The organism is Pseudomonas frederiksbergensis (genome assembly GCF_003732665.1).
GTDB lineage: Bacteria > Pseudomonadota > Gammaproteobacteria > Pseudomonadales > Pseudomonadaceae > Aquipseudomonas > Aquipseudomonas frederiksbergensis_G.
The window spans coordinates 108,381-165,107 of sequence record NZ_MOBP01000021.1; the positions used below are offsets into that span (position 1 = coordinate 108,381).

Sequence of the window (56,727 nt, forward strand, 5' to 3'; positions counted from 1 at the left end):
CTTGCAGAGTGAAGAAGAATTGCATGAAGCGGCGGCGCGGATCGGCACGACGATTTTCCATCCGGTGGGCACTTGCCGGATGGGCAACGATGCCGAAGCCGTGGTCGATGCGCAACTCAAGGTCCATGGCATTGCGGGGCTGCGCATCGCCGATGCCTCGATCATGCCGCGCATTACCTCGGGCAACACCTGTTCGCCTACGCTGATGATTGCCGAGAAGGCGGCGCAGTTGATCCTCAACCCTGATGTAAACACCACACCTGTGGGAGCGGGCTTGCTCGCGAAGGCGTCCCTTCAGTCGACAGATTTATTGACTGACACACCGCTTTCGCGAGCAAGCCCGCTCCCACAGGAATTGCACTAGAACGATGACGCAGTGTGTCAGGCGTGACGCCATCACCGTAGGAGCATGGCTTGCCCGCGATGGCGATCTCGAGGACGCCTTCGCGGGCAAGCCTCGCTCCTACGGGGAATGAATGCACAGGAAGATTTGCGGTACGTACACCCCGCTTTATGGATAAACGCGGCACTGGCCCACAAGGCCGGTGCCGACAGTGGAACAACAAAAACAATCACTGTGAGGGATACCGATATGTCAGAACACGTTCAGCCCCTGGAAGCCACGCGCAGCGCGGGCGTCAGCAGCGGCACCAAGAAAGTCATCTTCGCTTCGTCACTCGGCACGGTGTTCGAGTGGTATGACTTCTTCCTTTACGGCGCCCTCGCGGCGGTGATCAGCAAGCAGTTCTTTGCCGGGGTCAACGAGACTACGGCGTTTATCTTCGCGCTGATGGCGTTTGCCGCCGGTTTCATCGTGCGGCCGTTCGGGGCATTGGTGTTCGGTCGGTTGGGGGACATGATCGGGCGCAAATACACGTTCCTCGCCACGATCATCCTCATGGGCCTGGCGACGTTCTGCGTCGGGTTGCTGCCGACCTACGCCAGCATCGGCATTGCCGCGCCGGTGATCCTGGTGGTGCTGCGCATGCTCCAGGGCCTGGCTCTGGGCGGCGAGTACGGCGGCGCCGCGACTTATGTGGCAGAACACGCGCCGATGGGCAAACGTGGCTTCCACACCAGTTGGATTCAGTCCACTGCCACCCTCGGCCTGTTGCTGTCGCTGCTGGTGGTGCTCGGTTGCCGTTACTTCACCGGCGATCAGTTTGAAGTCTGGGGCTGGCGCATTCCGTTTCTGTTTTCCATCGTGCTGCTGGGCATTTCGACCTGGATTCGCCTGAGCCTCCACGAGTCGCCGGCCTTCGTGAAAATGAAAGAGGAAGGCAAGCTGTGCAAGCAGCCGCTGCGGGACTCCTTCGGCAAATGGGAAAACCTCAAAGTCGTGTTGATCGCCCTGTTCAGCATCAATGCCGGGCAAGCGGTGACCTTCTATGCCGCGCAGTTCTACGTGCTGTTCTTCCTCACTCAGTTCCTGAAAATGGACCCGGCCCTGGCCAACAGTCTGCTGATTGTCAGCGTGATTATTGGCGCGCCGTTCTTCATCTTTTTCGGCTGGCTGTCGGACAAGGTCGGGCGCAAACCGGTGCTGATGATCGGCCTGCTGCTGGCGACCGCGCTGTACTTTCCGATCTTCAAATCCATCGCCCACTACGCCAACCCGGCGGTCGACCAGGCCAGCCAACAGGCACCGATTACCGTGCTGGCTGACCCGGCCACTTGCACCTTCCAGTTCGACCCGGTGGGCAAGGCGAAATTTGATAGCCCGTGCGACAAGGTCAAGACCTTCCTGGTCAAGCAAGGCCTGCCCTACACCAGTGCCGCCGCCCCCGCTGGCGCGGGCGTGCAGGTCAGCGTCGGTGACGTGAAAATCGACGGCTACGACGAAGCGGCCCTGCGTGGCGCGGTGACCCTGGCGGGTTATCCGTCGCAAGCCGATACCCAGCAGGTCAACAAAACCATGATCGTTGCGTTGATGGTCGCACTGGTCATCATCTCCGCCATGTGCTACGGCCCGCTGGCGGCGCTGATGGTTGAACTGTTCCCGACGCGCATCCGCTACACCTCGATGTCCCTGCCCTACCACATCGGCAACGGCTGGTTCGGCGGGTTCCTGCCGACTGTGTCGTTCGCGCTGGTGGTGTACACCGGGGACATCTTCTATGGGCTGTGGTATCCGGTGGTGATTACCGGGGTGAGCCTGATCGTGGGGCTGATCTGTTTGCGCGAGACGAAGAACGTGGACCTGGATACCAACTGAGTTCACCGCAATACACTCGTGTAGCAGCTGCCGAGGCACGAGGCTGCGTTCGGCTCGTGTAGCAGCTGCCGAGGTACGAGGCTGCGTTCGGCTGCGGAGCAGTCGTAAAATCAGGCACCGCGGTGTTTCAGTAAGACCGAGTGCTCAGGTTTCACGACTGCTCCGCAGCCGAACGCAGCCTCGTACCTCGGCAGCTGCTACAAGCCGAACGCAGCCTCATACTTCGGCAGCTGCTACAAGTCCCTCGCCACAGGTTAAGCTCGATGAACATTTCAGCCCCGCCACTTCACAGACCGAGGCCCCATGATCATTTCCTCCGCATCCGACTACCGCGAGGCAGCACGGCGCAAACTTCCCCGATTCCTGTTCGATTACATCGATGGCGGTGCTTACGCCGAGCACACGTTGCGGGCCAACAGTGCCGACCTGACCAGCATCAGCCTGCGTCAGCGCATTCTGAAAAACGTCGAAACCCTGAGCCTGGAAACCACCCTCTTCAATCAACCCCTGGCCATGCCGATCATCCTCGCCCCAGTGGGCCTGACCGGCATGTTCGCCCGTCGCGGTGAAGTACAAGCGGTCAGGGCCGCGGAAAACAAAGGCATCCCGCTGTGCCTCTCGACGGTGTCGGTGTGCTCGATCGAGGAAGTCTCAGCGCAAAGCCAACAGTCGATCTGGTTTCAGCTCTACGTGTTGAAAGACCGGGGCTTCATGAAAAACGCCCTGGAGCGGGCGAAAGCCGCCGGGGTGAAGAACCTGGTGTTTACCGTGGACATGCCCACGCCTGGTGCTCGGTATCGGGATGCGCACTCGGGCATGTCAGGCCCTTTTGCCTCGTCGCGGCGCATGTTGCAGGCGATGACCCGGCCCGATTGGGCGTTCAATGTCGGCCTCATGGGCCGCCCTCACGACCTGGGCAATATCTCGGCGTACCTGGGCAAAGCCGTCACGCTTGAAGATTACATGGGCTGGCTGGCGAAGAACTTCGACCCGTCGATCAGTTGGGCCGATCTGCAGTGGATCCGCGATTTCTGGCAAGGCCCGATGATCATCAAGGGCATTCTCGACCCACAGGATGCCCGGGATGCGGTGAGCTTCGGCGCCGATGGCATCGTGGTCTCGAACCACGGCGGGCGGCAACTGGATGGCGTGCTCTCCACCACCAAGGCCTTGCCGGCGATCATGCAAGCGGTGGGCAATGACCTGACGGTGCTGGTGGATTCGGGGATTCGTTCGGGGCTGGACGTGGTGCGGATGCTGGCGCTGGGGGCCAAAGGCGTGTTGCTGGGGCGCTCCATGGCCTATGCACTGGCGGCGGATGGTCAGCGCGGGGTGGAAAACATGTTGGATATTTTCGCCAAGGAGATGCGCGTGGCCATGACATTGACCGGCGTGACTTCGATTGGGCAGATCGATGAGTCGACGTTGGTGGGGGCGCTGCGATAAGCGGATCACCCCGCCTGGGATCAAGCCTCTCAGCGAAGGAACGTGCCTGATACTCAACCTGTGGGAGCGGGCTTGCTCGCGAAGGCGTTGTGTCAGTCAATATAACCGCTGAATGACGCACCGCTTTCGCGAGCAAGCCCGCTCCCACTTGGATTGCGGTGTTCATTCCTTGATTAACAGCGTCAGGTCGATCCTCTCGCCACCGTCACTCAAAATTTTCAATAATCTCGAACTTCACCTGATCGGGATAGAACGCCACATAGTTGCGAATCTGATCCACAGAGACTTTGGGGTTTTCATAACTCCACACTGCATTGGCCCCTTCATGCCCCGGAATCTGCAAGCTGAAATAGCTGGCATCGCCCTTGTAGGGGCAATAGCTGGTGTGATCGGTGCGGGCATAATATTTTTCGTCGATGTCTTCCCGTGGTACGTAGTACACCGGCGGGTAATTGGCCTCCAGCAACACCAGCGCCCTTGAGGACGCGGCCACCTGGATGCCATGAAACTTCACCAACAGACAGCCGGGTTGCTCGGCAATGGTAATGACAGGACTGGGACCGGAGGTTTTCATCGATTTCTCCTGAGTCATGGGATGGGCTCATCATTGTGGTGAGGGAGCTTGCTCCCGCTAGGCTGCGAAGCGGCCCCAAAACCTGAGACCACGACTGTCAGGTATAACCCAGATTTCAGCTTTGCGACGGCTTCGCAGCCGAACGGGAGCAAGCTCCCTCGCCACAAAAGCAAAAGATCGCAGGCCCGCTGCGATCTTTTTATCTTTCTCCAGGTCAAGCCACGATATCCGTTACCGCCGCCTGCCCCACCGTCCCCACTGCAAAATCCACCGCGCCATGCCCGGTCAAATCCACCATTAAACTGGTCTGATTGGTCTGCGCAAAATACGTGAGAATCGCGTCACCGGCATGCCCGGTAAACCCACTGACGAAATTCAGCGTCGCCGCGCCCGAAGCAAACTGGGCGATGCCCGACAGGTCGATTTTGTCCTGGCCGCTGGTGAAATCCATGATCCAGTCCGGCGCGGTCATGGTCGAATCGCTGGCGGCGCCAAACACAAACGTGTCCGCTCCGGCCCCGCCCCACAACGAATCACCGCCAGCGGCTCCGTAAAAGATGTCGTTGCCGGCCCCGCCTTCCAGACTGTTCGCCACGGCGTTGCCGATCAGCAGGTCATTGCCCGCGCCGCCGATGGCATTTTCCAGGGTTACGCCGTGGGCAATCGAGACGTTACCGACCAGGCCACCCACATCGGAGAACGAACCTGCGTTGAGGTTGATCTTCTGGTTCTGGCCGAAACCGGAGAAGTCCAGGGTGTCGTTACCGCCGCCGTCCCACACCGAAAACACCACTTTCGAGGCTGTCGAGGTGGCGCTGTAGAAGTCGCGTTCGGCGTTGGAGTTGAAGCCGTAAACCGTGTCGCTGGCGCGGGTGTCGAGGTTGGCGCCGTAGAGTTTCTGCACCGCAACGATGTCGTCGAGCAACGGGGCCGAAGCGTAGGCGCCGCTGCCGTCCTTGCTGAAGTTCTGGTGGGTGTTGCTTTCGCTCCAGTAGCTCATGAGGCTGTAGCCACGGGTGTCCTGGGCGTAGGTCACGTCGTTGTAGGTCGGGTTGCCATTGCCGGCGTTGTACACGCCCGGGTGCGAGAGGCCAAGGGTGTGGCCGATCTCGTGGGTCAGGGTCTGGCGCCCGTAGTTGTTGGTGTCCGGGGTTTTGTTGACCTGGTATTGGTCGTTGATCATGTACCAGGACTGGCCGTCGTACTGGCTGCCCTGGGGCAGATAGGCGAACGCCGCGCCGCCGGTGTTGTTGCTGTAGTTGCCGAACGTCATGTGACCGTCGCGACCGGCGCCTTCGCTGAACGTGACGTTGGCCACGTCCGACCAGGATTGCATCGCCAACACCGCCTGGGCTTTTTGCTGGGCGCTGAATTCGCTGAACGTGCCGAGGGCCGGGTTGTAGTTGGCCGGTTTCGCGGTCAGGAAGGTGTAGCTCAGGTCGATCTTGCCGTCCGCGTTCTGGTCGTGCCAGGACGCGCCTTTGCGCAGGATCTGGTCCGCCGCCTGGTCAGCGGTGAACGATGGTTTGCCGTTAATCAGCGCGCTGCCACCACGGTCGTACAAGTGGCTGAAAAGATCGACTTGGGAGTAGGCGTCACTGGCCCGGGCTTTTGCTTGAGACATGGGTTACGTCCTTGTTCAAAGTAGTCGGTTTCCGACAGACCACGGCGATCCCTTGGCGAGATCGTCCTGTCACTCGCCCCATTAAAGGCCCGTGGAAACTGACACAGCTTGAAACGTGGTGCTAATCAATTTCTCGATAGCGCTGTGGTTCAACCATCCGTGGAGCGCGTGACCGCCTCCCACGCCTCAATCTCCTGCGCCATGTTCGCCAACCGTTCGCGCACCAGTTGCAGTGCATCGCTGCCCAGCAATAAATGCGCGGGCGGTGCGTCGCTGGCGATCAAGGTCAGCATGGCTTGGGCGGCTTTGACCGGGTCGCCCAGTTGCTTGCCGCTCTTGGCCTGGCGTGCGCTGCGGATCGGGTCGAAGCTCGCGTCATAGTCGGCAATGCTGCGCTCGGAGCGGCGCATCGAGCGCCCGGCCCAGTCGGTGCGAAACGACCCCGGCGCGACCGCTGTCACTGCGATGCCGAAGGGTTTGAGTTCCTGGCTCAAAGTGTCGGAAATGCCTTCCAGGGCAAACTTGCTGCCGCAGTAATAGGCGATACCGGGCATCGTGATAAAGCCGCCCATGGAGGTGATGTTGATGATGTGCCCGGCTCGGCGCTGGCGGAAGAACGGCACAAACGCCTTGGTCACCGCCACCGCACCGAACACGTTGACGTCGAACTGCTGGCGCATCTCTTCCAGCGCCGATTCCTCGAAAATCCCTTCGTGACCGTAGCCGGCATTGTTGACCAGCACATCCACAGGCCCGAGGCTGTTTTCGACTTCGTTGACGACGGCATCGATGGCGCTGAAATCGGTGACATCGAGGCAGCGGCCGAAGGCGTTTTTCGAGGGGTGGTTTTCGAATTCGATGCGCGCCGTTTCGCTGCGCACGGTGCCGATCACTCGGTGGCCTGCGGCGAGGGCTTCGTTGGCCAGCGCCTGGCCGAAGCCGCTGCTGACGCCGGTGATGAAGAGGGTTTTGATGGCCGTCATGGTCGTACTCCGCTGTGATGTGTTGGCCATGATAGGGATGCAGTAGCGACGACTGAACGCCGATAACTGTGGGTCTTTTGCCTAATCCTATGAGCCGATTGCTTTGCGGCGCACGGCGGTGCACATTCAGGCCCGGGGATATCTGACGGGACACGCTTGTGAGCGCTTCAAGAGTTGATCAAAACGATGACCAGCAGCGGATGATCGCGCTGTTGGCCAGGCTCGCCCCGGATGAGGGTTACAACCTCACGGCCCTGGCCGATGTGCGCCTGTTGCGCTCCAACCGGGCGCTGGAACGTACGCCGGTGCTCTACGACCCGGGCATCGTCATTGTCTGCCAGGGCCGCAAGCGCGGGTATTGGGGCAACGCGACTTACCTCTACGACGCACAACACTATTTGGCCGTTGCGGTGCCGGTGCCGTTCACCATGGAAACCGATGCCAGCGCCGAGGAGCCGCTGCTGGCGATCTACTTTCATCTGGACTTCAACCTCGCCGCCGACCTGATGCTGCAACTCGACGACCCGCCCGCCGCCGAGCCCAAAGGCATGTACGCCTCGCCGATGGAGCCGCGCCTGAGCCAATCGGTGCTGCGCCTGCTCGAAGCCCTCGACTCACCGCAGGATGGCCGCTTGCTCGGGCCGTCACTGGTGCGGGAAATTTATTACCGCATCCTCACCGGCGCCCAGGGCGGATCCATGCGCGCCGCCCTCGCCGCCCGTGGGCAATTCGGTCGCATCTCCCGGGCCCTGCGCAAAATCCACGGCAGCCTCGGCGAACGTCTCGACGTCGAACACCTCGCCGCCGAAGCCAACATGAGCGTGCCGACCTTCCACAGCCACTTCAAAGCCATCACCCACACCTCGCCGATGCAGTACCTGAAATCCACACGCCTGCACCAGGCGCGGCTGTTGATGGCGCGCAACGGCTACAGCGTGGCGCGGGCGGCGGATGAAGTCGGGTATGAGAGTGGCTCGCAGTTCAGTCGCGAGTTCAAAAGACTGTTTGGCCGCACGCCTACCGAGGAAGTGGCGCGGATGAAAGGTGCGTTTGCCCTGCCGCCGCCGGTAGAAAATTCGGTATTTGTGTCCTCACATTGATCCCATTGTGGGAGCGGGCTTGCTCGCGAAGGGGCCGGCACATTCAACATCGATATCACCAGACATACCGCTTTCGCGAGCAAGCCCGCTCCCACAGTTGTTCAGTGATGAACGGAAATTTGCGCACCACCGCAATTCCCATGTGGGAGCGGGCTTGCTCGCGAAGGGGCCGGCACATTCAACATCGATATCGCCAGACATACCGCTTTCGCGAGCAGGCTCGCTTCCACAGTTGTTCAGTGATGAACGGAAATTTGCGCACCACCGCAATCTCCCTGTGGGAGCGGGCTTGCTCGCGAAGAGGCCGGCACATTCAACATCGATATCACCAGACATACCGCTTTCGCGAGCAGGCTCGCTTCCACAGTTGTTCAGTGATGAACGGAAATTTGCGCATCACCGCAATTCCCATGTGGGAGCGGGCTTGCTCGCGAAGGGGCCGGCACATTCAACATCGATATCGCCAGACATACCGCTTTCGCGAGCAAGCCCGCTCCCACAGTTGCTCAGTGATGAACGGAAATTTGCGCATCACCGAAATTCCCATGTGGGAGCGGGCTTGCTCGCGAAGAGGCCAGCACATTCAACATCGATATCACCAGACATACCGCCTTCGCGAGCAAGCCCGCTCCCACAGTTGTTCAGTGGTGAACGGAAATTTGCGCACCACCGCAATTCCCATGTGGGAGCGGGCTTGCTCGCGAAGGGGCCGGCACATTCAACATCGATATCGCCAGACATACCGCTTTCGCGAGCAAGCCCGCTCCCACAGTTGTTCAGTGATGAACGGAAATTTGCGCATCACCGCAATTCCCATGTGAGAGCGGGCTTGCTCGCGAAGGGGCCGGCACATTCAACATCGATATCGCCAGACATACCGCCTTCGCGAGCAAGCCCGCTCCCACAGTTGTTCAGTGATGAACGGAAATTTGCGCACCACCGCAATTCCCATGTGGGAGCGGGCTTGCTCGCGAAGGGGCCGGCACATTCAACATCGATATCACCAGACATACCGCTTTCGCGAGCAAGCCCGCTCCCACAGTTGTTCGGGGGTGGATCGGGGGTTTGCACATGACCGCTATTCCCTTGCTCGCGAAAGCGGAGTGTCAGCGCGTAAACGGCGTATGGCTCACTAAAAACTCAATAAACACCCGCAACTTCGGCGGCACCTGTCGCCCCGACGGCCAGAGCAAATTGAACTGCCCTTTCTCCCAGGTGAAGTCCTCCAGCACTTCCACCAGCCGACCCTCCGCCAGAGCCTCGCGAATCACAAAGTCAGCCGCATAGCTGATGCCCAGGCCCTGCACCGCCAGGTCCATGCGCCCTTCCACGGAATTGCAGATCATCGACCGTGGCAGTTCCAGTTCAACCGACTGCTCACCGCGATTGAACAACCACGCCTGCAACTTGCCGGACTTGGGAAAGCGGAAATGAATGCAGGTGTGCTGATGCAAGTCTTCAGGCTGTTGCGGCACGCCTCGGCGGGCCAGATACGCCGGCGATGCGACGGTGAGCATGCGGTAAGTGCCCAAGGGCCGCGCCGATAACCCGGAGTCACGGGGCGCACCACTGCGGATCACGGCATCGAAGCCTTCGGTGATGACATCGGTCAGGCGGTCGGTGAATTCGAGGTCCAGCTGGATATTCGGGTAGCGCGATTGAAACTCGCCAAAAATACACACGAACGGTTTGGCGATCATCGGCAAGCTGATGCGCAATGGTCCCTGGGGCAGCGATACATTCTGCGACAGTTCCTCGCCCGCCACTTCCAACTCCGCCAGCACCCGTCGGCAACGCTCGACAAACTGTGTGCCCTCGGCCGTCAGGGTGATGCTGCGGGTGCTGCGATGGAACAGCCGCACGCCGAATTTCGCCTCCAGCCGCGCAATGCTTTTGCTCACCGCCGAGGCCGAGATGCCCAAGGCTCGGGCGGCGCCGACAAAGCTGCGGGCTTCAGCGGCGGCGACGAATACGCCGATGGCATTCAGACTTTCCATAAAGTCTCCATTGATGACTCTGGAGTCCATTCTAAACAGAACTAAGGCCTATTTTTCCGCTAATTGTCCGGGACTAAGGTGGCCACTCGCTCATCTTCAAGGGTTCTGCACAATGAAAATCTTCCTGACCGGTGCCAACGGCTTTGTTGGCGGCAGCGTCGCTCATCGGCTGATGGCTGACGGGCATTCGATTCGCGGCCTGGTTCGCGACCCGGTGAAAGCCGAACAACTCAAGGCTCGGGGGATCACCCCGGTGCTCGGCAGCCTCGATGATCACGAACTGCTGATGGCTGAAGCGCGCCAGGCCGATGCGGTGATTGATGCGGCGAACAGCGACCACGCCGGTGCTGTCGAGTCGTTTATCGAAGCGCTGCAAGGCACCGGCAAACTGCTGATCCACACCAGCGGCTCCAGCATCATCGGCGATGACGCCAAGGGCGATTATTTGTCCGGGCACATCTTCGACGAGGACACGCCGTTCATCATCGACCCGCTGAAACAGCCCCGCTACAACATCGACCTGCGCCTGATGAAAGCCGCCAGCGAAGGCATTCGCACGGTGGTGATCTGCCCGAGCAACATCTATGGCGTCGGCCATGGCCTGACCGATCACAGCTTTCAGCTGCCATTCCTGATGGCCCGGGCCAAGGAAACAGGCGTGCTGCGGATCATCGGCAAAGGGGTCAGCCGCTGGTCCAACGTGCACATCGACGATTTGACCGAGCTGTACGTGCTGGCCCTGGAAAAAGCCCCGGCCGGCGCGTTCTACTTTGTCGAAAACGGTGAAGCCTCCTTCGCCGACATCGGCCCGGCCCTCGCCGAGCGCATGGAACTGGGCCCGGTGCAGTCCTGGTCGGTGACAGAAGCTGCGCAACACTGGGACCCGATGCACGTGCATTTCACCTTCGGCACCAACAGCCGGGTAATCGCCAAACGGGCGCGGGCAGAACTGGGCTGGGCGCCGCGTCATACGTCGATCCTGGACTGGATCAAAAACGAGATGCCGCTATGAACTGCACTTCCTGACGCCGCTGGCCGAATGGAAAGCCGTGGCCGGTTCTGAAGCCTTGGCCTGATGCCTCGTCATCATCGGCAACCTTTTATCTGTATATCCATACAGATAAAGGTTGCCCCAATCAGAATCCCTGCGCATTCTGTTCACCTTCTTCAAACCGAATTGAACGATGGTGGTTATGCAGCTGTACCTCTGTGAAAAACCTTCCCAGGCCAAAGACATAGCGGCAGTGCTCGGCGCCAAGCGCCGGGGCGACGGTTGCTGGCTGGGAACGAACGTCACGGTGACCTGGTGCATCGGCCATCTGCTGGAAACCGCGCCGCCGGATGCCTACGACGCGCGCTACAAACGCTGGGTGCTGGCGGACCTGCCGATCATCCCCGACAAATGGAAGATGACCGTCAAACCGCGTACCGCCAGCCAGTACAAGGCAGTCAAACGTCTGCTGGGCGAGGCGACGGAACTGGTGATCGCCACGGACGCCGACCGTGAGGGCGAGATGATCGCCCGGGAACTGGTGGAGCATTGCCGATATCGCGGGCCGATCCGTCGGTTGTGGCTGTCGGCACTGGACGATGCCTCAATTCGCAAGGCCTTGGCCGCGTTGAAACCAGGGGCCGAGACCTTCAGCCTCTATCATTCGGCGCTGGGCCGCTCCCGGGCCGACTGGCTGATCGGCATGAACATGAGTCGACTGTTCACCTTGCTCGGTCGGCAGTCCGGCTACCAAGGGGTGTTGCCGGTGGGTCGTGTGCAAACGCCAACCTTGCGGCTGGTGGTGGATCGGGATCGCAGCATTGCCGATTTTGTCCCGGTCGCTTACTGGGCCATCGACGTACAACTGCTGCACGAAGGCACCGCATTTACCGCCCAGTGGCGGGCGAATCCCGATGCCTGTGACGATCAGGATCGCTGCCTGAACCAGGCCCTGGCCCAGCAAGCGGCGGTCGCGATGAGCAACGCGACGAGTGCCCGGGTGGTCAAGCTGCGCACCGAACGCATGCGGGAAATTGCGCCACTGCCGTTCGATCTGGGCACCCTGCAGGAAGTCTGTTCGAAAAAGCTCGGCCTCGGCGCTCAGGAAACCCTCGACATCGCCCAGGCGCTCTACGAAACCCACAAAGTCATCACCTACCCGCGCAGCGATTGCGGTTTCCTGCCCGTCAGTCAGCACAGCGAAGCCCCCGGCATTCTCGCTGCGCTGCGCCAGGCCGATCCGAGCCTGAATGCCCTGAATGAGCATCTGCAGCCCCAGCGCCGCTCCCGAGCGTGGAACGACGCCAAGGTCAGCGCCCACCACGGCATCATCCCCACCGCCGCCGCGAAGAACCTTGAGCGGCTGACGGGCAAGCACCGTGCGGTCTACACCCTGATCCGCGCGCGGTATCTGGCGCAGTTTCTGCCCAACCATGAATACGACCGCACCCAGGCCGACTTCGACTGTGCCGGTGAAGCCCTGCGCGCCGTGGGCAAGCAGATTGTCGAGCCTGGCTGGAAGCGTGCGCTGCCCGAAGCCCTCGCCCCGGCCAAGGGCCGTGAGGCACCCGCCCCGCAAACCTTGCCGACACTGGCCGAAGGACGGGATTGCGCGGTGGACGAGGTCAGGCTCAAGGACCTCTGGACCCAACCGCCCAAGCCGTTCACCGAGGGCGACCTGATCAAGGCAATGAAGAACGTCGCCAAACTGGTGGAAGACCCGCTGCTCAAGCAGAAACTCAAGGACACCACCGGGATCGGCACCGAAGCGACCCGCGCCTCGATCATCCAGGGCCTGCTAGACCGGGGTTACCTGGTGAAAAACGGCAAGGCCCTGGCCGCGACCCCGGCGGCGTTCAGTCTGATCGACGCGGTGCCGAGGGCCATCGCCGATCCCGGCACCACGGCGATCTGGGAACAGGCCCTGGATATGGTGCAAAGCGGCGAAATGAGCCTGGAAGAATTCGTCACCAAGCAGGCCGCGTGGATGAGCAAGCAGGTCGCTCGGTGCGCCGGCCTGAGCATGACCATCAGCGGGCCCGCGAGCCCGGCCGGTCGCGGCGCCACGCCGTGGAAGAAAAAACGCAAGACCACGGCGCGCAAGCCATCAACCGGCAGCAAGCGCGCCGCCAAACCGGCGAGCAAAGCCTGAGGGCACTTCGGCAATCCCCGGATGGTCTAGTGTTCTTCAAGCCCGGCGATCACCCCACTTTCTGAAAAGGCACCGACCATGATCATCGTCCACCACCTGAACAACTCCCGCTCCCAGCGCATTCTCTGGCTGCTGGAAGAACTGGCCATCCCTTATGAACTGAAACTCTATCAGCGCGATCCGAAGACCAACCTCGCGCCGCCGGAATTGAAAGCCATCGATGCCCTGGGCAAATCCCCGGTGATTGAGGATGGCGCGCAGAAGCTGATCGAGTCCGCCGCGATCATCGACTACCTGATTCGCCGCCACGGCCAGGGTCGTCTGCAACCTGATCCGTCCACCCCGGCCTACGATCAATACGTGCAATGGCTGCACTTCGCCGAAGGCTCGGCCATGTTGCCGTTGATGCTGAATTTGTACGTCGGCAAGTTGGGTGAGGCCGGCGCGCCGCTGCATCCGCGGATCAATTCGGAAGTGGCCAACTACCTGAGCTACCTCGACACCGCCCTCAGCCAGTCCGATTACCTGTTGGGTGATGAATTCAGCGCCGCCGATATCCAGATGAGCTTCATCGGCGAAATCGCCAGAGCCCAGGGCAAGCTGCGCGACTACCCGCACATTGCCGCGTGGGTTGAACGCTTCCAGGCACGTCCGGCCTATGTTGCGGCGTTGAAAACCGGTGGCAAGTACGACTTCGCGCCCCACTGAGTCGTAAAATTCTCATGTCAGCCCTAACGCAATCTGTAGCAGCCTGCGTTCGGCCTGTAGCAGCTGCCGAGGCACGAGGCTGCGTTCGGCTGCGCAGCAGTCGTGAAATCAGCCTACGCGGTACATCAGGAAAACCGCGTGCTCAGGATTACGCCTGCTTCGCAGCCGAACGCAGCCTCGTGCCTCGGCAGCTGCTACAAGCGGAACGCAGCCTCGCAGGCTCGGCAGCTGCTACAAGAGCGTGCATTGCCCAAGCGCCCGCGCCATGACTCGAATAGAACTTCAACCTGCCCAGCGCGATGAGCTGGAGACGATTGAAAACCTTATGCAGTTTTACGTGTACGACTTCAGCGAATGGTTGCCGCTGAAGCTTGGCGAGCACGGGTTATTCAATATCCAGCCCAAGCCGGGTTACTGGCGCAATCCGGCGACGCGGCCATTCTTGATCAAGGTTGACGGCGAACTCGCCGGGTTCGTGACCGTCGATGATGACATCCACGTCGCCGGTGCCGAGTTCAACATTGGCTATTTTTTTGTCAGCCGACGCTTTCGTGGCCAAGGCGTTGCGAAGTTTGTCGTCTCTGCCCTCTTGAGACGATTGCCCGGTCAGTGGCAAATTTTCCACATCGATGCGAACCAGCCTGCACGGCGGTTCTGGGCCTGCGTGATGCCTGACCTCTTGCAGGAAAAGTTCACCACGCATCAACTGACGGTGGACGGCTATCAGTGCACCCTCTACCGCTTTGAAAGCTCGCCCCAGCAGCCTCCAGGCCTGCCCTCCTAATACCAAAAGCACTTTGTCCGACAATATGTAGTGACCAAAAATAATCACTACATAACCGTTGACGCCGTCGATTTGCCCTTGCATGATGCAGACGTCTCCCCGATCGGGAGTACAGGCAACATGTTTGAGCAAGCTCGTCTGACCGCCGAGCTGTTTTCCCCGGATACACGCTGCCCACAAGGCAGATTGAAGAAGCTGACCTGGCCCGAACGTCCAGTACAAGGACGAGAAGCGCTGGCGAAACGATCTCATGAAGCTTGTGGCCGACCCTGAAAACGTCGGCAGTGGCCTTAAGGTTTTCGCCGCTTCTCTTCGTTGTGACGCTATTGCGTAGCAGTTATTCAACACGACTACATGCAACAGACGCGAGACCCCGTCAATTTGGCGGCTGACCGCTGACGTCCTGGTTTCGGTGCCAGGGATCAACTAACCGATGGGCTACCTGTATTAGCGAATCAACTTTGAAAGATCACCAAATGGTCAAGGGGCTTAATTATGAATCTGAACAATCAACCCACTATCGATGAACTGGCTCGTATGTTCGCTGCGCAAAAAGACAGCCACGACAGCCATATCCTGTGGATCAGCAAGTCGGGCCAGGTGCATATGGACTGCCTGTCGCCCCATGCCCACGAAGAAGAGTTCGACCAGAACAACCAGAACCTGCTGGCCCGCCTGAAGATGTACCGTCGCGGCCAGGGCTACGTCGGCAAGAAAGCCGCAGCCGACAAGGACTTCATCGGTAATGTTCTGCAAACTCTGAAACAAGCGTGGGCATCGATGCAGAACCAGAACGAAGTTCGGGTGATTGATCGGTTCTACTAACCAAGATTGAAAAAGGGCCTGCTCCCCATCAAGGAGCAGGCCCTTTTTTGTGCCTGACACTTTAATTCCTGACACGAAAGATCAAATGTGGGAGCGGGCTTGCTCGCGAATGCAGTCTGTCAGTCACCACTTCCATTAACTGATACACCGCCTTCGCGAGCAAGCCCGCTCCCACAGGGGATTTGTGTTGATTAGGACAAATCGCCGCCCAGCCCCCTCTCCACAGACGCCAACGCCGCCGCATGGTGGGAGCTATTCCGGCGCTGCAACAAGAAACTCCATCTATAGGCTGTGCTTATGCCAGGCATTGCATATCGGTCTTGGACGCTATTGGTCAATCGGCAGAAGATTGCTTCACACACAGCGACAACCCAATCCGATATAGGAGTCACACCATGCAACAGTCCCACGCTTACAACGATCAGAGTCTGGCCCTGACCACTTCGATTCTCGATGCCAAGGCCCGCAAAAACCTGTCCTGGCAGGACCTCACCGACGGCACCGGCCTGGGCCTGGCTTACGTCACCGCCGCCCTGCTCGGCCAGCACCCACTGCCGGAAGCCGCCGCCAAAGTGGTCGGCGAGAAGCTGGACCTGAACGCTGAGAGCATCGCCCGTCTGCAAATCATCCCGCTGCGCGGCAGCCTGGCCGGTGTGCCGACCGACCCGACCATCTACCGCTTCCACGAAATGATCCAGATCTACGGCACAACGTTGAAAGCCCTGGTTCATGAGCAATTCGGTGACGGCATCATCAGCGCGATCAACTTCAAGCTCGACATGAAGAAAGTCGAAGACCCGGAAGGCGGCTCCCGCGCCGTGATCACCCTGGACGGCAAGTTCCTGCCATTGCGTCCTTTCTAAGCCCCCTCTTTGGGAGCGGGCTTGCCCGCCCCCACACCACACCAGACTTATGAGGTAGCCCCCATGAAAGCGCTCATCGACGGTTTTTTGAAGTTCCAGAACGAAGCCTTCCCGCAACGCACTGACCTGTTTAAACACCTGGCCACCACCCAGCACCCCGGCACGTTGTTTATCACCTGTTCCGACAGCCGCGTGGTGCCGGAGCTGCTGACCCAGCAAGAGCCCGGTGAACTGTTCGTGATCCGCAACGCCGGTAACATCGTGCCGTCCTACAGCCCGCATCCGGGTGGTGTGTCGGCCACGGTGGAATATGCGGTCGCGGTGTTGGGTGTCACGGACATTGTGATCTGCGGCCATTCCGATTGCGGCGCCATGACCGCCGTCGCCAAGTGCAAATGCATGGATCACCTGCCCGCCGTCAGTGGCTGGTTGCAACACGCCGAGTCGGCCAAGGTGATCAACGAATCCCGGCCTCACGCCAATGAAGCGGCCAAGGTAAGTTCGATGGTGCGCGAAAACGTGATCGCGCAACTGGCCAATATCCAGACTCACCCGAGCGTGCGCCTGGCCCAGGAAAAAGGTCAGTTGAACCTGCATGGCTGGGTGTATGACATCGAGACCGGTTCGATCGATGCCCTGGATGCGGACAGCCGCAGCTTCGTGTCCCTGGTCGAGCACCCGACGACCTGCGCGGTGTACGCCAAGGCTGCGCAAGTCGCCTGAGTAAGACCGTTCAGAACTAAAACCAAGGCCCCACCACCTGCTTCACTTTCATCAGCGCGAGCCGCAGCGAGTTCATGTCCACCGAGCCCAGCGCCAGGCGAATCGCATGGGGGACATGGACCGATATCGCGAACGGTTCGGCGGTGGATACCGCCACCTGCTCCTGCAGCAAGGCCATGGCGATCTGGTCCGCCCTGGCCTCCTCCGACAAGGGCAGCCAGACAAAGTAGGAACAGGGATGACGCACGTAGTGCAGACCGGCCAACACCTCGTCGACCAGCGTCTGCCGGGCCTGGGCATCTGCGCGTTTTTGCGCTTCCAGCAAAGTGACGGTGCCATCGTCGAGCCAGGCAGTGGCGATGGCCGTCATGATGCCGGGGGTGTTCCAGGTGGTGGCGCGGATCGCGCGCTCCAGCGCCGGGACTTTCGACATTGGCGCGGCGACGAAACCGACGCGCAACCCGGTGGCGATGTTCTTGGACAACCCGGACACATACACCGTGCGTTCCGGGGCCAGTTCAGCCAAGGGAGGTGGCGGCGCTTCAGCGAGGAATGCGTAAGCCGCGTCCTCGATAATCAGCAGGTCATGCTGGCGCGCGATCGACACCAGTTGTTCGCGCTGATCCAGCGTCATCACCCAGCCCAACGGGTTGTGCAAAGTCGGCATGCTGTAGACCGCGCGCACCGAACGGCTTTGGCAGAGCTTTTCCAACCCATCCAGATCCACCCCGCTCTCCGTCACCGCAATCGCCACCAGTTCAAGGTGCAGCGCCTCGGCCAGCACCTTGAAACCGGGATAGGTCAAGGCGTCGGCGGCAATCACATCCCCCGGTTGCAGCAGTGCCATCATCGTTACCGCCAAACCGTGCTGGGCACCGCTGACGATCAGCACTTGCTCCGCTGTCACCGCCAATCCACGGGTCAGCAGATGGCGCGCCACCGAGGCGCGTTCATGGGGGCGACCGGCGTGGGGCTGGTAACGCAAGTGGGATTCCAGATCACCGGACAGGGCCAATTGGCGCAGGGCTGTTCGTAACAAATCGGCTTGGCCCGGCAACGACGGATAATTGAAATTCAGGTCGAGCATCCCGGCGACCACGCTCGGCTGATGCACACCCAGACTGGGTGGCAACGCCGTTTCACGGACAAAGGTGCCGCGCCCGGTTTCGCCGCTGACCAGGCCCATGGCCTCCAGCTCGGCATACACCCGACTGGCGGTGACCAGCGCCAGACCTTCCGTGGTCGCCAACTGCCGGTGCGTGGGCAGGCGCGTGCCGGGCGGCAATTGGCCCGAGCGGATATCAGCAGCAAAGGTGTCCACCAGCGACTTGTAGCGAGAGCGCGCCATAGCAAATGTATCCATGACAATTTTTTGATTGTCTTGATCTTCGGTCATAGCATGGGCTTTACGCAACCTGACCCAGTGAGACTCGCCATGGAACGCACCTCAAACCTGAATAACCCACCGCTGGAAAACAGCACCCGCGGCTGGATCAACGGCCTCATCGGCGTGGTGATTTTCAGCGGCTCACTGCCTGCCACACGCCTGGCAGTCCTGGAATTCGACCCGGTGTTCCTGACCGTGGCCCGGGCCACCATCGCCGGTGTACTCGCGCTGTGTCTGCTGTGGTTGTTCAAGGAAAAGCGCCCGGCCCGGCATCAGTTTCTGCCGTTGATCGTGGTGGCGCTGGGAGTGGTCGTCGGCTTTCCGCTGCTGACCGCGCTGGCCCTGCAATACGTGACCTCCGCGCACTCCATCGTGTTTATCGGTCTGCTGCCGTTGGCGACTGCGGTGTTCGGCGTGCTGCGCGGCGGCGAGCGGCCAAAACCGGCGTTCTGGCTGTTCTCGATCCTGGGCAGTTTGCTGGTGGTGGGATTCGCCGTGTCCCAAGGCCTGACCGCCTCGCCCACCGGCGATCTGCTGATGCTGCTGGCGGTGGTGGTCTGCGGCCTGGGTTATGCCGAAGGGGCGAAACTGTCCCGCACCCTCGGCGGCTGGCAGGTGATTTGCTGGGCGTTGCTGGTATCGCTGCCGGTGATGGCGGCGCTGACCTGGTATCGCTTGCCCGCGTCGTTTTCGACCATCAGCACCCCGGCCTGGCTGAGCCTGGCCTATGTGTCGCTGTTCAGCATGCTGATCGGTTTTGTGTTCTGGTATCGCGGGCTGGCCCAAGGCGGGATTGCCGCCGTGGGCCAGCTTCAGTTGCTGCAACCGTTTTTTGGCCTGGCGCTGGCGGCCACCCTGCTGCACGAGCAGGTCAGCGTGGGGATGCTCGCGGTCACCGTTGCGGTGATCCTGTGTGTGGCCGGAGCGCGAAGGTTTTCCCGCTAAACGCCGGGATTATTGCTCGTCAGGGCCTCCTGGCCTGAACACATGAGTGCGCAACGCACTGCCATCGACCTCGATGACGCCATGTACCCCACGGGCCAGGCTCACCGCCTGATCGCACTGGCGATGGGTATCGAGCATGCCGCTCAACGCCACCATGCCCGCGTGGGTCTTGACGTGAATGTGCAGGCCCAGACCCGGTTCGGCCCTGGCCAGGGTCGATTTCACCCGGGTGGTGATCCACGCATCGCGGGCGACCGTGGCCAGGTCATGGGAGTAATGCTCAAAGGAATGAAGTTTCATGGTGCGAACCTCCGTCACGCAATCACAAACACCCCTTAATTATAGTGCGCCCCCCAGGGCTCAGCGTTTGACCGACAGATCGACCTGAGTCATGCGGCTGCGGATGGTGAACACACCATCGCCGGAGAGAATCGCGCTGCGAGCGAACAGTCGCCCACTCTCCCAGTTCGAAAGCCCCAGTTCCGGCTTGTTCAGCGCGTACTGGCCATCGACCCAACGGGTGATGCCATTGCCCACGAACGGCGCATTCACCGCGTTGTAGAAACGCTCGTGGGCCTCGGCGGTTTCACTGATCAGCGACACGGTGAATTGCGGGCTGTAGCGGTTGAACAGCGCGATGGCCTGATCCAGGTCATCGACGATTTTCAGGCTCACTTCCGGGGTTTCTTCCCACTCCCACTCGCGGCCCAATTGATCTTCCGCCAGGGGTTCGGCCAAGGCTTCGGTGACGTAGCCTTCGGCGCGATAGACCTCGACGCTGGCGGTTTGCCAATCATTCGGCAAGCAAGATTCGCTGCCCTCGACGATGTGCAATTTGCAGCCTTGGCCGCGAGCCGTACCGGCCTGTTGCAGCGCATCAAGAAACAGCGGCACCAGTTCGGCGGCGCGGTCGCGCTGGATCAGGCAGACATTCAAGGTGTTGCAGACCTTGCGGTCCAGGGAGTTGCGCACCACGGCGGCGAACCGTGTGGCGTCCGCCTCTTTATCGGCGATCAACCACGCACCGCCGGTGCCATGCAGGCTGACAGCGGTGCCTGCCTGCTGGGCGATGCTGCCCAATTGACTGACGGCGCGACCCGATCCACGGGCCACGGCCAACGACAAACGTCGATCAGCGAACATCGCCCACCCGGCGGCGTGGTTGACGCTTTCCACCAGCGACACCGCGCCGCTCGGCAACCCGGCATCGGCCAGTGCCGGATTCAACGCGTGCTCGACGATGGCTTGCGCGGTGCCCAAGGCATCGCTGCCGATGCGCAACACGGCAGTGTTGCCGGTGCGCAGTACGCCGGCGGCGTCGGCAAACACATTCGGCCGGCCCTCGAAGACGAAGGCGACGATGCCCAGCGGCGACACCACTTGTTCGACTTTCCAGCCGTCATGCTCGACGCAACTGATGACTTTGCCACGGGTGGCGGACGCATCGCGCCACGCTCGCAGGCCGGCGATCATGTCGCGGCGCATGCGTTCGTCGGCCAGCAGTCGCGTTGTGGAACGGCCACGGGCCTTGGCGCGCTCGATGTCGGCCAGGTTCGCGGCTTCGATCAAGGCCCAGGTTTCGGGGGTTCCCAGGCGTTGGGCAAACAGGTCGAAAAACTCGCTGATCGCTTCATCCGACACCGCCGACATCGCCGTGAACGCCGCTTGCGCACGCTCGATCGCCACTGCCGCTGCTTGCTGGTCCGCCACCGGGATCAACAACAATTCGCCGCTGACCTGCTCCACCAGCAAATGGTCACCGGGCTGGAAGCGCGCCGCCAGTTCGGGGCTGACCACGGAGACACGGTTACCAGCGAAAGGGATCGGCGTGCCAGCGACGAGACGTTCGAGCATCAGGGACATGAAGCAGTTTCACCATGCAGGGGGGCGGCCGGAAAATGTATAGCAAAACCCTGCAAGCGTCATCCTTCAGGCCGGTGATTGCAGCCGCGAATGCAGCAATCCCTTGACCGTGCGCATGACTGCCGCGTTGGCTTCTTCCATTTGCCCGACGTGCTTGAGCGTGACCTCCAGTTCGCCTCGGGCATGGGCCTCAAGCGCTGCCTGGCCACTGCTGTGTACCAAACGATGGGGCACTTCCATGCGGCGGAAATCGGCGTCCCGTTGCTGGCTCTGGTTCTGCTCGCCGTAGTACCACTGGCCGAACAGGCATTCGGTTTCATCCGGCAGCTTGAGCGGCGCGTGCGGCTTGGGGTTGAGCAAGCGGTCGTAGACCGTGACTTTGAGCGTCAGCTCTTGCAGGTTGGCCAGTTCGACGTTGGACAGCAGGTGCGACTGGTCGATGTCCCGTTGCATCTGCTGCGCTTCGTCGTACATGCCGGCCATGGTCTCGGCAGTTTTATCGATCACTGCGCCGAAGGCACTGGAGACCTGGCTCTGTTGCGAAATCGCCAGTTTGGCCTCGCTGATTTGCTGCTGGATGGCCGAGGTTTCCTTGACGATTTCCCGGGTCGCCTCGGCGGTTTTCTCCGCCAGCAAGCGCACTTCGCTGGCGACCACGGCAAAACCGCGACCGGTTTCCCCGGCGCGGGCGGCTTCGATGGCGGCGTTCAGGGCCAGCAGGTTGGTCTTGCGCGCAATGTCGCTGATCAGGTCGACGATCCGGTCAATCTCGCTGGCGCGGCCGACCAAGTGAGTGATCACCCCTTCCAGCGCTTCGAGCCCCGCTTCCATGACCCGGGATTGCTCTTGCAGATGGCCGACGCGCTCGCGGTTATCCACGGCGGCGCGGGCCACGGTTTCGGCCCGTTGGTGATTGAGTTTGAGACGATGGTTGAGCATCGAGAACGATTCGCTGACCGGCGACAGCGAGTTACCGCAGGTCAGCAGGTGTCGGGCCAGGCCCCGGAAGAAATCGCGATCACGCAGGTCAGCCAGATGGGCCGTTTCATCCACGGCAACCACCACTGGTTCAACGACCATCGCCTGCGGACCGGCGCTCTGTGCGACGGGTTTCTTGCGCCATCCGAAATTCATCTCTATCCCCTGCCCACCCGACGCAAAGCGTCAAAGCGCGGACGATACGAATGAACGGGGCCGGGTAAAAGCTCCAATCCGGCGAAAGACCGCTAGACCGCTGTCAGAACACCGACCAGCCAATGCGCTGGCTCAACAGCTCCAGGGCCGCCATGCCCGCCAGGGAGTTGCCCGCCGCGTTCAGCTCCGGCGACCACACGCACACCGTGAACTGTCCCGGCACCACCGCGACAATCCCGCCGCCGACGCCGCTCTTGCCCGGCAGGCCGACGCGGTAGGCGAAGTTGCCTGCTTCGTCGTAGAGGCCGCTGGTGGCCATGATCGAGTTGACTTGCTGGGTCTGGCGGGCGGTGAGGATCTGCTCGCCGCTGTGTTTGCAGAAACCGTCGTTGGCCAGGAAGCAGAACGCCCGGGCCAGGTCCACGCAACTCATGCGCAGGGCGCAGTGGCTGAAATAGCTGCGCAACACGGCTTCGACGTCGTTGTGGAAATTGCCGAAGGATTGCATCAGGTACGCCATGGCGGCGTTGCGCGCACGGTGCTGGTATTCGGAGTCGGCGACCTTGCCGTCCACCATCACTTGCGGGTTGCCGGACAGGCGCCGCACAAAATCGCGCATCGACAGGGCCGGTGCGGCGAAGCGTGACTGGTTGATGTCACAGATCACCAGCGCCCCGGCGTTGATAAACGGATTGCGCGGGCGGCCGCGTTCGAATTCCAGCTGCACCAGGGAGTTGAACGGCTGGCCGGACGGCTCGTGACCGAGGCGTTCCCAGATTGCCTCGCCGGAATGATCGATGGCCTGCACCAGGCTGAACACCTTGGAAATACTCTGCACTGAAAACAGCGTCTCGGCGTCACCGGCGCAGTACAGCTCGCCATCATTGCCATACACGGCAATGCCCAATTGGTTGGCCGGCACCGTGCCGAGGGCGGGAATGTAGTCAGCCACCTTGCCCTGGCCGATCAGGGGACGAACTGCGTCAAGGATCTCGTTCAACAGCGCTTGCATGCCGGGTTCCGAAGTCTCGCCCCATGGGTTTGCGGGGACACAGACGCTAGACGCCACCCGCGCTGGGCGGATCACAGTTTTGTAGAGGAATGTATCTGGCGCCGGTCCTGATACATGAAGAGGTTTTCGGGACATATCGCCAACACACCGCGCTGGAACACTTTGGGTGTCTGCTGACCTTGGTCGGCCCTTGTTCCGGAGTGTTGCCATGAATACCTCAATCCCGCGCTACCACGGCTGGTCGCTGTTTGGCCTGTTGTCCTTGCTGGTGCTGCTGATGACCGGCCTGATCCTGGTGCTCAACCCCGATCTGGTGGAAGCCACCCGCAGCGCCATCCGCGCCACGGCCCGGACTTCGTTTGCACTGTTTCTCGCGGCGTTTCTGGCGTCTGCATTTGCCGTGCTGGTGCCCTCGCCGTTCACTAAATCCCTGGTGCGCGAGCGACGGTTTATCGGCCTGGCGTTTGCCTTTTCCCATCTGGTGCATGCGGTATTGATCTACAGCTATGGGCAGTTGAATACGGAGTTCTGGCCGGGACGCACCACCGTCGGCAACATTCCCGGCTCGGTGGGTTATCTGTTCATTGTGTTGATGGCGCTGACCTCGTTCAAAACCACCGCGAAGATGATCGGCCCCAAGGCCTGGAAGGCCCTGCATGTGACGGGGATGTGGGTGATTGCGGCGGTGTTTACCTACTCAAACTTCAAGCGGATACCGATGAGTGCCTGGTATGTGCTGCCGTTCGGGATCATGTGCGCGGCGATTGCGCTGCGGTGGGTGGGCAAACTCGCGGTGAGGAATAAGCGTAGCCAGCGGGTTGCCTATACCTGAAATCCACCACTGTCCCCTCTGTGGGAGCGGGCTTGCTCGCGAAGGCGCAGTGTCAGTCGACATCAATTTGGCTGACACACCGCTTTCGCGAGCAAGCCCGCTCCCACAGGGGAATTTTTGGTGTTTGGGGATTCTGCGTTTGGCTATGTATCTGAGTGTGTACAACCCCTTCCCAGACACACCAAGGCGTCAAAAGCCCGCCCCCGCGACACACCCCGGATACACCCCATTGATGAAATGTGCTGGTCGATTGGCGAGGCCAATCCAAGCCCTCAACGGAGATCAAGCCCATGAACATTGCACTGTCTTCGGCCGTCAAAGGCCTGCACCTGAACCTCGACCGCGCCGGCAGCTGGATTGCGCCACTGACCCTGCGCATTTTCCTGGCCTGGGAGTTTTTCGAGTCGGGACTGGAGAAATGGAACGGCGAGAACTGGTTTGCCGATATCCAAGACGCCTTCCCGTTTCCGTTCAACCATGTTTCCGCCCATTTGAACTGGGAGTTGTCGATGTGGGCCGAGCTGATTTGCGCCCTCGCCCTGCTGGTGGGCCTGGGCACGCGGGTGTCGGCGATCAGCCTGATGGTGGTCACCGTGGTCGCCACCGCCGCTGTCCACTGGCCGGCCGATTGGTCTACATTGAGTGAACTTGCCCAAGGCTACGCCATCACTAATAAGGGTCACGGTAACTTCAAGCTGCCGCTGATCTACCTGGCCGCACTGATGCCGCTGTTATTGTCCGGTGCCGGCAAGCTCAGCCTTGATGCATTGCTGGCTCGATTCTTCTGGCGTCGTGCTAACCGCTGAAACGTCAGTGTCTCGATAACTCCCCATAATCGATAAAAATGGAGCCCGTTCATGAGCCTCACACTGTACGGTTTTGACGGCAGCACTTACGTACGAACAGCCAAGATGCTGCTGGTCGAGAAAGGCGCGGATTTCGATCAGGTGCAGGTCAATGTCATCAAAGGCGAACCGCACCTGCCGGAACACCTGGTGCGCCACCCTTTCGGCAAGGTGCCGGTGATCGACCACGACGGTTTCCGGATCATCGAAACCGCGGCGATCATGGCCTATCTGGATGAAGTGCTGCCCGGCCCGTCGCTGACCCCGGACAACGCCCATGACCGCGCCCGTAATCACATGGCCATGAGCATTTACGACGCCTATGGTTACGGCGCCTTGGTCTCGGTGTTCGGGTTTCACTTGTTTCCTGATTTCATCGGCGGGCAGAATGAGGACTCGCGGCGCAAAGGCATCGAAAATGCCAAGCGTGTCATCCGCGAATTGATGAAGATCAAAGGTAATGATCCGTTCATCGCCGGGCTCAACCCAAGTTTCAGCGATTTCTACCTGGCCCCGGCCTGTGCCTATATCGCGATTACACCGGATGCAGCGCAAGTGTTCGCCGTGGACGGTTTCGCCGAATGGTGGAAACGTCTGCAGGCCTTGCCAAGTTTCCAGGCGACTATCCCGCAATAAATCCAACTTTCACTGACGAAGACAGGAGCCACCATGAGCGTGACCACCCAATGGATCGAGATCGACAGCCCCGAAGGTAAATTCGGTGCTTACCTGGCGATTCCCCATACCCAAAAAGGTCCGGGGATTGTGTTGATCCAGGAGATCTTCGGCGTCAACGAACACATCCGCTCGGTCGCCGAGCAATACGCCGCCGACGGCTACCTGGTGATCGCACCGGACCTGTTCTGGCGCAGCGGCCCGCGCATCGAACTGACCTATGACGAAGCCGGCTGGAAACGCGCGGTTGAACTGATGAATGCCACCGACGTGAACGCGGCCCAGGCTGACATCAAATTGGCCATCGACGCCCTGCAAGCCCAACCGGGCCTGGATGGCGGCATCGCTTCCATCGGTTACTGCTTTGGCGGCCTGCTGTCGTACCACACCGCCGCCAACGGTTTCGTCGACGTGGCCATCGCCTATTACGGCGGCGGCATCCAGAACCAATTGGACCGTGCCGATGAAATCCAGGTGCCGATTCTGATGCACTTCGGCGAAGCGGACAGCCACATTCCATTGGAAGCCGTGGAGAAAATCGCCGAGCGTTTCGACACTAACGACAATGTGGAGATCGTGGTTTATCCGGAAGCCGAGCATGGTTTCAACTGCTCACACCGCGAGAGCTACAACCAGCGTGCAGCGGTCGAGGCCCATGGCAATACCCTGATCTTCCTGGGCATGGAACTCTAAACCCCAGCGCAACCCCCCCTGTGGGAGCGGGCTTGCTCGCGAAGGCGTCAGTCCAGTCGACAAATATGTTGCCTGACACACCGCTTTCGCGAGCAAGCCCGCTCCCACATTTTTTTTGAGCATCAACAGATTTGCGTTTCTTCCTCCGAGAACAGCAACGCGATGCTGTAGATCGCCTTCGTCTGCCGCGCTGTTCGCCCTCTCGAACGCCGCCGCCAACCTGAAGAAAATTTCATTTTTCGCGGGACCAATCTTTTCCCGATTCGACGTCCAATGGATCAACACCATCCACTTTCGGATGCGGCCTGAGGAGTTGTCATGAACGCTGTGCGCCCCCTGATCAAGTTGCGGCATTGGTTGCTCGTCCCCCTGGCGCTGGCCGCGCTGGCGAGCACGCCGGCGTTCGCCCAGCCCGAGATCATCATTCGCCAGGCGCCGCCACCCGTGCGCATGGAACCGGTGCCCATGGCCCGTCCCGGCTATGCCTGGGACAACGGCCACTGGCGCTGGGACGGTCGCGGTTATGTCTGGGAGCCCGGTCATTGGCAGCGCATGCACCACGGCGGACGCTGGATGCCGGGGCATTGGGAAGCACGTGGGCCGAACTGGTACTGGATCGAAGGTCGCTGGGTGCGCTGAGCCGCCGACCGCTAGACGCTGAATCACCCGTCCGCCATTCAGGCGCGGCGCGTATGGATCAAGGAACCTGCTCATGTCCCGAATCTTCAAGACCACCCTGATTGCCAGCCTCATGGCGATCACCCTGTCCGGCTGCATCATCGAACCGGCCCGACCGCACCGACCGCCACCGCGAGTGGAAATGGTCCCGGTGATGCCGGCACCGGGTTATCACTGGGTGGCCGGGCAGTATCGTTGGGCTCACAACGAATGGGTGTGGGTGCCGGGGCATTGGAAAGGGTATTGAGTAGAGGCTGAAGGCCCTTTCGCGAGCAGGCTCGCTCCCACAAAGGATTTGTGAGTGCCACAGAATCAATGTGGGAGCGGGCTTGCTCGCGAAGAGGGCATGTCAGTCACTGTAGAAGTTGCCTGATACGCCGCCTTCGCGAGCAAGCCCGCTCCCACAGGGGTTCGGTGGTGTGCGTGAATTTCAGGTGCAACACCCATCCAGTGTGGGAGCGAGCCTGCTCGCGAAGGCGGACTGACGTTCACCGCAGAAATCGAAGCCTGCCCGCCCACCCATCATTTCTCTCGATCATTTACATCACGAATGCGAATTTTTCATTTGCCCCCGACCTGTTCAGGATGGCACCACCTAAAACAGCTCGGACGACTTCCTCATGAATTTCAATCTGGCGATTGCCTGTCTTATCGTGGTGTCCTTCGCCATTGCGCTGGGTCACGCCTGAAGCGCTATTTCGCCGACCCGTCATGGGGTTTGTAGAACGTGAACAAGCCGATCTGGGCGGTCTTGATGTATTCACGGGCCCAATCCGGCTTGACCGTCTTGTCATGGAAATACATCGCGCCGTGGGTGCGATCCGGTAGTTGCTTGTTCAGCGCCTTGCGCGCGATTTCCTTGGCCAGCGCGTAAGGGACATCTTCCTGAGCCGTGTCCGGCTTGCCATCGCACCACCAGGAAAACTGGCAGGCATGTTTTTCCGAGCCCTGCTTGACGATCCCGCACACCGTATCCGGAAAACCCTCGTGCCCGAGGCGATTCATCACTACGTTGGCCACCGCTTCCATGTCGGCGGAGTCCTTGCCCTTGGCTTCCCAGTAAATACTGCGGGCCAGGCAGGTGATGGCTTCGTCCAGCGGCGCGGTGCCGGCCGGGTCTACCGCCTGGACTTCCGACTGGGTGATGGTCTCGCCCTTTTTCGGTGCCGGGGCCGCGCTGCCCTTGTCGGCGGCTTTCTCTTCCAGCACCTGGGCCTTATCCACGGCCACTTCTTTTTTCTGTTCCTGATCGTCAGCGAAAACCTGGCCTGCAACCAGGGTGATAGCAAGGCAGGCGGCTATCCACGGGAAACGCATGATGGGCGGCTCTGTAGGACGTCGACGAGCGACTTCGCTACAGTGTAGCCGGCAAATCGTTCCAATAGGCCGACGGCAAACCGCAAAAAGCCGCTGCCCTTAACGGGAAGAAATCGCGCATCATGGGCGCAGTCCGTTCAAGGGGGATTTTCATGCGCGTTCTGTCATCCGTTTTGTCTGTAACCGGGTTGTCGCTGGGCCTGTTCTTTGCCACCACGGCCATGGCCACCGACGAGACGCAACTGGTTCAGTCGATCAATAGCTATCGCAGCCAGGTGCAGCGTTGTGGCGGCCAGGTGTCGTCGGAGCTGCCGCCGCTGGCCGCCGATCCGCGCCTGATCTTGCCCGCCAGTGGCTTCATCGACCTGCAACAAGCCATGGCGCAGGCGAAATATCCGATGGTCAATGTGCAGGCGATCACCCTGTCCGGGCCGCGTGATGCAACGTCGGCCATGAAGGCGGTGCAGGAAAGCTTTTGCCAGGTTGTGCTGAACCCGCAATTCATTGATGTCGGGGTCAGTCACTCAGGCTCGGAATGGCGCATCGTACTCGCCCGTCCGCTCCTGAGCGCACGTCTGGGCGATGCGGCCGCCGAGGGGCAGAAACTGCTGGAACTGCTCAACGCCGCCCGCGCCCAACCGCGCCAATGCGGCGGCCAACCGTTCGCCGCCACCACGCCGCTGGCCTGGAACGCCACGCTGGGCGCCGCTGCCGAAACCCACAGCCGCGACATGGCCAACAACAACTACTTCGATCACAAGGGCCGCGACGGCAGCACCCCCGGCGACCGCGCGGAACTGGGCGGCTACATCGCCCAGCAGATCGGCGAAAACATCGCCGCCGGGCAAGACACCCCGCGCAAAGTGGTCGATGGCTGGCTCGGCAGCCCCGGGCATTGCGCCAATTTGATGAACCCGCAATTCCGCGAATTGGGCGCGGCCTATGCGGTCGATCCGAAAAGTGATGGCGGAATCTACTGGACGGCGATGTTCGGCACCCAGTAACCGCCCGCCACATTCCCCCTGTAGGAGCAAAGCTTGCTCGCGATAGCGATCTGTCAGTCACAGCCATACTGGATGTGCCGTCGCGTTCGCGAGCAAGCTTTGCTCCTACAGCGATAGCGATCTGTCAGTCACAGCCGTACTGGATGTGCCGTCGCCTTCGCGAGCAAGCTTTGCTCCTACAGCGATGGCGGTATATCCGTCACATCATTGCTGGATGTGCCGCCGACTACCCGAATCGGCGCTTCACCGCTACTGTTAGCAGCTCGCAGTCGTTGAAAAAGGCTCACCTCTTGCGCGACGCACTCGCAAAACCCCAACCCATCCCCCTGCGCGAAGCCTTCCTGTTCTGGCTCAAGCTCGGCTTGATCAGTTTCGGCGGCCCGGCCGGGCAGATTTCGATCATGCATCAGGAACTCGTCGAGCGGCGGCGCTGGATTTCCGAGCGACGGTTTCTGCATGCGCTCAACTATTGCATGCTGCTGCCCGGCCCGGAGGCGCAACAATTGGCGACCTACATCGGCTGGCTGATGCACCGCACCTGGGGCGGCGTGATGGCCGGCGGGCTGTTTGTGTTGCCGTCGCTGTTTATCCTGATCGGGTTGTCGTGGCTGTACATCGCGTTCGGGGATGTGCCGGTGGTGGCGGGCGTGTTTTATGGAATCAAGCCTGCGATCACCGCGATTGTGCTGCAGGCCGCCCATCGCATCGGCTCCCGGGCGCTGAAGAACAACTGGCTGTGGGGCATCGCGGCGGCGTCGTTCGTTGCCATCTTCGCCTTCAATGTGCCGTTTCCGTTGATTGTGTTGGGCGCGGCGCTCATCGGCTATGTCGGCGGACGCCTGGCCCCGGGCAAGTTCAGCCATGGCGGCCACCGCGCGGCGCAAACTTCCTATGGCCCGGCGCTGATCGATGACGACACCCCGACACCCGAACATGCGCGTTTCAGCGCAATAAAATTGCTGCGCCTGGCCGTCATCGGCGCGGTGTTATGGCTGGTGCCGATGGGTCTGCTCACCCTGCTGTTCGGCTGGGACGGCACCTTGACCCAGATGGGCTGGTTCTTCACCAAAGCCGCGCTGCTGACCTTCGGCGGTGCCTACGCCGTGCTGCCCTACGTGTATCAGGGCGCGGTCGGGCACTACGGCTGGCTGACGCCGACGCAAATGATCGATGGCCTGGCGCTGGGCGAAACCACCCCAGGGCCGCTGATCATGGTGGTGGCCTTCGTCGCATTTGTCGGTGCTTATGTGCAGCAGGTGTTCGGCGCCGACCACGTGTTTTTCGCCGGCGCCCTCGCCGCCACGCTGGTGACCTGGTTCACTTTCCTGCCTTCGTTCCTGTTCATCCTCGCCGGCGGGCCGCTGGTGGAGTCGACCCACAACGAACTGAAATTCACCGCACCCCTGACCGCGATCACGGCCGCCGTGGTCGGGGTGATTCTCAACCTCGCGTGCTTCTTCGGTTACCACGTGCTCTGGCCGAGCGGCTTCAGCGGCCACCTCGACTGGCCTTCGGCGCTGCTGGCGCTGGCGGCGGCGATTGCCTTGTTTCGCTTCAAGCGCGGGGTGATTGAAGTACTGATCGGCTGCGCCCTGATCGGGTTGGCCGTGCATCTGTTGCGCTGACCGTTACAGCGCGGTGTCTTGCTGCACCACGTCGATCCCCAGCCGCTGGTAATCCTCGACATTGCCCGAGGCCAGATACCGCTCGGTGATCAGCGTCTGGATGCGTCGGCACGGCGCCACGACGAACGGCTCCACCGCACCCAGTTTGTCCGCCGTGGAAACCGCCACCACATGGGCCGCGCTGTCGAGCATTGCCTGCTTCACCGGCACTTCATCGAAGTGCAACGAGCTGATGCCGACGTCGGGATGAATCGCACAGACGCCGGTGAACAGCAGATCCGCCTTGATCCCCTGGAACAGTCGCAGCGTCTCATGCCCGCTGGCCGACATCGTTGCCGGATTCAGTTGACCACCGGCCAGGATCACCTTGATGCCTTTGAACTCGGCCAGGGTGATCGCGATCATCGGCGAAGCGGTGACAGCGGTGATAACAATGTCCGCAGGCAACGACCGGGCAATCTGCAACGTGGTGGAGCCCGAATCGAAAATCACAATCTGGCCGTTCTTCACGTACCGCGCCGCGAGTTGCGCCAAGTGGGATTTCACCTCATCGGTTTCGCTGACCCGAGTGAAGAAATCCTTGCCCGTGTCCTTGGGCCGCGGCAACGCCCCACCGTGCACCCGCTGGACCAGGCCAGCAGTGTCCAGCTCTGCCAAGTCGCGGCGGATGGTGTCTTCGGAGACGGAGAAATGCTGGCTCAACTCGGACGCCATGACCTTGCCGTCACGTTCGAGGATCAAGAGGATTTTTTGCCGGCGCAGGGAAGGAAGCTCGATGGCGGTATGCATGATTTTGCCTGATCTTGCGGGTTTGTGCGAGATTAGCCAAAGCCCTGCATAAATACAATCCAGTGGCCTAATGCCGATAGCTAAGCCCGCCACCGGTTACTCGTCACAGCTACAACTCTACTGACCCTTTTCAAACCGCCCTCTTAGTTGTTCGCCACCCGTGCCACATTGCCCGAGGTCACCAGCGCCTTCAGCGACGCATCGAACTGTTTCAGGGCATTCACCTGCAACTCGGTTTGTTGGTCAATCTGCGCCGCAATCTCCGGCGCGGCTTTACCGTGCACCCACACCGATGGCATTTGCTGTTCGCGGGCGCCTTCGGCCTGACCGATGTATTGCAGGTTCGCGTCGTAGAACTTGGCGAGGAAACGCGCTTCCACCTGATTGTTGCGCTTGCTCACGAGGCGGTTGTAGGTGTCGAGCATCACCACCACGTCGGGCTTGGCTTGCACCAGGGCGTCGAGGTTGTCGTAGACGGTGACCGAGGCGAATTGTTTCTGCAACGACCCCATCAGCCAGTTGATCGCCAGGGTCGGATCGGAGCTTTTGATGAAGGCGTTGCTGATGCGCGGATCGAGGGCGGCATTCTTGCTGCCGTTGACCGCGACGGTGTGGTAGCTCTCAAGGTATTGCAGGGTGTTGACGGTGTTTTCGCTGTAAAGCACGCCCACCGATTGGGAATGTTGCAGGTTGGCGCTGCTGTCCCCCATCGGCAGGAAGTGGCAGGCCTGTGGGTCGGCGGCGAAGGCCGGGGTGGTGGCGGCGAAAGCGCCGGTCAGTACGGCGACAAGGGCGAAAGCAGTTGAAATTCTCATCGCGCAGGTTCCTTCAGAAGCGAGATCGGTATGACGCTATCCTCCTCCGATGCTGGAAAAACAGAACTCGCATTTTTTGATGATCACTATCGATTGAACGAATGGTCGACTGAGTCCAGGCACTCAAACAGCACTGACGCCGTCACCTTGTGGGAGCGAGCCTGCTCGCGAACGCGGATTAACATTCAATAAAGATGTCGACTGACCCAATGCCTTCGCGAGCAAGCCCGCTCCCACAGAATTTGCGCGCTAGCGGGTGATCGGCGTTCCGATTTCCACCACCCCGCCGTTCAAGCGCACCGGCCACACCCGCAAGCACTGCTGCGGATACTCCAGGCAACGCCCATCCTCCAGGCGAAAATGCTGTTTGTAGATCGGCGACGCCACCACCAGATCGCCCTTGATGCTTCCAATCAATCCACGGCCGATGACATTCGCCCCGGATTGCGGGTCGTGGTTGTCGATGGCAAACAGGGTCTGCCCCTCGGCGTCCGGCAGGTAGAACAGCGCTACTTGTGCGCCGTCGAGCCAGACGACCACGCCTGAGTTGCTGACCAAATCCTGTTGCGCGCAAACACTTTGCCAGGCTTCGGTATTGTCCAGAACGGCAATCCGCTGGGTGTTGGATGGACTCATCAGGCAATCTCCTCGGTGACCGGGATCAGGTTGAGTTCGGCGGCCATGATCGGACGCCGCTGGCCGCGTTCCTGGACGAAATGGATGTCCGGGTCCGGGCGTTTGTCGTTGACGAAGGTGCGGAAGCGCTTGAGTTTTTCCGGGTCCTTGAGGGCGTTGGCCCATTCACACTCATAGCGATCGACCACCAGTTGCATCTGCGCTTCGAGTTCGGCGCCGAGGCCGAGGCTGTCGTCGATGATCACCGCTTTGAGGAACTCCAGACCGCCCTCCAGGCTTTCGCGCCACACCGAGGTGCGCTGCAATTTGTCGGCGGTGCGGATGTAGAACATCAGGAAGCGGTCGATGTAGCGGATCAGGGTTTCGTCATCGAGGTCGGTGGCGAACAGTTCGGCGTGGCGCGGACGCATGCCGCCATTGCCGGAGATGTAGAGGTTCCAGCCCTTCTCGGTGGCGATTACGCCGACGTCCTTGCTCTGCGCCTCGGCGCATTCGCGGGTGCAGCCGGACACGGCGAATTTAAGTTTGTGCGGCGAGCGCAGGCCTTTGTAGCGGTCCTCGATCAGCAGGGCCATTTTCACGCTGTCCTGCACGCCATAACGGCACCAGGTGCTGCCGACGCAAGACTTCACCGTGCGCGTGGATTTGCCGTAAGCGTGGCCGGTTTCGAATCCGGCTTCGATCAGTTCGCTCCAGATGTCCGGTAGTTCGTGCAACTGCGCGCCGAACAGGTCGATGCGCTGGCCGCCGGTGATTTTGGTGTAGAGCTCGTATTTCTTCGCCACCACGCCAATTGCGATCAGCTTGTCAGCGGTGATCTCGCCACCGGGAATGCGCGGCACCACGGAATAGGTGCCGTTTTTCTGCATGTTGGCCATGAAGGTGTCGTTGGTGTCCTGCAACGGCACCAGCGAGGCGTCCATAATCGGCTGGTTCCAGCACGAGGCGAGGATCGAGCCCACCGCCGGTTTGCACACGTCGCAACCGGTGTGGCCGCGTCCGTGTCTGGCCAGCAATTCTTCGAAGGTGACCACCCCTTCCACCCGCACCAGCGCATAGAGTTCCTGGCGGGTATAGGCGAAGTGTTCGCACAGGCTTTTGTCGACACTGACGCCACGGGCGATCAACTCATGTTCGAAAACCTGCTTGAGCAACCCGGCGCAACCACCGCAACCGGTGCAGGCCTTGGTTTGGGATTTGAGCAGGCCGAGGTCGGTGCAGCCGCCGTCGATGGCCGAGCAGATCGCGCCTTTGGTGACGTTGTGGCACGAGCACAGGGTAGCGGTTTCGGGTAATGCGCCGGGGCCGAGGGTCGGTGCGCCTTCTGTGGTTGGCAGGATCAGGCTGGCCGGTTCCGCCGGCAAGGCAATTGCGTTCTGCATGTATTGCAACAGCGTGTCGTAATAGCTGTTGTCGCCGACCAGCACCGCCCCCAAGACGTACTTGCCGCTGGCGTCCACCACCAGACGCCGGTAGCTGGCGGTCGCTTCGTCGATGAATTGGTAGCTGCGGGCGCCCGGCGTCTGGCCGTGGGCGTCGCCGATGGAGCCGACATCGACACCGAGTAATTTGAGCTTGGTCGACATGTCCGCGCCCATAAATGGCTCAGCGTCTTGTTGGCACAACTGCGCCGCGACATTTCGGGCCATCTGGTAGCCCGGCGCGACCAGGCCAAACACGCTGCCGTTCCACGCCGCGCACTCGCCGATGGCGTAGATGTTCGGGTCGTCGGTCAGGCATTGGTCGTTGATCACCACGCCGCCACGGGGACCAATGTCCAGGGCACATTGGCGCGCCAGCGAGTCCTGGGCGCGGATACCGGCGGAGAACACGATCAAGTCGGTTTCGAGAAACTCATCGTTGGCGAAATTCATCCGGTAGCGGTAATCCTGCCCCACGCTGATCGACTGCGTAGCCCGGGACAGGTGCACGCCAACGCCCAGGCGTTCAATTTGCGTCTTCAGCGCCAGGCCACCGAAGTCGTCCAGTTGCACTGGCATCAGCCGTGGGGCGAACTCGACGACATGCGCTTCCAGGCCCAGGCTTTTCAGGGCGTTGGCCGCTTCCAGACCGAGCAAGCCCCCGCCCACCACCACGCCGCGCCGGGCATTCCCCGCCGCTGCACGAATGGCATCAAGGTCTTCCAGCGTGCGATACACCAGCCGCGAATCACCCTCGGCGCCTTCAATCGGCGGCACAAACGGATAAGAGCCGGTGGCCAAGACCAATTTGTCATAGGCAACGCAACCTTGGGCCGTAATGACTTCGCGTCGAACACGGTCGATTTCCAGCACCGGCACGCCCAAGTGCAACGTGACGCCGGGCGTCTGGTACAGCGATGCCTCGGACAGCGCCAACGACTCGGCATCGCGGCCGGTGAAGTACTCGGACAAATGCACGCGGTCGTAGGCACGCATCGGCTCTTCGCTGAAGACATGCAGGCGATAGTGGTTCAGCGCCCCGCGCTCGATCAGTTGTTCAACGCAATGGTGTCCGACCATGCCATTGCCGATCACGATCAGGGTTGGCAGGTGGTTCAACGCGGCAACTTTGGAGTTCATAAAAAGCACCCTTCGCACGGCCAATCACGGTTCAAAAAGCAAAAAAAAACGCCTGAAACCTTACGGTTCCAGGCGTCTTTGCCTGTTCTTTTGCGGTGTTGAAACCTGGCGTCTGTGCCGGGTTCACCGATGTCGCCCACCTTGTTCGATCATCGTTGACCGGGATGGGGTTTGAGCAAGGGCTTGCAGCGTTTGTGCCAATCATCAGAAGCCACGGGCTACGGCGTTCGAGGACTGTTAACCGGTTTCAAAACGTTGAGCGTGCGCCTCCGACTGGTGCACGGCGCCATATAAAAGTGCATCCAATGCGCAGTTCCCGTCGCCCTGGGTCCGGGCAATTCCCGCTGATTATCAGCCGCGCAGGACCGAACAAGACTTCTGGCGCGTGACTTGCTAGTACCCCAATCAAAGCAGTCAACGCTGATTGCACACCTACGACGAAGGCGCCGTGTCACTCCCGTTTTTTAACGGTGGGTTGCATGGCGCTTTTTTTGTTTGCGGATCAAGGGGCGAGGATGACAAACACCAGCGTACGCAGCGTCTGTCCCTATTGTGGGGTGGGTTGCGGCATCGTCATGCAGGTCGCGGACAACCGGGTGATCAAGGTCACCGGGGACAAGACCCATCCGAGCAATTTCGGCCGGCTCTGCACCAAAGGCACCACCTGCGGCCAGGCCATCGCCGATTCAGGACGGATGGAAAACGCCTTCCTGCGCCAGGAGCGCCAGCGCGACCCGGTGCGAATCGGCATGGACCAGGCGATCAGCGAGACCGCCAGCCAACTGCGCAAAATCCTCGATCAGCACGGCCCGGATGCCTTGGCGTTCTATGTGTCCGGGCAGATGTCGCTGGAGGCTCAGTACCTGATCAACAAGTTGGCCAAGGGCTTTGTGCGCACCAACAACATCGAATCCAACTCGCGCCTGTGCATGGCCAGCGCCAGCAGTGGTTACAAGCTGTCCCTGGGTTCGGACGGGCCACCGGGCTCCTATGAGGATTTTGACCGCGCCGATTTATTCTTCGTGATTGGCGCGAACATGGCCGACTGTCACCCGATTCTGTTCCTGCGCATGATGGATCGGGTCAAGGCCGGGGCGAAGCTGATCGTGGTCGATCCCCGGCGCAGTGCCACGGCGGACAAGGCCGGTTTGTTCCTGCCCATCAAACCCGGCACCGACCTGGCCCTGCTCAATGGGCTGCTGCACCTGCTGGTGAAAAACGGCCACACCGACCCGGACTTTATCGCCGGGTTTACCGAAGGTTGGGACGTCATGCCGGGGTTTCTCGACGACTATTCACCGGCGATCGTCGCCGCAATCACCGGGCTTCCCGAGGCGGATATTCGTCAGGCTGCGCGCTGGATCGGCGAGGCCGCCGAGTGGATGAGTTGCTGGACCATGGGCCTGAATCAAAGCACCCACGGCACCTGGAACACTAACGCCTTGTGCAACCTGCACCTGGCCACCGGGGCCATTTGCCGGCCCGGCAGCGGACCGTTTTCCCTGACCGGGCAACCGAATGCCATGGGCGGGCGCGAAATGGGCTACATGGGGCCGGGCCTGCCGGGGCAGCGTTCGGTGCTGGTCGAAGAGGACCGGCAATTTATCGAGAACTTGTGGGGCATCCCCCACGACAGCCTGCCGCGCAACGTCGGCGGGGGCACCGTGGCGATGTTCGAGCAAATGCGCACCGGGCAGATAAAAGCCTGCTGGATCATCTGCACCAACCCGGTCGCCTCGGCCCCCAACCGTCAGAGCGTGATCGAAGCCCTGCAGGCCGCCGAACTGATCATCACCCAGGACGCGTACCTCGACACCGAGACCAACCGCTACGCCGACATCCTCCTGCCCGGCGCGCTGTGGGCCGAGGCCGAGGGGGTGATGATCAACTCCGAGCGCAACCTGACGCTGATGGAAAAAGCCGTGGAACCGCCCGGCGAAACCCTGCCCGACTGGCAGATCATCGCGCGGGTTGCGTGTGAAATGGGCTTCGCTGACGCGTTCACCTATGCCTCGGCATCCGAGGTGTTTGAAGAGATCAAAGGTGCGTGGAATCCCAGGACTGGTTATGACATTCGCGGCGCCAGTTATTCGCGGCTGCGGGAACAGCCGCTGCAATGGCCCTGTGCGTCAAACGAGGCATTGGATCGCAATCCGATTCGCTATCTGAACAACGGCGTCAGCCAGGATTTAAAGGTTGAAACCGATGGCAGCCGCCCCGCCATCGTCTTCCCTACCGAGCGCGGCAAGGGGATTTTCCTCCCGCGCCCACACCTGCCGCCGGCGGAAATGCCCAATGAGGATTTCCCCTTTGTGCTCAATACCGGCCGCTTGCAACACCAGTGGCACACCCTGACCAAGACCGGCAAAGTCGCGACGCTGAACACATTGAATCCGCGGCCGTTCGTTGAGATTCATCCGCAAGATGCCGCCCGCTTCGGCATCCAGGACAAGGATCAGGTCGAGGTACGTTCGCTGCGTGGCCGTGCGGTGCTACCCGCCGTGGTGACCGACCGGGTGCGCGAGGGCAACTGTTTTGCGCCCTTCCACTGGAACGATGTGTTTGGCGAGAACCTGGCAATCAACGCCGTGACCCATGATGCAGTTGACCCGATTTCGTTGCAGCCTGAGTTCAAGTTCTGTGCCGTCGCCCTGCAACGGGTCGAGTTGATCGAGCACCGGTTTTTGCCATTGGCCGCCCCTGTTGTCACTGCCCCTGAATCGGTGGCTGACGTCACTGTGTTGTGGGCCTCGCAAACCGGGAATGCAGAAGCGCTGGCCGAGCAATTTTGTTCACGATTGCGCGACGGCGGGATCAGTGTAGAGCTGAGTTCGATGGCGGATTTTGCGCCGGGCAGACTGGCGAAAACGCAGACTCTGGCGTTGATCAGCAGCACCTTCGGCGACGGCGATCCACCGGACAACGGCCAGGGTTTCTGGCACGCCCTGAGCACCGCCGACACTCGACTGGAGTCCTTGCGCTTTGCGGTGCTGGCGTTGGGGGATTCGAATTACGACCAGTTCTGTCGGCACGGCAAGCAGCTCGATCAGCGCTTTCAGGAACTGGGCGCGATGCGGCTGCTGGAACGGGTCGATTGCGATACGGAATTTGAAGAACCCGCACAGAAGTGGATGGCGCAACTGCAGCAAACCCTGGACCCGACCCGATCGGTGGCGCCCATCGTGACCGCCACTGCATCGAGCAAAGACAAAACCTATCCGTCACGGCTGCTGACCAACCGCCACCTCAATCACCGCAGCACGCACAAGGAAACCCGCATGTTTGCCCTGGGCCTGGCGGACTCCGAATTGAGCTACGAAGCAGGCGATGCCTTGGGCGTGTGGCCGCGCAACTGTCCGGAACTGGTCGCTGAACTGCTCGACCTGACGCGCCTGCACGCCGACACGACGGTAAACGTTGCCAGACTCGGTGAAGTCCCGCTGCACCAGGCACTCACCGAACACTATGAAATCGCCCGCCCTACCCCCGACACCCTGGCGTTCATCGCCGAACGCAGCCGCGCCCCCGCGCTGAAACAACTGCTGGGCAGCGAGCGCAAGGCCGAATTGAAAGACTGGTTATGGGGCCGGCAACTGGCGGATGTACTGCACGCGTTCCCGATCGACTGCGCAGCGGATGAGTTGCTCGGCACACTCAAACGCCTGCAACCACGGCTGTATTCCATTTCATCGAGCGCCAAGGCGCATCCACGGGAAGTTCATCTCACCGTGGCCGCCGTGCGCTACGGCAAGCGCAAGGGTGTGTCCTCGACTTTCCTCGCCGACCGCGTGGCGGATGGCGACGTTCCGGTGTTCGTCCAGCCGTCGAAGCACTTTCGCACGCCCGCCGATGGCGACGTGCCGATGATCATGATCGGCCCCGGCACAGGGGTGGCGCCCTTCCGCGCCTTCCTGCAAGAACGTCGGGCGCGGGGCGACCAGGGCCGCAACTGGTTGTTCTTCGGCGAACAGCACGCGGCGACGGATTTCTACTATCGGGAGGAACTGGAAGGGATGCAGCACGATCGCTTGCTGACGCAACTGAGCCTGGCCTTTTCTCGCGACCAGTCGCAGAAGATCTATGTGCAGGATCGCATCCGCGAACAAGGCGCCGAGTTGTGGCGCTGGCTACAGGACGGTGCGCAGGTCTACATCTGCGGGGATGCCAGTCGCATGGCCAAAGATGTCGACCAGGCGTTGCGCGAGGTGGCGCAACAACACGGTGGGCTCAGCCAGGACGGCGCTGTTGCTTACTGGCGGCAACTGAGCGAGCAGAAACGTTACTTGCGGGATGTGTATTGATAGCCGTGCCGCCGGCAAGCCTCGCGCCTGCAAGGGATCTGCGGCACGCAAAAAATCATCGACCAACACCAACCCCTGTAGGAGCAAGGCTTGCCCGCGAAGAGGCCGGCACAGCCAACATCAATGTCGCCTGACACACCGCCTTCGCGAGCAAGCCTCGCTCCTACGGGGGATCAGCGGCGGGCACGAAATCATCGATCAACACTAATTCCTGTAGGAGCAAGGCTTGCCCGCGAAGAGGCCGGCACAGCCAGCATCAATGTCGCCTGACACTCCGCCTTCGCGGGCAAGCCTCGCTCCTACAAGGGATTTGCGGTGGGTACAAAGTCATCGAGCAACACCGAACCCTGTAGGAGCGAGGCTTGCCCGCGAAGAGGCCCGCACGTCCAGCATCGATGTAGGCAGGCACTCCGCCTTCGCGGGCAAGCCTCGCTCCTACAAGGGATCAGCGGCGGGCACAACATCATCGACCAACACTAATTCCTGTGGGAGCGGGCTTGCCCGCGAAGAGGCTGGCACAGCCAACATCGATGTCGCCTGACACTCCGCCTTCGCGGGCGAGCCCGCTCCCACAAGGGATCAGCGGCGTGCACGAAATCATCGACCGGAGCTGATTTATGACCGGAGAACGCCAATCGCCCGCCGATACTTCTCAACCCGTTCCAAGTCTTCCCATGACGGCTGGGCAATTCGCGACAGGTCGCTGTTTTCTTCCAGGTCCGCCAGTTTGACTACCCGCCCGATCGGGTTCAGTGCCGCGCGTTCGACGAATGCTTCATAGGATTCGCCCGGCACTTTGGTCACCGATTCAATCGCCTCCAGCACGGCTTCGCTGAAGCCTTCCTGGCGCAGGGATTCGAGGCTGATGCCGGTGTCTTCGACCACGTCGTGCAGCACGGCGACGATCCGTTGTTCCAGAGTGGTCACCCGCAGCATGACTTTCAGCGGATGCAGGATGTAAGGCGCGCCGCCCTTGTCGACCTGCCCCTCGTGGGCGGCTGCGGCGATTGCAATGGCACGTTCCAGTGTCTGGCTCATCTTGGTTCTCCTTGGATTCGACGCCGATAGCCTAAAGCTTGTACGTCACATAGCGCCCGCGCCCGGTTTTCTTGGCTTGGTACATCACGCGGTCGGCGGCCAGCAATAGGGTATCGGCGGAGCTCTGCCCGTCGCCCAGGGCGATGCCAATCGACACACCAACGATGCACACCGTGCCGGAAATGAAAAACGGCGCGCTCAGGGCCTCGATGCATTGGGTCGCCACGCGGCTGAGGGTCTGTTCGGCATCGGCTCCCAGGTCGCTCAGCAGGACCACGAACTCATCGCCACCGATGCGCGCCAGGGTGTCGCTCTCGCGCACCACCGCAGCAAACCGCCGGGCCACCTGACGCAACACCTCATCCCCGGCCTCGTGGCCCAGGGTGTCGTTGATGTGTTTGAAACCGTCGAGGTCCATGAACAGCAAGCCGACCTGGGTGTCCGTGCGTCGTGCCAGGGACAAGACCTGCCGCAGTCGGCCCGAGAGATGATGGCGGTTGCACAGGCCGGTCAGGGTGTCGTGATGAGCGATCTTTTTCAGTTCGTCCTGTTTGTCATTCAACTTGAGCAGCAGGCGATTGAACGCCGAAATCAAATGCCCGACTTCATCATGACGCACCACCGCCAGCGGCGCGTGGGGCAGTTCATCGCGGGTCATGCGATCAGCCTGCTCGGCGGCACGGAATAGATGACGGAAGACAAAATACAAGCCGATGGAGGCGAATGTGGCGAAAAACAGGATCGAAAACACCGCGCCCTTCATCAGGAAATGCTGGGTCCGCGTCACCGTGGCAAACGCTTCGCTGGCCGGTAAGCGCGCGACGATAAACCAGTTGGCGCTTTGTACAGCCGCGATTGCGGCGACTTCCTCGACGCCATTGGAATTGACCGTCAGCCCCGTGCCGCGAAACCCCGCCACCGCCCGGTCATGCAGCGCGTTGACGCCAGGCGCCGACGTTGGCTTGAGTTGCACATCACGGCTGGCAGACTCGATAAACACTCGACTGTCCGGAAACACCAGCAGGAAATCCCCCGTGGCATTCCCCACGCGACTTTGCAGCAGCGAATCCAGCAGCCCTGTCGTACCGAGTACGCTGACGCCAACCAGCACCGCCTGGACTTCGCCGGCGGCGTTCTTGATGGGCGCGGACATCGGCAGGATCGGCGCTTGGGTTTTCTTGTCCATCACCGGTTGGCCGATCAACGAACGCCCGGCCAGACCCGCCTTGATGTAATCACGCTCGGCGTAATCGGTAGTGGCCGAGTCCGGGTAGTTCGCGACCAGACGCCCTTGGGTGTTCACAATGAATAAATCCGCCGTGAACATCGTTTGGTAGTCGTAATGCTCTTTCAGCCATGCTTGCAGACGCTGCGGTTGCCCCAGGAGTTCGACCGGCACGACGTCCGCCAGGTGATCGAGCATCAACTGGCGCTGGACAAGCTTGTAGTCGATATCCCGGGCGACATAGGTGGCCAGGGTCAGTTGCTGGCCTTCCACCACGGCGCTCAAGTCTTCGCGCAGGAAGTTGGTCAACACGTAATAACGCACCACGGCGCCAAAAATGACCATGCACAGCGCCAATAACAGCAGTCGAGTGACGATGCTGTTAGCGATCCGGGTGAGTCGCGGGGGCGTGTGATGATGTTTTGGCATCATCGAAGTGTATCCGAATATGATTGGGTTTTTTGCAATACTCCAAGCGCGGTGCATGATGGCTAAAATCGTCGAGGCATCAGCCTGATCATGCCCGACGTTTACAAAACAACAAAAAACAGGAGTTACAAATGTCTGAACTGAACCTGCATCCCAAAGCGGCAGCATCCTTGAACCTGTGGCACGCCATGATCCGCACCGGCAACCTGCAAGGCTTGCCCGAATTGCTCGACCCACAAGCCGTGTTCCGCTCACCGATGGCGCACACGCCATATCCGGGCGCGGCGGTGGTGTCGATGATCCTCAACACCGTGTTCGAGGTGTTTGAAAACTTTGAATACCATCGCGAGCTGGCGACAGCGGACGGGTTGAATGTGGTTCTGGAGTTCAGTGCCAACGTCGCAGGGAAGGCGTTGAAGGGCATCGATATGATCCGGTTCGATGAGCAGGGGAAAATCGTTGAATTTGAAGTGATGGTTCGTCCGCTCAGTGGCTTGCAGGCGTTGGGGGCGGAAATGGGCAGTCGGCTGGGTGCTTATCTGGCGGCCAGCAAGGCCTGACAGGTTTTACACAAGCGGCGCAATCCCTGTGGGAGCGGGCTTGCTCGCGAAAGCGTTGTGTCAGGCAACATCAATGCTGAATGACACACCGCTTTCGCGAGCAAGCCCGCTCCCACACTAGTGAGTGTTGCCTTTAGGTCAATTGTGCCGCGACGGCCGCCTTATCGATCACTGACCAGACATCACAAACCTTCCCGTCCTTGAACTCATAAAACACGTTCTCGCTAAACACCACCCGTCGCCCATTCACCGGCAAATCGAACAACTCTCCCACCGGTGTGCAATCGAAGCACAACCGGGCGGCGATATGCGGAGGGTCGGCGATGAGCCGGTCGATGACGAAGCGCAGGTCAGGGATCTGGCGAAAATCCCGTTCCAGCATCGCCCGATAGCCGGACAACCCGATTCGCTCACCGTTGTAGTGCACGTTTTCATCGACCGATTGCCCCAGGTTTGCCCAGTCCTGGCGGTTGAGGCAGTCGATGTAGGCGCTATAGGTGTCGCTGAGTGTTTGTTTATTCATGGCTCAATCTCTCCCTTTCAGCCGCTTATAACCAGCGCCAATCGCTCTGCATCCGTTATTTATGCTCAGTTCCCAGCTTAATAATATTTTACCGATACCAGGGTGAACCCTAGTCTTGACCCCAAGAGATGGCAGGCCATAACCGACCTGACTCCCACTTCGAAGGGTAGAGAGATGACCACTGAAAAAATAAAAACAGACACGCTGATCGTCGGCGCCGGTCAGGCAGGCGTGGCCATGAGTGAACACTTGAGCAAACTCGGGGTGCCGCATCTGGTGCTGGAGCGCAATCGGATCGCCGAACGCTGGCGCACCGGGCGTTGGGATTCGTTGGTGGCCAATGGTCCGGCCTGGCACGATCGTTTTCCTGGCATGGAGTTTGACGACCTCAGCCCCGACGGCTTCGCCCCGAAAGAGCGGGTAGCCGATTATTTCGAAGCCTACGCCAAAAAATTCAACGCCCCGGTGCGTACCGGCGTGGACGTGTTGAAGGTTGAGCGCAATGTCGGTCGCCCCGGTTTCACCATCCAGACCTCCGAAGGTGTGATCGAAGCCAACCGCGTGGTGGCGGCCACCGGGCCGTTCCAGCGCCCAGTGATCCCGCCGATTGCGCCCAAAGACGCGCCGTTCACCCAGATTCATTCCGCCGAATACCGCAATCCCCAGCAATTGCCCGAAGGCGCAGTGCTGGTGGTCGGCGCCGGTTCGTCGGGGGTGCAGATTGCCGATGAATTGCAGGACGCCGGCAAGAAGGTTTACCTCTCAGTGGGCGCCCACGACCGCCCGCCTCGCGCCTATCGCAACCGGGATTTCTGCTGGTGGCTGGGGGTGCTCGGTGAGTGGGATCAAGCGGCGATGAAACCCGGCCGCGAGCACGTGACCATCGCCGTCAGCGGTGCCCATGGCGGTCGCACTGTGGATTTCCGTGGTTTGGCCCATCGCGGCATGACCCTGGTCGGCCTGACCCAAGCGTTCAACGGCGCCGTGGCGACGTTCCAGCCGAACCTGGTGGAGAACCTGGCCCGTGGCGATGACAACTACCGGGCGCTGCTCGATGCCGCCGACGCCTACATCGAGCGCAATGGCCTGGACCTGCCGGAAGAACCTGAAGCCCGGCATACCTTCCCGGACCCGGATTGCGTGACCAATCCGATTCTTGAGCTCGATCTGGTCAAGGCCGGCGTCACCTCGATCATCTGGGCCACCGGTTTTGCCACGGATTACAGCTGGCTCAAGGTCAACGCCTTCGACGACAACGGCAAGCCGCAGCACCAGCGCGGTGTGTCGAGCGAGCCGGGGGTGTATTTCCTCGGTTTGCCCTGGCAGTCACGCCGCGGTTCGTCGTTTATCTGGGGCGTGTGGCATGACGCCAAGTACGTGGCCGACCACATCGCGATCCAGCGTTCATACCTCGATTACCGCGATGCCGAGCAGCGCGCCGCCGACACCGCCCCGGCCGCCCATAAAACCATCGTCAGCGCTTAATTCTTTTTTTCAGGAGCTTCACATGGCCACGCCAACCCATACCCGTATTCGCATGTTCAACACCAAGGAAACCTACCCGAACCAGAGCCTGGACAATGACCTGTGCCAAGCCGTGCGCGCTGGCAACACGGTGTATGTTCGCGGCCAGGTCGGCACCGATTTCGAGGGCAACCTGATCGGCCTCGGCGACCCGCGCGCCCAGGCCGAACAAGCCATGCGCAACGTCAAGCAGTTGCTGGAAGAAGCCGGCAGCGACCTGAGCCACATTGTAAAAACCACCACCTACCTGATCGACCCGCGTTATCGCGAGCCGGTGTATCAGGAAGTCGGCAAGTGGCTCAAAGGCGTGTTCCCGATTTCCACCGGGTTGGTGGTGTCGGCGTTGGGGCAGCCGCAGTGGTTGATGGAGATTGATGTGATTGCGGTGATTCCAGAGTAAGGAATTAGACCGAGGCGCGGCCTTCGCGGGCAAGCCTCGCTCCTACATTTGGAATGCGTCCCCCTGTAGGAGCGAGGCTTGCCCGCGAAGGCGCCCGCTCAGGCAACACTTTCCTCCAAGGCCAGACAAGGAGCAAAACCCATGACCTTCTCCATCACCGCCCGCTGCCCCGACACCGGTCAGTTCGGCATCGCCATCAGTTCTTCCAGCATCGCCGTCGGCGCCCGTTGCCCGTGGCTGTTGCCCGGCGTCGGCGCGGTTTCCACGCAAAACATCACCCTGCCGTCCCTCGGCCCGGAGACCCTCGCCCTGATGGAGCAAGGTGTCGCACCGGCGGAGGCCCTGGACAAGGTGCTGACCCGCAACGGCTACAGCCAATACCGGCAGATCACCGCGATTGACCACCTCGGCCGCACCGCGCATTTCAGCGGCGCACAAACCCTCGGCATTCACAACGCGGTGTCCGGCGAGCAGTGTGTGGCCGCCGGCAACATGCTGGCGGATCAGTCGGTAATCGAGGCCATGGTCCGCGCTTTCGAACAGGGCGAAGGGCAACTGGCGGATCGCTTGCTGGCGGCGATGCAAGCCGCCATCGTGGCGGGTGGTGAAGCCGGGCCGGTGCATTCGGCGGCGTTGGTGGTGGTCGGCGAGCTGACCTGGCCCATCGTCAACCTGCGGGTAGATTGGGCCGATGAAGACCCGATCGGCCACCTTGGCAAACTGTGGGACGCCTATCGCCCGCAACTCCAGGACTACATCGATCGCGCCCTCGCCCCTGACCGCTCCCCTGGCTACGGCGTTGCCGGAGATGACCGATGAACAGCAGTCGCGAGTTGCTTGAAGCCCTGGTGGCATTCGACACCACCAGCCGTGAATCCAACCTGCACTTGATCGAGTTCGTTCGCGGCTACCTCGCCGGCTTCGAGGTGCCGTGCGAACTGGTCTACAACGACGAACGCAGCAAGGCCAATCTCTTCGCCACGTTCGGCCCGGCAGACGTGCCGGGCATCGTGCTGTCGGGGCACACCGATGTGGTGCCGGTCGATGGCCAACCGTGGACCGTCGCGCCTTTCGCACTCAGTGAGCGCGACGGCAAGCTCTACGGGCGCGGCACGGCGGACATGAAAGGCTACATCGCCTGCGTGCTCGCCCTGGTGCCGTCGCTGGTGAAGGCTTCGCTCAAGCGGCCGGTGCATATCGCGCTGTCCTACGACGAAGAAGTCGGCTGCCTCGGCGTGCGCTCGCTGCTCAAAGTGCTGGCGCAGCGCCCGGTCAAACCGATGCTGTGCATCATCGGCGAGCCCACCGAACTCAAACCGGTACTCGGCCACAAGGGCAAACTGGCGATGCGTTGCGACGTTCACGGTGAAGCCTGCCATTCGGCGTACGCGCCGCTGGGGGTCAATGCGATTGAATACGCCGCTGAACTGATTGGTGAACTGGGGCGGATTGGCCAACGACTCAAGGCACCCGAGCTTCACGATGCCCGGTTCGATCCGCCGTTCAGCACGGTGCAAACCGGGGTGATTTCTGGCGGTAAGGCGTTGAACATCGTGCCCGCCGATTGCCGTTTCGACTTTGAGATCCGCGCCCTGCCCTCCCACGATCCGAGCGAGGTGGCGCAGGAGCTGAAGACCTACGCCGAGCAGCAGGTCTTGCCGCGTATGCGTGCCGTGAGTGAGCAGAGCGATATTCGCTTCAGCGAGTTGTCGGCCTATCCCGGTTTGGTGACCGATGCCCGCAGCGAAGCCGCTGAATTGATCGCTGCATTTTCCGGCTCACGTGAGTTCGGGACGGTGGCGTTTGGCACCGAGGGCGGGCTGTTTGACGCGGTGGGCATTGCGACGGTGGTGTGCGGGCCGGGCAGCATGGATCAGGGGCACAAGCCGGACGAGTTTGTCAGCGTCGAGCAATTGAACGGCTGCGACGCCATGCTGCAACGGATGTTGGCTTCGATCAGTTAAGTCGCAGGCCCGACGCTCAGGTGTACAGTCGGGCCAGTTCTTCCTGGCAGTAATCCACGAACAACTGCACCGGTTTGGTCAGTTGCGAGCGTCTGAGCCACGCCGCCGATAACCCCGAGCCCGTCACCGTTTCCGCCAGTGGAATGCACACCAGTTGCTGCCCGTCGTAGGTGTACGGCGAAAACGGTTTGGTCACCAGAATCGAAAAGCCAAAACCGCGCCCGACCATGCCCCGCACCATCTCGATGGACGGCGAGCTGAAGACGATGTGCGGGGTCAGGCCGCGCTCTTCGAAAATGCTGACGAAGTAGGTGCGACTCGGCACCACGTCGAGCAGAATCATCGGCTCCAGCACCAGGTCATCCAGCGACACTTTCGCCTGCTGCGCGAAGCGATGACCCGCCGGCAGCAAGGCGTAGGGCTGCTGCGGCGGCATCAGCGGGACGGTTTCAATCGTGCTGTCCAGGTCGTGTTCGAACAGCATGGCCAGGTCAATGCTGCCGGCGGTCAGCGCCTGCACCAATTCCTGCTGCTCGCCATCGCGAATGCGGATTTCCACCCCGGGCCAGCGCTCCTTGAAACCGGCGATCAAACGCGGCAGGTACAGCGGCGCCACGGTTTCAAAGCAGCCGATATCGATCTGCCCCGCCACCACGTCATTGTCCGCCAGGGCGTTCTGCTCAAACTCGTGGGCCACCCGCAGCAGCTCCAACGCTTTGCGGTAAAACCGCGAGCCACTGGGCGTCAGGGAAACACCCTGGGCGTGATGGCGGATAAACAACTGCACGCCGAAACTTTCTTCCAGGTGCTTGATGGCGGTCGACACCGACGGCTGGGCGATATAGAGCTTGCGCGAAGCCTCCGCCACGCTGCCGCACTCGGCGGTGGTGACGAAATAGCGCAGCTGTCGCAGGTTGTAAGCGGCCATGCAGATCTCCAGAAAAACACACCACACCCATATCCTGTAGGAGCAAGGCTTGCCCGCGATAGCGATCTCACGGACGCCATCGCGGGCAAGCCTTGCTCCTACAGGGGGCGGTGTTGGCTGGTTAACAGCGGGAACACCGCACCCAGAACATACCGGACCCACCCAAGCCCCGGGCATATTTTTTTTAAGGTTTGAAGCAACAAACTTACTAATTTATCTATGCCGGTGCTTTGCACATGATCACTCCAACAAGAAAAGCGTCGCTCACGCGGCGCTCACCGAAGTACGTCCACGTACTCACTTTGCCTTGGAGTTCGTCATGGTCACCTCCGCAACAACCTCCGCTCCGCTGATCGAGAAGCACACGATCGGCTACGTCCCGCCGCAAGATCGCCATGGAAAGGTCCGGGACTTGTTCACCCTCTGGTTCGGCGGCAACATCGCGCCGCTGCCAATTGTTACTGGCGCCCTGGGCGTGCAACTGTTTCATCTGAACCTGGTGTGGGGCGTCGTCGCCATTCTGGTCGGGCATCTGGTTGGCGGTGTGCTGATGGCCCTGCACTCGGCGCAAGGCCCGCAAATGGGCATCCCGCAAATGATCCAGAGCCGCGCCCAGTTCGGCTCCCTCGGCGCACTGCTGGTGGTGCTGATCGCCGGCATCATGTACATCGGCTTCTTCGCTTCCAACATCGTCCTGGCCGGCAAGTCTTTGCACGGCGTGGTCGACAGCGTGCCGGTGCCGGTGGGCATCGTCATCGGCGCCCTCGGTTCGGGGATCATCGGCATCATCGGCTACCGCTTTATCCACGTGCTCAACCGCATCGGCACCTGGGTGCTTGGCGCCGGCATCGTGCTCGGTTTCGGCTACATCTTCACGCATGTGCAGACCGCCGATTTTCTGACCCGGGGCAGCTTCAACATCTCCGGTTGGCTGGCCACGGTTTCGCTGGCTGCGCTGTGGCAGATTGCGTTTGCACCATACGTCTCTGACTACTCGCGCTACCTGCCGGCCGACGTCCCGGTCGCCTCGACCTTCTGGACCACCTACCTCGGAACAGTGCTCGGCTCCAGCCTCTCGTTCATCTTCGGCGCCGTCGCCGTCCTCGCCACACCCGTGGGCATGGACACCATGGACGCGGTCAAACTCGCCACCGGCTCCATCGGCCCATTGATGCTGGTGCTGTTCCTGCTCAGCGTCATCAGCCACAACGCCCTCAATCTGTACGGCGCGGTGCTGTCGCTGATCACCCTGGTGCAAACCTTCGCCTACCGCTGGATCCCCACCGCGAAAAGCCGCGCCGTGCTCTCGGTCATCGTCCTCGGCGCCTGCTGCTTCGCCGCCGTCGGCGCCTCGGCGGACTTTATCGGCCACTTCGTCGACATGGTGCTGGTGCTGCTGGTGGTGCTGGTGCCGTGGACCGCGATCAACCTGATCGACTTCTACGCGATCCACAAAGGTCAGTACGACATCGACTCGATCTTCCACGTCGATGGCGGCATCTACGGGCGCTACAACCCGCAGGCACTGTTGGCCTACGCGATCGGGATTGCGGTGCAGATTCCGTTTATGAACACGCCGCTGTACGTCGGGCCGATTTCCGAGCACATCAACGGCGCGGACTTGTCCTGGCTGGTGGGGTTGTTGGTGACGTCGCCGTTGTATTTCTGGTTGGCGAATCGCGACAGTGCTTATAAGCGTCGGTTGTCCACGGGGAAACTGGCGAGCAGCGTGTAAGCGTTCAAGCATGAAAAAAAAACCCGCACTGAGTTGCGGGTTTTTTACGTGTCCGAGAAGTCTCGGATCACTTGCGAGAGAAGCCGGACCCCCTCATCAATCTCCTGCGTCGTCAAACCTGCATAGCCCAAAATCAGCCCTGCCGGTCGCTCGTCTGCTGCCGACACTGCCCCCGCAAACAGCGGCGCCAGCGGATAAACGCCCACCCCTCGCGCCAGCGCGGCGGCTTGCAATGCGGGCTCATCCTGCGGACGTAATGTCGGCAACAGCAACACGCCATGCAGCCCTGCCGCCATACCGACCAAATGCCCGAACTCCGAAAGATGCTGTTCAACGGCACCCAACAACGCGTTTCGCCGCCGCTCGCTTTCCCGGCGCAAGCGGCGCAGGTGGCGTTCGTAGGTGCCGCTTTCGATCAACGCGGCGAGTACGTTTTGCTCCCAGCCCGGCGAGTGACGATCCGTCAGGCGTTTGGCTTCGCGGAACACCTTGACCAACTCTTGGGGAAGCACCAGATACCCGAGCCGAAGCTGCGGTGACAGGGCTTTGGAGAACGTGCCGACATAGATGACCCGCGCATCGCCGTCCATGGATTGCAATGCATCGATAGGACGCTGGCCGTAGCGAAACTCGCCGCCGTAATCGTCCTCGATGATCCACGCGCGCTGGCGACTCGCCCAGTTCAGCAGCTCCAGTCGACGGGCGATGGGCAGCACCGCGCCCATGGGGAACTGGTGCGATGGCGTGACGTAGGCCAGGCGTACACGTTGATCTTTTGGCAGCTCACGGGTATCCAGCCCCGAGGCGTCAACCGTGGTTGGCAACGCTGTCGCGCCAGTGGCTTCGAAGCAATAGCGGGCCATGCGGTAGCCCGGTTCTTCGAAGACGAAGGCATCGCCCGGGTTGAGCAACAGCCGGGCGCAGAGGTCGATCCCTTGCTGCGAGCCGTGCACGATCAGAATCTGTTCCGCTTCGCACACCAGACCCCGTGCCCGCCGCAAGTAGGCTTGCAGCGCACGGCACAAGCGCCCTTCCCCTTCGGGCTGGCGCTTGACCAGTTCCGTGCGGTAGGCGCGCTGCCAGCCCAGGGCCGGGAAATCCCTCGACGCCACCGAGCCGTACCTGAAATCGATGCGGGCCTGTGGCGACGCCATGCTGTACGGCTTGATCGCGGCCAACCGCTGCCCGTAGGCGGAAAGCGCGGGCGGTTGCTCGTTGCGCTCTATGTTGGCAGGCGCGACTGGGGTACTCGTCACGTCCCCAACCCGCGCCGCTTTCCCCGCCGAAGTCACCAAAAAACCCTCGGCCGCCAGTTGTTCGTAAACCGCCGTCACCGTGGTTCGCGACACACCCAGTTCGGCCGCCAGCGCTCGGGTCGAAACCATCTTCGCGCCGGCGACCAGGGTGCCGTCTTCTATCTGCGTGCGCAGCCGGGTGTAGATCCGGCGCTCCGCGCCACGAGAGGATTCATTTGACGGAGTGGAAAACTGGCCCATGGAAACACCTCAAAACTGGCACTTTTTATTGTGCAGGTCGTGATCGAGATTATGGGTGCCCGACAACCCGAAATGAAATCCCCCCAGCCAATTGGAACAGGAGACAGCCCCCATGGAATTGACGGTCACCACCCTCCTCATCACCTTCGCCGGCGTCTTTCTGATCTGTTTCATGAAAGGCGCGTTCGGCGGTGGCTTTGCGATTATCGGCATCCCGCTGCTGTCGCTGGTGATGGACCCGATCACCGCCGGCGGCCTGCTCGCGCCGTTGTTCATCGCCATGGACCTGTTCAGCCTGCGCTACTGGAAGCCGTCCACCTGGTCCAAACCGGATTTGAAGTTGCTGGTGCCTGGGTTGATCGCCGGGATCGGCGTCGGCTATCTGCTGTTTCGAGTGATGGACCACCGGGCGATTTCCATTGTGATGGCGGCAATTACGCTGACCTTCGTCGGCCTCTGGTTCAAGGCTGGCGGCGAAGTCCGGGTCCAACCGCGCTCGTCGCCTAAAGCCGTAGCCGCCGGCCTCACCTCGGGCATCACCACCATGGTCGCGCATTCCGGTGGGCCGCCGCTGGTGATCTATCTGTTGCCCCTGGGCCTGAGCAAGCAGGTGTATGCCGGCACCACCAGCATGTTTTTCACCGTGGGCAATCTGCTCAAAGCCGTGCCCTGGCTGTTGCTGGCCAGGCCCACCGGCAACGTGCTGGGCCTGACCGCAATCTGCCTGCTCGCCATTCCTTGTGGCGTCTGGCTCGGTTGGCGGCTGCATGCGCGGCTGGACCAGCGCCAGATGTACCGCGCTTGCTATGGCTTGTTGGTGGTCACGGCGGTGAAACTGCTGTGGGATGGTGTCAGCGGCTATATGACCTGAGCGCCCAAGGGATCAGCGCCAGACCACCACCGATTTCAACAAAGATCGCCAGGGCGCGGGATTTATTCGTTTGAAGCGATCTACCGCACGGACTTGCCGCCGGGGCCTGCGGAGCGGTGGTTGATTGAGCGATTTGTGCAGCAGTCGAGCGTGGTGTCCTGATCATCCCTCGGAACGGTCAGTGCCTTCACGGTCGTGCTCATATCGTCGCGTGAGCGGGAACGCTGGCAGCCAGGATTCGCGACGCACCGTCCAGATTTCGTAGGTGGGTTTCAGTTGATCAGGGTCGTCCAGGGAACCCAGGTTGATTTCGATCTCGTCGTCACTGCGGGAGAAAACGGATGAGCCGCAGTTTGGGCAGAAGAAGCGTCCGGCGTAGTCGCGGGGTTCGCCCTGAATCGTTACTGCGTCCTGGGGGAAAATCGCGGAGGCGTGGAACAGCGCGCCGTGGTGTTTGCGGCAGTCGAGGCAGTGGCAGAGGCCTACGCGATAGGGTTGGCCGGATGCTTCGAAGCGGATGCTGCCGCATAGGCAGCCGCCGGTGAATGGGGGCATGGGGGCGTGTCCTCCGGTTTGGAGAGTAGGTTTGTTTAACGCTAGCAGGTGGGTAGGCGATTGGAGGGCTTTGCGATAGGTAGCTATAGGCCAGGAGCGTTCATTCAGAAATCGTCAGAATGCGGCTAAGAATCTGAAAATTCAGCTAGGAAAAAAGGGGACTGATTTATTTCTCAGAAAATAAATCCAGAAAATAAATCAGTCCCCTTTTTTTCCAGTTAGTAACTGTCGGGCGATATACCTGACCGCTTATGACTCGTTTTGGTCATGTGGGACCACCCGGTAAGTGGACTGCACCAACCCCGACGGAAAGCTGCGGCTGGCGACCAGTTTCAATTCGATGTCCTGCGCGAGGACGCCGAACAGGGGTCTTCCCGCGCCGATCAGCACGGGGACGGTGGTTATCACCATGTCCGCGACTAGTCCGTCGCGCAGGAAGGATTGCACCAGTTGTCCGCCATCGACATAGACCCGATGCACGCCTTGCGTTGTCAGTTCTTCCATCAGGCCTGCCGGTGTGAGGCTGGAGAAACGCACTTTGCCTTCCAGCGCTTCGGGCACTGGCGAATTGGCCAGTTGTTGGGATAGCACCACGACGGGGCGGTCGTAGAACCAGGTGTCGAAAGTCAGCACTTTCTCGTAGCTTCCCCGACCCATCACGATCACGTCCTTGTCGGCGATGAAGGCTGGGTAGCCGTGGTCTTCGGTCGGATCATCGCGCTGCAATAGCCAGTCGATGTCGCCGTCGGGTCGGGCGATGAAGCCGTCCAGACTGGTGGCGATGAAGACGTGTGCGGTGGTCATCAGGGTCTCCTTTTTTACACGACTATTCATCCAGAATCATAAGCCGAATATCACCGAACCCTGTGGGAGCGGGCTTGCTCGCGAAAGCGGTGTAATAGTCAACATTGATGTTGCCTGACACGCCGCCTTCGCGAGCAAGCCCGCTCCCACATTTGATTGGAGTTGTTTACAAAATTTGCAGCATGAACGGTAAATAAATCCGTCCCCTTTTTCCCTAACGCTAGCAGTTGGGTAGGCGATTGAGTGGCTTTGCGATAGGCAGTACCGGCCAGAAGCAGCCGCTGGACAGACCAGTGGCAAATAGGTAGCGTCGACCTTCTGCACGAATCTTTACCTCAACTGAGTTTGGCGTCATCCATTTCACGTTTCTCCCTGAGCTATTTCGCGTTTAAAAGCCACAGTGATGTCGCCCAAAGTCAGGCGTATTAGCTGGAGGAGTTGCAATGACAACAATCGATGTGAAATCCCGATTCGAAGCAAAGCTTCTTCGTCCGGCAAAGCCTGGTAATGATCCGTCGTGGGCGTTCGTAGTATTGCCGAGAGACGCGAGTGAACAGCTTCCGAGGCGAGGAAGAACGACAGTTGAAGGCACAATCAATGGGCACCCTTTCCAGGCAACCCTTGAGCCGGATGGTCAGTTGAGCCATTGGCTGCAAGTAAGTAGAGCGTTACACGAAGCCGCAGGCGCGGCCGTTGGGGATATCGTTACTCTGGAGCTAACCCCCGTGAAGAAAGAACCCGAGCCTGACATCCCACCAGATTTTCAAGAAGCACTGGCAGCGACTCCTGAGGCTCGTAAAGTCTGGAATGATACGACGACCCTCGCACGGGTTGACTGGATACATTGGATTACTTCAGCTAAACAACTTAAGACGCGCGCAAAACGAATTACAGATGCCTGCGATATGCTTGCATCCGGCAAAAAGCATGTTTGCTGTTTTGACCAATCCGGCTACTACAGCAAGGCCTTCCGTGCGCCCGAGGCGGAAAGCTTTTAAAGAAAAGGGAACGGATTTATTTATCTGTCTGTTGATCAACAACCTTAATTTGCGTCAGCCCCACCCGCTCAGCCTGCTCCAAAATCTGCGCCGGCGTCGCGTCCGCGCTGGGCATGATCAGGCTATTTTCGCCATCCCCGAAATGAAGCTGTAGCAGGTGCATCGCCGCCTCGTGAATGGGCAGTTGAAGCTGCTTTAGTTCGAACACGTGAGTACGGGGCTCGCCGTCGAACAAGTATTCCAGGGTGTAGTTGCGCATAGTGGGGATCCTCGTCAGGGTAGAAGTGCAGTTAACAATCCCGACTTAGACAGCCAGCATTTGGTTCAACTATTCGTGGATAACGGGCATCCCGCTTCGCCAGCACGGCGAGAATCAGCGTATCCACTTCTGGGGGTTGGAACATCTATAGAAGATGAGTGACCGCCCCCTTCACCCCCGCGACGCCTTCCATTGAGCATGCGTAAGTCCATAACACTTCGCCAAGGCAGGCGCGGCGGATATTTTCAGTTCGGCGTCATACAAGTGCACCGCACCCAACTTCATCGTGGCCGTTTGCGAACGAATGTTCGTAGTCGCAATGTGGAAATAAGCCGGCGATTCAGCCGATATCGACGTTCAAGGCGATGTCCCAAGTGCCGGCGCCGTTTTTCGCCAGGCCGATCATCATCAGGCCGAGCGCCTCGAGCGTCTGGGCCATGTGCAGGCCGCCGACATCCAACGGACGCAGCCCGAGACTCTCGATGAACGTCGAGACGCGCGCCTTGGCCTGCGGATCGTCGGCGGCGATGAATGCATCGAGACGCCCCCCCTTCGCAAGGACGTGGCCGAAGAGCGTGTTGAATGCCTTCACGACAGGCGCGCTGGCGGGAGCGATCTTGGCGATCTCCTGCGCACCCGAACTGCCGGCGGGAGAAACGAGGCCCGTGAGATCCGGAGAGGCCGTGTTGGTGATGTCGATGATCACCTTGCCGTCGAGCGCGTCCCCGTAATCGGCCACCACCGACGCCGCAGCGGTGTACGGCACGGCGAGGATGACGATGTCGCCGGCCGGAATGGCCCCGTACGTCCCTGTGGTCGCTCCGGCGGCGAGCTTGTTGGCCAGCGCCTGCGCCTTGGCGGAGTCGCGGCTGACCACCTCAACGGTGTATCCCGCGTTGGCGGTACGACCGGCGATCGCCGTGGCCATGCCTCCTGAACCGATGATGCTGATAGTGCTCATGTGCAGTTTCCTCGTGAATTAGGGTAGTTCTCGTTACTGTCAGCCGGGCCAGTTGCGACCCGGCTGCGTGCTCAACTTGACTCAACCGCCAGGGAAGTAATGGCCGTTGTCCATGTCCTCGAGCAGGCCAGGCTGAGCAGGCTCCCAGCCGAGGGTCTGGCGGGTGATGAGGTTGGACGCCGGGAGGTCCAGCGTGACCAGATTCGCGAGGAACCCAAAGTATCCCGGCAGCATCAGCACATCCGCGGGAATGCTCACGGCCGGCACGCCCAGACGGCGGCCAATGGCCTCGGCGATCTCGCGGAACGGAATGCCCTCACTCTCGACACCGTGCCAATATTTGCCAGCCTCACTCTTCTC

At 60.8% G+C, this 56,727-nt stretch carries 53 protein-coding genes and 2 pseudogenes (2 of these 55 running past the window's edge); 30 read left to right on the forward strand and 25 right to left on the reverse strand.

Annotated features, from left to right (window positions below; all coding sequences use genetic code 11):
- The 3 genes from BK665_RS27295 to lldD form a co-directional block, all read left to right on the forward strand.
- Positions 1–364: the 3' portion of a GMC family oxidoreductase gene (locus tag BK665_RS27295; RefSeq protein ID WP_123409633.1), read on the forward strand. 1,355 nt of this gene lie to the left of the window's left edge; the window shows 364 of its 1,719 coding nt (coding positions 1,356–1,719); its start codon lies off the left edge, out of view; its stop codon occupies positions 362–364.
- 228 nt (positions 365–592) lie between these two features.
- On the forward strand, positions 593–2,215 hold the full coding sequence (locus tag BK665_RS27300; RefSeq protein ID WP_123409634.1) for an MFS transporter: 1,623 nt from the start codon (positions 593–595) through the stop codon (positions 2,213–2,215).
- Between the two features lie 303 nt (positions 2,216–2,518).
- Positions 2,519–3,661 carry an FMN-dependent L-lactate dehydrogenase LldD gene (gene lldD, locus BK665_RS27305; RefSeq protein WP_123409635.1) on the forward strand — a complete coding sequence of 381 codons (1,143 nt, stop codon included), beginning with the start codon at positions 2,519–2,521 and terminating at the stop codon, positions 3,659–3,661.
- A 205-nt stretch (positions 3,662–3,866) separates the two neighbouring features.
- On the opposite strand, the gene BK665_RS27315 is transcribed toward lldD, so the two are convergent.
- The 3 genes from BK665_RS27315 to BK665_RS27325 all read right to left on the reverse strand — a co-directional run bounded on the left by BK665_RS27315 (position 3,867) and on the right by BK665_RS27325 (position 6,842).
- Positions 3,867–4,235, reverse strand: coding sequence for a DUF427 domain-containing protein (locus BK665_RS27315; protein ID WP_123409636.1), 369 nt, complete (start codon positions 4,233–4,235; stop codon positions 3,867–3,869).
- A gap of 214 nt (positions 4,236–4,449) precedes the next feature.
- Positions 4,450–5,859, reverse strand: a complete 1,410-nt coding sequence (locus BK665_RS27320) for a serralysin family metalloprotease (protein ID WP_123409637.1) — start codon at positions 5,857–5,859, stop codon at positions 4,450–4,452.
- Between the two features lie 149 nt (positions 5,860–6,008).
- A complete protein-coding gene (locus BK665_RS27325) occupies positions 6,009–6,842 on the reverse strand; it encodes an oxidoreductase (RefSeq protein WP_123409638.1) in 834 nt (277 codons plus the stop codon).
- A gap of 200 nt (positions 6,843–7,042) precedes the next feature.
- On the opposite strand from BK665_RS27325, the gene BK665_RS27330 reads away from it, so the two are divergent.
- Positions 7,043–7,942: an AraC family transcriptional regulator gene (locus tag BK665_RS27330; protein ID WP_123409639.1), complete on the forward strand. Its 900-nt coding sequence runs from the start codon at positions 7,043–7,045 to the stop codon at positions 7,940–7,942.
- A 1,106-nt stretch (positions 7,943–9,048) separates the two neighbouring features.
- Here BK665_RS27330 and BK665_RS27345 read toward each other — a convergent pair.
- A complete protein-coding gene (locus BK665_RS27345) occupies positions 9,049–9,939 on the reverse strand; it encodes a LysR family transcriptional regulator (protein ID WP_123409640.1) in 891 nt (296 codons plus the stop codon).
- A 112-nt stretch (positions 9,940–10,051) separates the two neighbouring features.
- Between BK665_RS27345 and BK665_RS27350 the strand changes: the two genes are divergently transcribed.
- The 7 genes from BK665_RS27350 to BK665_RS27380 all read left to right on the forward strand — a co-directional run bounded on the left by BK665_RS27350 (position 10,052) and on the right by BK665_RS27380 (position 16,985).
- Complete coding sequence (locus BK665_RS27350) at positions 10,052–10,951, forward strand: NAD-dependent epimerase/dehydratase family protein (RefSeq protein ID WP_123409641.1); 900 nt, start codon at positions 10,052–10,054, stop codon at positions 10,949–10,951.
- Positions 10,952–11,132: 181 nt separating this feature from the next.
- Positions 11,133–13,082, forward strand: coding sequence for a DNA topoisomerase III (locus tag BK665_RS27355; protein ID WP_123409642.1), 1,950 nt, complete (start codon positions 11,133–11,135; stop codon positions 13,080–13,082).
- A gap of 78 nt (positions 13,083–13,160) precedes the next feature.
- On the forward strand, positions 13,161–13,790 hold the full coding sequence (locus BK665_RS27360; protein WP_123409643.1) for a glutathione S-transferase family protein: 630 nt from the start codon (positions 13,161–13,163) through the stop codon (positions 13,788–13,790).
- A gap of 265 nt (positions 13,791–14,055) precedes the next feature.
- Positions 14,056–14,574 carry a GNAT family N-acetyltransferase gene (locus BK665_RS27365; RefSeq protein ID WP_123409644.1) on the forward strand — a complete coding sequence of 173 codons (519 nt, stop codon included), beginning with the start codon at positions 14,056–14,058 and terminating at the stop codon, positions 14,572–14,574.
- Between the two features lie 495 nt (positions 14,575–15,069).
- Positions 15,070–15,399, forward strand: coding sequence for a hypothetical protein (locus tag BK665_RS27370; RefSeq protein WP_123409645.1), 330 nt, complete (start codon positions 15,070–15,072; stop codon positions 15,397–15,399).
- A 395-nt stretch (positions 15,400–15,794) separates the two neighbouring features.
- Positions 15,795–16,262: a cyanase gene (cynS, locus tag BK665_RS27375; protein ID WP_123409646.1), complete on the forward strand. Its 468-nt coding sequence runs from the start codon at positions 15,795–15,797 to the stop codon at positions 16,260–16,262.
- Positions 16,263–16,325: 63 nt separating this feature from the next.
- Positions 16,326–16,985 (forward strand): carbonic anhydrase, encoded by a 660-nt coding sequence (locus tag BK665_RS27380; protein ID WP_123409647.1) that lies wholly within the window; start codon positions 16,326–16,328, stop codon positions 16,983–16,985.
- Positions 16,986–17,001: 16 nt separating this feature from the next.
- On the opposite strand, the gene BK665_RS27385 is transcribed toward BK665_RS27380, so the two are convergent.
- Entirely contained in the window at positions 17,002–18,333 is a 1,332-nt protein-coding gene (locus BK665_RS27385) for an aminotransferase-like domain-containing protein (RefSeq protein ID WP_123409834.1), read from the reverse strand.
- Between the two features lie 87 nt (positions 18,334–18,420).
- On the opposite strand from BK665_RS27385, the gene BK665_RS27390 reads away from it, so the two are divergent.
- A complete protein-coding gene (locus BK665_RS27390; protein WP_123409648.1) occupies positions 18,421–19,317 on the forward strand; it encodes a DMT family transporter in 897 nt (298 codons plus the stop codon).
- A 9-nt stretch (positions 19,318–19,326) separates the two neighbouring features.
- Here the strand turns inward: BK665_RS27390 and BK665_RS27395 are convergent, their stop codons facing one another.
- The 5 genes and pseudogenes from BK665_RS27395 to glsB all read right to left on the reverse strand — a co-directional run bounded on the left by BK665_RS27395 (position 19,327) and on the right by glsB (position 23,326).
- Positions 19,327–19,617 carry a BON domain-containing protein gene (locus BK665_RS27395; RefSeq protein ID WP_123409649.1) on the reverse strand — a complete coding sequence of 97 codons (291 nt, stop codon included), beginning with the start codon at positions 19,615–19,617 and terminating at the stop codon, positions 19,327–19,329.
- A 60-nt stretch (positions 19,618–19,677) separates the two neighbouring features.
- Positions 19,678–21,180: an aldehyde dehydrogenase family protein gene (locus BK665_RS27400; protein WP_123409650.1), complete on the reverse strand. Its 1,503-nt coding sequence runs from the start codon at positions 21,178–21,180 to the stop codon at positions 19,678–19,680.
- A gap of 66 nt (positions 21,181–21,246) precedes the next feature.
- On the reverse strand, positions 21,247–21,663 hold the full coding sequence (locus BK665_RS35420) for a CZB domain-containing protein (protein WP_375538952.1): 417 nt from the start codon (positions 21,661–21,663) through the stop codon (positions 21,247–21,249).
- 9 nt (positions 21,664–21,672) lie between these two features.
- Positions 21,673–22,314, reverse strand: a pseudogene (locus BK665_RS35425) (methyl-accepting chemotaxis protein); the annotation flags it as partial.
- A 103-nt stretch (positions 22,315–22,417) separates the two neighbouring features.
- A complete protein-coding gene (gene glsB / locus BK665_RS27410; protein ID WP_123409652.1) occupies positions 22,418–23,326 on the reverse strand; it encodes a glutaminase B in 909 nt (302 codons plus the stop codon).
- A 208-nt stretch (positions 23,327–23,534) separates the two neighbouring features.
- Between glsB and BK665_RS27415 the strand changes: the two genes are divergently transcribed.
- The 6 genes from BK665_RS27415 to BK665_RS27440 all read left to right on the forward strand — a co-directional run bounded on the left by BK665_RS27415 (position 23,535) and on the right by BK665_RS27440 (position 27,296).
- A complete protein-coding gene (locus BK665_RS27415) occupies positions 23,535–24,158 on the forward strand; it encodes a ferric reductase-like transmembrane domain-containing protein (protein WP_123409653.1) in 624 nt (207 codons plus the stop codon).
- 290 nt (positions 24,159–24,448) lie between these two features.
- On the forward strand, positions 24,449–24,964 hold the full coding sequence (locus tag BK665_RS27420) for an HvfX family Cu-binding RiPP maturation protein (protein WP_123409654.1): 516 nt from the start codon (positions 24,449–24,451) through the stop codon (positions 24,962–24,964).
- Between the two features lie 51 nt (positions 24,965–25,015).
- On the forward strand, positions 25,016–25,639 hold the full coding sequence (locus BK665_RS27425) for a glutathione S-transferase family protein (protein ID WP_123409655.1): 624 nt from the start codon (positions 25,016–25,018) through the stop codon (positions 25,637–25,639).
- Positions 25,640–25,672: 33 nt separating this feature from the next.
- Positions 25,673–26,371, forward strand: a complete 699-nt coding sequence (locus BK665_RS27430; RefSeq protein WP_123409656.1) for a dienelactone hydrolase family protein — start codon at positions 25,673–25,675, stop codon at positions 26,369–26,371.
- 318 nt (positions 26,372–26,689) lie between these two features.
- Positions 26,690–27,010, forward strand: a complete 321-nt coding sequence (locus BK665_RS27435; RefSeq protein WP_123409657.1) for a YXWGXW repeat-containing protein — start codon at positions 26,690–26,692, stop codon at positions 27,008–27,010.
- Between the two features lie 73 nt (positions 27,011–27,083).
- Positions 27,084–27,296, forward strand: a complete 213-nt coding sequence (locus tag BK665_RS27440; RefSeq protein ID WP_123409658.1) for a YXWGXW repeat-containing protein — start codon at positions 27,084–27,086, stop codon at positions 27,294–27,296.
- Positions 27,297–27,742: 446 nt separating this feature from the next.
- Here the strand turns inward: BK665_RS27440 and BK665_RS27445 are convergent, their stop codons facing one another.
- Complete coding sequence (locus BK665_RS27445; protein WP_123409659.1) at positions 27,743–28,366, reverse strand: cell wall hydrolase; 624 nt, start codon at positions 28,364–28,366, stop codon at positions 27,743–27,745.
- A 152-nt stretch (positions 28,367–28,518) separates the two neighbouring features.
- Between BK665_RS27445 and BK665_RS27450 the strand changes: the two genes are divergently transcribed.
- Both BK665_RS27450 and chrA read left to right on the forward strand, forming a co-directional pair.
- On the forward strand, positions 28,519–29,370 hold the full coding sequence (locus BK665_RS27450) for a CAP domain-containing protein (protein WP_123409660.1): 852 nt from the start codon (positions 28,519–28,521) through the stop codon (positions 29,368–29,370).
- Positions 29,371–29,660: 290 nt separating this feature from the next.
- The gene (gene chrA, locus BK665_RS27455) at positions 29,661–30,995 is read left to right on the forward strand and encodes a chromate efflux transporter (RefSeq protein ID WP_259699664.1); all 1,335 of its coding nucleotides are present in this window, start codon (positions 29,661–29,663) and stop codon (positions 30,993–30,995) included.
- 3 nt (positions 30,996–30,998) lie between these two features.
- Here chrA and BK665_RS27460 read toward each other — a convergent pair whose 3' ends face one another.
- From BK665_RS27460 to nirB, 4 genes are all read right to left on the reverse strand, one after another.
- Positions 30,999–31,784 carry a DeoR/GlpR family DNA-binding transcription regulator gene (locus tag BK665_RS27460; RefSeq protein ID WP_123409662.1) on the reverse strand — a complete coding sequence of 262 codons (786 nt, stop codon included), beginning with the start codon at positions 31,782–31,784 and terminating at the stop codon, positions 30,999–31,001.
- A gap of 143 nt (positions 31,785–31,927) precedes the next feature.
- Complete coding sequence (locus tag BK665_RS27465) at positions 31,928–32,599, reverse strand: ATPase (protein WP_123409663.1); 672 nt, start codon at positions 32,597–32,599, stop codon at positions 31,928–31,930.
- A gap of 249 nt (positions 32,600–32,848) precedes the next feature.
- Positions 32,849–33,235 carry a nitrite reductase small subunit NirD gene (gene nirD, locus BK665_RS27470; RefSeq protein WP_123409664.1) on the reverse strand — a complete coding sequence of 129 codons (387 nt, stop codon included), beginning with the start codon at positions 33,233–33,235 and terminating at the stop codon, positions 32,849–32,851.
- Positions 33,235–35,796, reverse strand: a complete 2,562-nt coding sequence (nirB, locus tag BK665_RS27475) for a nitrite reductase large subunit NirB (RefSeq protein ID WP_123409665.1) — start codon at positions 35,794–35,796, stop codon at positions 33,235–33,237. Before nirB ends, nirD begins: the two co-directional genes overlap by 1 nt.
- A gap of 515 nt (positions 35,797–36,311) precedes the next feature.
- Here nirB and BK665_RS27480 point away from each other — a divergent pair.
- Entirely contained in the window at positions 36,312–40,097 is a 3,786-nt protein-coding gene (locus BK665_RS27480; protein ID WP_123409666.1) for a bifunctional nitrate reductase/sulfite reductase flavoprotein subunit alpha, read from the forward strand.
- Positions 40,098–40,712: 615 nt separating this feature from the next.
- On the opposite strand, the gene BK665_RS27490 is transcribed toward BK665_RS27480, so the two are convergent.
- Both BK665_RS27490 and BK665_RS27495 read right to left on the reverse strand, forming a co-directional pair.
- Entirely contained in the window at positions 40,713–41,135 is a 423-nt protein-coding gene (locus BK665_RS27490) for an HD domain-containing protein (protein ID WP_123409667.1), read from the reverse strand.
- 31 nt (positions 41,136–41,166) lie between these two features.
- Entirely contained in the window at positions 41,167–42,792 is a 1,626-nt protein-coding gene (locus tag BK665_RS27495; RefSeq protein ID WP_259699665.1) for a sensor domain-containing diguanylate cyclase, read from the reverse strand.
- 128 nt (positions 42,793–42,920) lie between these two features.
- On the opposite strand from BK665_RS27495, the gene BK665_RS27500 reads away from it, so the two are divergent.
- Positions 42,921–43,349, forward strand: a complete 429-nt coding sequence (locus tag BK665_RS27500; RefSeq protein ID WP_123409668.1) for a nuclear transport factor 2 family protein — start codon at positions 42,921–42,923, stop codon at positions 43,347–43,349.
- A gap of 133 nt (positions 43,350–43,482) precedes the next feature.
- On the opposite strand, the gene BK665_RS27505 is transcribed toward BK665_RS27500, so the two are convergent.
- Positions 43,483–43,872, reverse strand: coding sequence for an ester cyclase (locus BK665_RS27505; RefSeq protein WP_123409669.1), 390 nt, complete (start codon positions 43,870–43,872; stop codon positions 43,483–43,485).
- Between the two features lie 138 nt (positions 43,873–44,010).
- Here BK665_RS27505 and BK665_RS27510 point away from each other — a divergent pair, with 138 nt between their 5' ends.
- The 4 genes from BK665_RS27510 (at position 44,011) to argE (ending at position 47,760) form a co-directional block, all read left to right on the forward strand.
- The gene (locus BK665_RS27510; protein ID WP_375538953.1) at positions 44,011–45,357 is read left to right on the forward strand and encodes a flavin-containing monooxygenase; all 1,347 of its coding nucleotides are present in this window, start codon (positions 44,011–44,013) and stop codon (positions 45,355–45,357) included.
- Between the two features lie 22 nt (positions 45,358–45,379).
- Positions 45,380–45,796 carry a RidA family protein gene (locus BK665_RS27515; RefSeq protein WP_123409671.1) on the forward strand — a complete coding sequence of 139 codons (417 nt, stop codon included), beginning with the start codon at positions 45,380–45,382 and terminating at the stop codon, positions 45,794–45,796.
- 141 nt (positions 45,797–45,937) lie between these two features.
- Positions 45,938–46,615, forward strand: coding sequence for a DUF1028 domain-containing protein (locus BK665_RS27520; protein ID WP_123409672.1), 678 nt, complete (start codon positions 45,938–45,940; stop codon positions 46,613–46,615).
- A complete protein-coding gene (gene argE, locus BK665_RS27525) occupies positions 46,612–47,760 on the forward strand; it encodes an acetylornithine deacetylase (RefSeq protein WP_123409673.1) in 1,149 nt (382 codons plus the stop codon). Before BK665_RS27520 ends, argE begins: the two co-directional genes overlap by 4 nt.
- A 16-nt stretch (positions 47,761–47,776) precedes the next feature.
- Here argE and BK665_RS27530 read toward each other — a convergent pair whose 3' ends face one another.
- Positions 47,777–48,688 (reverse strand): LysR family transcriptional regulator, encoded by a 912-nt coding sequence (locus BK665_RS27530; protein ID WP_123409674.1) that lies wholly within the window; start codon positions 48,686–48,688, stop codon positions 47,777–47,779.
- Positions 48,689–49,007: 319 nt separating this feature from the next.
- Between BK665_RS27530 and BK665_RS27535 the strand changes: the two genes are divergently transcribed.
- Positions 49,008–50,423: a purine-cytosine permease family protein gene (locus BK665_RS27535; protein WP_123409675.1), complete on the forward strand. Its 1,416-nt coding sequence runs from the start codon at positions 49,008–49,010 to the stop codon at positions 50,421–50,423.
- 44 nt (positions 50,424–50,467) lie between these two features.
- Here the strand turns inward: BK665_RS27535 and pdxR are convergent, their stop codons facing one another.
- A complete protein-coding gene (gene pdxR, locus BK665_RS27540; protein WP_123409676.1) occupies positions 50,468–51,919 on the reverse strand; it encodes a MocR-like pyridoxine biosynthesis transcription factor PdxR in 1,452 nt (483 codons plus the stop codon).
- 112 nt (positions 51,920–52,031) lie between these two features.
- Between pdxR and BK665_RS27545 the strand changes: the two genes are divergently transcribed.
- Complete coding sequence (locus BK665_RS27545) at positions 52,032–52,790, forward strand: sulfite exporter TauE/SafE family protein (protein WP_123409677.1); 759 nt, start codon at positions 52,032–52,034, stop codon at positions 52,788–52,790.
- A 57-nt stretch (positions 52,791–52,847) separates the two neighbouring features.
- Positions 52,848–52,952 (forward strand): annotated as a pseudogene (locus BK665_RS35035) (LysR family transcriptional regulator); the annotation flags it as partial.
- Here BK665_RS35035 and BK665_RS27555 read toward each other — a convergent pair.
- Both BK665_RS27555 and BK665_RS27560 read right to left on the reverse strand, forming a co-directional pair.
- Positions 52,953–53,345: a GFA family protein gene (locus tag BK665_RS27555; protein WP_123409678.1), complete on the reverse strand. Its 393-nt coding sequence runs from the start codon at positions 53,343–53,345 to the stop codon at positions 52,953–52,955.
- Positions 53,346–53,594: 249 nt separating this feature from the next.
- A complete protein-coding gene (locus BK665_RS27560; protein ID WP_123409679.1) occupies positions 53,595–54,149 on the reverse strand; it encodes a dihydrofolate reductase family protein in 555 nt (184 codons plus the stop codon).
- A gap of 443 nt (positions 54,150–54,592) precedes the next feature.
- On the opposite strand from BK665_RS27560, the gene BK665_RS27570 reads away from it, so the two are divergent.
- Positions 54,593–55,147 (forward strand): YdeI/OmpD-associated family protein, encoded by a 555-nt coding sequence (locus tag BK665_RS27570; RefSeq protein WP_123409681.1) that lies wholly within the window; start codon positions 54,593–54,595, stop codon positions 55,145–55,147.
- 16 nt (positions 55,148–55,163) lie between these two features.
- On the opposite strand, the gene BK665_RS27575 is transcribed toward BK665_RS27570, so the two are convergent.
- From BK665_RS27575 to BK665_RS27585, 3 genes are all read right to left on the reverse strand, one after another.
- Complete coding sequence (locus BK665_RS27575) at positions 55,164–55,406, reverse strand: hypothetical protein (RefSeq protein WP_123409682.1); 243 nt, start codon at positions 55,404–55,406, stop codon at positions 55,164–55,166.
- A 340-nt stretch (positions 55,407–55,746) separates the two neighbouring features.
- Complete coding sequence (locus BK665_RS27580; RefSeq protein ID WP_123409683.1) at positions 55,747–56,367, reverse strand: NADPH-dependent F420 reductase; 621 nt, start codon at positions 56,365–56,367, stop codon at positions 55,747–55,749.
- 81 nt (positions 56,368–56,448) lie between these two features.
- Positions 56,449–56,727 carry the 3' end of an SDR family oxidoreductase gene (locus tag BK665_RS27585; RefSeq protein WP_123409684.1) on the reverse strand. The gene runs 660 nt beyond the window's last position, so the window shows 279 of its 939 coding nt (coding positions 661–939); the start codon falls outside the window, past its right edge — the gene reads right to left on this strand; its stop codon occupies positions 56,449–56,451.

Excerpts from the sequence above, each read along its gene's own strand:
- BK665_RS27500 (WP_123409668.1), top strand. The coding sequence starts at position 42,921 with ATGTCTGAACTGAACCTGCATCCCAAAGCGGCAGCATCCTTGAACCTG.
- BK665_RS27350 (WP_123409641.1), top strand. The coding sequence starts at position 10,052 with ATGAAAATCTTCCTGACCGGTGCCAACGGCTTTGTTGGCGGCAGCGTC.
- BK665_RS27345 (WP_123409640.1), bottom strand. The coding sequence starts at position 9,939 with ATGGAAAGTCTGAATGCCATCGGCGTATTCGTCGCCGCCGCTGAAGCC.
- BK665_RS27535 (WP_123409675.1), top strand. The coding sequence starts at position 49,008 with ATGGTCACCTCCGCAACAACCTCCGCTCCGCTGATCGAGAAGCACACG.
- BK665_RS27400 (WP_123409650.1), bottom strand. The coding sequence starts at position 21,180 with ATGTCCCTGATGCTCGAACGTCTCGTCGCTGGCACGCCGATCCCTTTC.
- BK665_RS27515 (WP_123409671.1), top strand. The coding sequence starts at position 45,380 with ATGGCCACGCCAACCCATACCCGTATTCGCATGTTCAACACCAAGGAA.
- BK665_RS27575 (WP_123409682.1), bottom strand. The coding sequence starts at position 55,406 with ATGCGCAACTACACCCTGGAATACTTGTTCGACGGCGAGCCCCGTACT.
- BK665_RS27300 (WP_123409634.1), top strand. The coding sequence starts at position 593 with ATGTCAGAACACGTTCAGCCCCTGGAAGCCACGCGCAGCGCGGGCGTC.
- BK665_RS27320 (WP_123409637.1), bottom strand. The coding sequence starts at position 5,859 with ATGTCTCAAGCAAAAGCCCGGGCCAGTGACGCCTACTCCCAAGTCGAT.
- BK665_RS27435 (WP_123409657.1), top strand. The coding sequence starts at position 26,690 with ATGAACGCTGTGCGCCCCCTGATCAAGTTGCGGCATTGGTTGCTCGTC.
- BK665_RS27490 (WP_123409667.1), bottom strand. The coding sequence starts at position 41,135 with ATGAGCCAGACACTGGAACGTGCCATTGCAATCGCCGCAGCCGCCCAC.
- nirD (WP_123409664.1), bottom strand. The coding sequence starts at position 33,235 with ATGAGTCCATCCAACACCCAGCGGATTGCCGTTCTGGACAATACCGAA.
- BK665_RS27445 (WP_123409659.1), bottom strand. The coding sequence starts at position 28,366 with ATGCGTTTCCCGTGGATAGCCGCCTGCCTTGCTATCACCCTGGTTGCA.
- cynS (WP_123409646.1), top strand. The coding sequence starts at position 15,795 with ATGCAACAGTCCCACGCTTACAACGATCAGAGTCTGGCCCTGACCACT.
- BK665_RS27460 (WP_123409662.1), bottom strand. The coding sequence starts at position 31,784 with ATGCATACCGCCATCGAGCTTCCTTCCCTGCGCCGGCAAAAAATCCTC.
- BK665_RS27355 (WP_123409642.1), top strand. The coding sequence starts at position 11,133 with ATGCAGCTGTACCTCTGTGAAAAACCTTCCCAGGCCAAAGACATAGCG.
- nirB (WP_123409665.1), bottom strand. The coding sequence starts at position 35,796 with ATGAACTCCAAAGTTGCCGCGTTGAACCACCTGCCAACCCTGATCGTG.
- BK665_RS27580 (WP_123409683.1), bottom strand. The coding sequence starts at position 56,367 with ATGAGCACTATCAGCATCATCGGTTCAGGAGGCATGGCCACGGCGATC.
- BK665_RS27415 (WP_123409653.1), top strand. The coding sequence starts at position 23,535 with ATGAATACCTCAATCCCGCGCTACCACGGCTGGTCGCTGTTTGGCCTG.
- BK665_RS27505 (WP_123409669.1), bottom strand. The coding sequence starts at position 43,872 with ATGAATAAACAAACACTCAGCGACACCTATAGCGCCTACATCGACTGC.
- BK665_RS27370 (WP_123409645.1), top strand. The coding sequence starts at position 15,070 with ATGAATCTGAACAATCAACCCACTATCGATGAACTGGCTCGTATGTTC.
- BK665_RS27395 (WP_123409649.1), bottom strand. The coding sequence starts at position 19,617 with ATGAAACTTCATTCCTTTGAGCATTACTCCCATGACCTGGCCACGGTC.
- BK665_RS27520 (WP_123409672.1), top strand. The coding sequence starts at position 45,938 with ATGACCTTCTCCATCACCGCCCGCTGCCCCGACACCGGTCAGTTCGGC.
- BK665_RS27315 (WP_123409636.1), bottom strand. The coding sequence starts at position 4,235 with ATGAAAACCTCCGGTCCCAGTCCTGTCATTACCATTGCCGAGCAACCC.
- BK665_RS27430 (WP_123409656.1), top strand. The coding sequence starts at position 25,673 with ATGAGCGTGACCACCCAATGGATCGAGATCGACAGCCCCGAAGGTAAA.
- glsB (WP_123409652.1), bottom strand. The coding sequence starts at position 23,326 with ATGCAAGCGCTGTTGAACGAGATCCTTGACGCAGTTCGTCCCCTGATC.
- BK665_RS27380 (WP_123409647.1), top strand. The coding sequence starts at position 16,326 with ATGAAAGCGCTCATCGACGGTTTTTTGAAGTTCCAGAACGAAGCCTTC.
- BK665_RS27330 (WP_123409639.1), top strand. The coding sequence starts at position 7,043 with ATGATCGCGCTGTTGGCCAGGCTCGCCCCGGATGAGGGTTACAACCTC.
- BK665_RS27390 (WP_123409648.1), top strand. The coding sequence starts at position 18,421 with ATGGAACGCACCTCAAACCTGAATAACCCACCGCTGGAAAACAGCACC.
- BK665_RS35420 (WP_375538952.1), bottom strand. The coding sequence starts at position 21,663 with ATGGCCGGCATGTACGACGAAGCGCAGCAGATGCAACGGGACATCGAC.
- BK665_RS27420 (WP_123409654.1), top strand. The coding sequence starts at position 24,449 with ATGAACATTGCACTGTCTTCGGCCGTCAAAGGCCTGCACCTGAACCTC.
- BK665_RS27495 (WP_259699665.1), bottom strand. The coding sequence starts at position 42,792 with ATGATGCCAAAACATCATCACACGCCCCCGCGACTCACCCGGATCGCT.
- BK665_RS27530 (WP_123409674.1), bottom strand. The coding sequence starts at position 48,688 with ATGGCCGCTTACAACCTGCGACAGCTGCGCTATTTCGTCACCACCGCC.
- pdxR (WP_123409676.1), bottom strand. The coding sequence starts at position 51,919 with ATGGGCCAGTTTTCCACTCCGTCAAATGAATCCTCTCGTGGCGCGGAG.
- BK665_RS27480 (WP_123409666.1), top strand. The coding sequence starts at position 36,312 with ATGACAAACACCAGCGTACGCAGCGTCTGTCCCTATTGTGGGGTGGGT.
- lldD (WP_123409635.1), top strand. The coding sequence starts at position 2,519 with ATGATCATTTCCTCCGCATCCGACTACCGCGAGGCAGCACGGCGCAAA.
- BK665_RS27360 (WP_123409643.1), top strand. The coding sequence starts at position 13,161 with ATGATCATCGTCCACCACCTGAACAACTCCCGCTCCCAGCGCATTCTC.
- BK665_RS27440 (WP_123409658.1), top strand. The coding sequence starts at position 27,084 with ATGTCCCGAATCTTCAAGACCACCCTGATTGCCAGCCTCATGGCGATC.
- BK665_RS27560 (WP_123409679.1), bottom strand. The coding sequence starts at position 54,149 with ATGACCACCGCACACGTCTTCATCGCCACCAGTCTGGACGGCTTCATC.
- BK665_RS27365 (WP_123409644.1), top strand. The coding sequence starts at position 14,056 with ATGACTCGAATAGAACTTCAACCTGCCCAGCGCGATGAGCTGGAGACG.
- BK665_RS27555 (WP_123409678.1), bottom strand. The coding sequence starts at position 53,345 with ATGCCCCCATTCACCGGCGGCTGCCTATGCGGCAGCATCCGCTTCGAA.
- BK665_RS27570 (WP_123409681.1), top strand. The coding sequence starts at position 54,593 with ATGACAACAATCGATGTGAAATCCCGATTCGAAGCAAAGCTTCTTCGT.
- BK665_RS27385 (WP_123409834.1), bottom strand. The coding sequence starts at position 18,333 with ATGGCGCGCTCTCGCTACAAGTCGCTGGTGGACACCTTTGCTGCTGAT.
- argE (WP_123409673.1), top strand. The coding sequence starts at position 46,612 with ATGAACAGCAGTCGCGAGTTGCTTGAAGCCCTGGTGGCATTCGACACC.
- BK665_RS27545 (WP_123409677.1), top strand. The coding sequence starts at position 52,032 with ATGGAATTGACGGTCACCACCCTCCTCATCACCTTCGCCGGCGTCTTT.
- BK665_RS27425 (WP_123409655.1), top strand. The coding sequence starts at position 25,016 with ATGAGCCTCACACTGTACGGTTTTGACGGCAGCACTTACGTACGAACA.
- BK665_RS27465 (WP_123409663.1), bottom strand. The coding sequence starts at position 32,599 with ATGAGAATTTCAACTGCTTTCGCCCTTGTCGCCGTACTGACCGGCGCT.
- BK665_RS27450 (WP_123409660.1), top strand. The coding sequence starts at position 28,519 with ATGCGCGTTCTGTCATCCGTTTTGTCTGTAACCGGGTTGTCGCTGGGC.
- BK665_RS27325 (WP_123409638.1), bottom strand. The coding sequence starts at position 6,842 with ATGACGGCCATCAAAACCCTCTTCATCACCGGCGTCAGCAGCGGCTTC.